The 57671-nt window shown below is 53.5% G+C and carries 60 protein-coding genes (1 of these 60 running past the window's edge); all 60 read right to left on the reverse strand.

The annotated features are described in order from the left end of the window. On the reverse strand, nucleotides 1-1467 hold a 1467-nt coding region (locus DI14_RS11850), incomplete at its 3' end, for a DNA translocase FtsK (RefSeq protein ID WP_235193465.1). Between the two features lie 56 nt (nucleotides 1468-1523). Beyond that, nucleotides 1524-3191 carry a ribonuclease J gene (locus DI14_RS11855; RefSeq protein WP_034808812.1) on the reverse strand — a complete coding sequence of 556 codons (1668 nt, stop codon included), beginning with the start codon at nucleotides 3189-3191 and terminating at the stop codon, nucleotides 1524-1526. Between the two features lie 95 nt (nucleotides 3192-3286). Then, complete coding sequence (locus DI14_RS11860; RefSeq protein WP_034808814.1) at nucleotides 3287-3940, reverse strand: M15 family metallopeptidase; 654 nt, start codon at nucleotides 3938-3940, stop codon at nucleotides 3287-3289. After that, nucleotides 3937-5190 (reverse strand): lipid II:glycine glycyltransferase FemX, encoded by a 1254-nt coding sequence (locus DI14_RS11865; protein ID WP_034808816.1) that lies wholly within the window; start codon nucleotides 5188-5190, stop codon nucleotides 3937-3939. Before DI14_RS11865 ends, DI14_RS11860 begins: the two co-directional genes overlap by 4 nt. Nucleotides 5191-5193: 3 nt before the next feature. Next, on the reverse strand, nucleotides 5194-6687 hold the full coding sequence (locus DI14_RS11870; protein WP_235193466.1) for a UDP-N-acetylmuramoyl-L-alanyl-D-glutamate--2,6-diaminopimelate ligase: 1494 nt from the start codon (nucleotides 6685-6687) through the stop codon (nucleotides 5194-5196). A gap of 51 nt (nucleotides 6688-6738) precedes the next feature. Next, entirely contained in the window at nucleotides 6739-7956 is a 1218-nt protein-coding gene (locus tag DI14_RS11875; RefSeq protein WP_034808818.1) for a pitrilysin family protein, read from the reverse strand. 51 nt (nucleotides 7957-8007) lie between these two features. Further along, nucleotides 8008-10224, reverse strand: a complete 2217-nt coding sequence (pnp, locus tag DI14_RS11880) for a polyribonucleotide nucleotidyltransferase (RefSeq protein ID WP_034808820.1) — start codon at nucleotides 10222-10224, stop codon at nucleotides 8008-8010. 132 nt (nucleotides 10225-10356) lie between these two features. Then, nucleotides 10357-10626 carry a 30S ribosomal protein S15 gene (gene rpsO, locus DI14_RS11885; protein ID WP_015881433.1) on the reverse strand — a complete coding sequence of 90 codons (270 nt, stop codon included), beginning with the start codon at nucleotides 10624-10626 and terminating at the stop codon, nucleotides 10357-10359. 124 nt (nucleotides 10627-10750) lie between these two features. Further along, on the reverse strand, nucleotides 10751-11677 hold the full coding sequence (locus DI14_RS11890; RefSeq protein WP_034808822.1) for a bifunctional riboflavin kinase/FAD synthetase: 927 nt from the start codon (nucleotides 11675-11677) through the stop codon (nucleotides 10751-10753). Between the two features lie 15 nt (nucleotides 11678-11692). After that, nucleotides 11693-12601, reverse strand: a complete 909-nt coding sequence (truB, locus tag DI14_RS11895; protein ID WP_034808824.1) for a tRNA pseudouridine(55) synthase TruB — start codon at nucleotides 12599-12601, stop codon at nucleotides 11693-11695. A 46-nt stretch (nucleotides 12602-12647) separates the two neighbouring features. Beyond that, nucleotides 12648-12995 (reverse strand): 30S ribosome-binding factor RbfA, encoded by a 348-nt coding sequence (gene rbfA, locus DI14_RS11900; RefSeq protein WP_034808825.1) that lies wholly within the window; start codon nucleotides 12993-12995, stop codon nucleotides 12648-12650. Nucleotides 12996-13013: 18 nt separating this feature from the next. Then, on the reverse strand, nucleotides 13014-15218 hold the full coding sequence (gene infB, locus DI14_RS11905; RefSeq protein WP_034808827.1) for a translation initiation factor IF-2: 2205 nt from the start codon (nucleotides 15216-15218) through the stop codon (nucleotides 13014-13016). 21 nt (nucleotides 15219-15239) lie between these two features. Next, nucleotides 15240-15536, reverse strand: coding sequence for a YlxQ family RNA-binding protein (locus DI14_RS11910; RefSeq protein ID WP_034808829.1), 297 nt, complete (start codon nucleotides 15534-15536; stop codon nucleotides 15240-15242). Beyond that, entirely contained in the window at nucleotides 15533-15805 is a 273-nt protein-coding gene (gene rnpM / locus DI14_RS11915; protein WP_034808831.1) for an RNase P modulator RnpM, read from the reverse strand. Before rnpM ends, DI14_RS11910 begins: the two co-directional genes overlap by 4 nt. Before the next feature lie 2 nt (nucleotides 15806-15807). Next, on the reverse strand, nucleotides 15808-16968 hold the full coding sequence (gene nusA / locus DI14_RS11920; protein ID WP_034808832.1) for a transcription termination factor NusA: 1161 nt from the start codon (nucleotides 16966-16968) through the stop codon (nucleotides 15808-15810). A gap of 12 nt (nucleotides 16969-16980) precedes the next feature. Then, the gene (gene rimP, locus DI14_RS11925; protein ID WP_034808833.1) at nucleotides 16981-17451 is read right to left on the reverse strand and encodes a ribosome maturation factor RimP; all 471 of its coding nucleotides are present in this window, start codon (nucleotides 17449-17451) and stop codon (nucleotides 16981-16983) included. Between the two features lie 120 nt (nucleotides 17452-17571). Further along, nucleotides 17572-21864, reverse strand: a complete 4293-nt coding sequence (locus tag DI14_RS11930; RefSeq protein ID WP_034808835.1) for a PolC-type DNA polymerase III — start codon at nucleotides 21862-21864, stop codon at nucleotides 17572-17574. Between the two features lie 73 nt (nucleotides 21865-21937). Beyond that, entirely contained in the window at nucleotides 21938-23638 is a 1701-nt protein-coding gene (locus tag DI14_RS11935; protein ID WP_034808836.1) for a proline--tRNA ligase, read from the reverse strand. A 31-nt stretch (nucleotides 23639-23669) separates the two neighbouring features. Next, a complete protein-coding gene (gene rseP / locus DI14_RS11940; RefSeq protein ID WP_034808839.1) occupies nucleotides 23670-24920 on the reverse strand; it encodes an RIP metalloprotease RseP in 1251 nt (416 codons plus the stop codon). 16 nt (nucleotides 24921-24936) lie between these two features. Next, on the reverse strand, nucleotides 24937-26082 hold the full coding sequence (gene dxr / locus DI14_RS11945; protein WP_034808841.1) for a 1-deoxy-D-xylulose-5-phosphate reductoisomerase: 1146 nt from the start codon (nucleotides 26080-26082) through the stop codon (nucleotides 24937-24939). Between the two features lie 12 nt (nucleotides 26083-26094). Next, complete coding sequence (locus tag DI14_RS11950; protein WP_034808843.1) at nucleotides 26095-26892, reverse strand: phosphatidate cytidylyltransferase; 798 nt, start codon at nucleotides 26890-26892, stop codon at nucleotides 26095-26097. Nucleotide 26893: 1 nt separating this feature from the next. Next, the gene (locus tag DI14_RS11955) at nucleotides 26894-27631 is read right to left on the reverse strand and encodes an isoprenyl transferase (protein ID WP_034808845.1); all 738 of its coding nucleotides are present in this window, start codon (nucleotides 27629-27631) and stop codon (nucleotides 26894-26896) included. 83 nt (nucleotides 27632-27714) lie between these two features. Beyond that, complete coding sequence (gene frr, locus DI14_RS11960) at nucleotides 27715-28275, reverse strand: ribosome recycling factor (protein WP_034808847.1); 561 nt, start codon at nucleotides 28273-28275, stop codon at nucleotides 27715-27717. Beyond that, nucleotides 28272-28997 carry a UMP kinase gene (gene pyrH, locus DI14_RS11965; protein WP_034808850.1) on the reverse strand — a complete coding sequence of 242 codons (726 nt, stop codon included), beginning with the start codon at nucleotides 28995-28997 and terminating at the stop codon, nucleotides 28272-28274. Before pyrH ends, frr begins: the two co-directional genes overlap by 4 nt. Nucleotides 28998-29103: 106 nt before the next feature. Continuing rightward, nucleotides 29104-29985: a translation elongation factor Ts gene (gene tsf / locus DI14_RS11970; RefSeq protein WP_034808852.1), complete on the reverse strand. Its 882-nt coding sequence runs from the start codon at nucleotides 29983-29985 to the stop codon at nucleotides 29104-29106. A 116-nt stretch (nucleotides 29986-30101) separates the two neighbouring features. Beyond that, complete coding sequence (gene rpsB / locus DI14_RS11975; RefSeq protein ID WP_021067146.1) at nucleotides 30102-30842, reverse strand: 30S ribosomal protein S2; 741 nt, start codon at nucleotides 30840-30842, stop codon at nucleotides 30102-30104. A 152-nt stretch (nucleotides 30843-30994) separates the two neighbouring features. Beyond that, nucleotides 30995-31360, reverse strand: coding sequence for a hypothetical protein (locus DI14_RS11980; protein WP_034808854.1), 366 nt, complete (start codon nucleotides 31358-31360; stop codon nucleotides 30995-30997). Between the two features lie 11 nt (nucleotides 31361-31371). Continuing rightward, on the reverse strand, nucleotides 31372-32142 hold the full coding sequence (locus DI14_RS11985) for a FliA/WhiG family RNA polymerase sigma factor (protein WP_034808856.1): 771 nt from the start codon (nucleotides 32140-32142) through the stop codon (nucleotides 31372-31374). A gap of 12 nt (nucleotides 32143-32154) precedes the next feature. Then, nucleotides 32155-32640, reverse strand: coding sequence for a chemotaxis protein CheD (locus DI14_RS11990; protein ID WP_034808858.1), 486 nt, complete (start codon nucleotides 32638-32640; stop codon nucleotides 32155-32157). Beyond that, entirely contained in the window at nucleotides 32633-33232 is a 600-nt protein-coding gene (locus DI14_RS11995; RefSeq protein ID WP_034808860.1) for a chemotaxis protein CheC, read from the reverse strand. The genes DI14_RS11990 and DI14_RS11995 overlap by 8 nt, the downstream gene beginning before the upstream one ends. Then, the gene (locus DI14_RS12000; protein WP_034808862.1) at nucleotides 33222-33653 is read right to left on the reverse strand and encodes a chemotaxis protein CheW; all 432 of its coding nucleotides are present in this window, start codon (nucleotides 33651-33653) and stop codon (nucleotides 33222-33224) included. Before DI14_RS12000 ends, DI14_RS11995 begins: the two co-directional genes overlap by 11 nt. Before the next feature lie 12 nt (nucleotides 33654-33665). Beyond that, nucleotides 33666-35645, reverse strand: a complete 1980-nt coding sequence (locus DI14_RS12005; protein WP_034808864.1) for a chemotaxis protein CheA — start codon at nucleotides 35643-35645, stop codon at nucleotides 33666-33668. A gap of 19 nt (nucleotides 35646-35664) precedes the next feature. Continuing rightward, entirely contained in the window at nucleotides 35665-36504 is an 840-nt protein-coding gene (locus DI14_RS12010) for a MinD/ParA family protein (protein WP_034808866.1), read from the reverse strand. After that, nucleotides 36483-37541, reverse strand: coding sequence for a flagellar biosynthesis protein FlhF (locus tag DI14_RS12015; protein ID WP_034808867.1), 1059 nt, complete (start codon nucleotides 37539-37541; stop codon nucleotides 36483-36485). Before DI14_RS12015 ends, DI14_RS12010 begins: the two co-directional genes overlap by 22 nt. Before the next feature lies 1 nt (nucleotide 37542). Continuing rightward, a complete protein-coding gene (gene flhA / locus DI14_RS12020) occupies nucleotides 37543-39561 on the reverse strand; it encodes a flagellar biosynthesis protein FlhA (RefSeq protein WP_034808868.1) in 2019 nt (672 codons plus the stop codon). Nucleotides 39562-39574: 13 nt separating this feature from the next. Further along, nucleotides 39575-40666, reverse strand: a complete 1092-nt coding sequence (gene flhB, locus DI14_RS12025) for a flagellar biosynthesis protein FlhB (RefSeq protein ID WP_034808870.1) — start codon at nucleotides 40664-40666, stop codon at nucleotides 39575-39577. Next, nucleotides 40663-41433, reverse strand: coding sequence for a flagellar biosynthetic protein FliR (gene fliR / locus DI14_RS12030; protein WP_034808872.1), 771 nt, complete (start codon nucleotides 41431-41433; stop codon nucleotides 40663-40665). The genes flhB and fliR overlap by 4 nt, the downstream gene beginning before the upstream one ends. Further along, on the reverse strand, nucleotides 41430-41702 hold the full coding sequence (fliQ, locus tag DI14_RS12035) for a flagellar biosynthesis protein FliQ (RefSeq protein WP_034808874.1): 273 nt from the start codon (nucleotides 41700-41702) through the stop codon (nucleotides 41430-41432). Before fliQ ends, fliR begins: the two co-directional genes overlap by 4 nt. An 11-nt stretch (nucleotides 41703-41713) precedes the next feature. Beyond that, nucleotides 41714-42379, reverse strand: a complete 666-nt coding sequence (fliP, locus tag DI14_RS12040; protein ID WP_034808876.1) for a flagellar type III secretion system pore protein FliP — start codon at nucleotides 42377-42379, stop codon at nucleotides 41714-41716. Beyond that, the gene (locus DI14_RS12045) at nucleotides 42376-42873 is read right to left on the reverse strand and encodes a flagellar biosynthetic protein FliO (protein WP_034808878.1); all 498 of its coding nucleotides are present in this window, start codon (nucleotides 42871-42873) and stop codon (nucleotides 42376-42378) included. The genes fliP and DI14_RS12045 overlap by 4 nt, the downstream gene beginning before the upstream one ends. Further along, nucleotides 42870-43235 (reverse strand): response regulator, encoded by a 366-nt coding sequence (locus DI14_RS12050; RefSeq protein ID WP_024370114.1) that lies wholly within the window; start codon nucleotides 43233-43235, stop codon nucleotides 42870-42872. The genes DI14_RS12045 and DI14_RS12050 overlap by 4 nt, the downstream gene beginning before the upstream one ends. A 12-nt stretch (nucleotides 43236-43247) precedes the next feature. After that, the gene (fliY, locus tag DI14_RS12055; RefSeq protein ID WP_034808881.1) at nucleotides 43248-44351 is read right to left on the reverse strand and encodes a flagellar motor switch phosphatase FliY; all 1104 of its coding nucleotides are present in this window, start codon (nucleotides 44349-44351) and stop codon (nucleotides 43248-43250) included. Further along, on the reverse strand, nucleotides 44348-45337 hold the full coding sequence (gene fliM, locus DI14_RS12060; RefSeq protein ID WP_034808883.1) for a flagellar motor switch protein FliM: 990 nt from the start codon (nucleotides 45335-45337) through the stop codon (nucleotides 44348-44350). The genes fliY and fliM overlap by 4 nt, the downstream gene beginning before the upstream one ends. Before the next feature lie 9 nt (nucleotides 45338-45346). Beyond that, nucleotides 45347-45796, reverse strand: a complete 450-nt coding sequence (locus tag DI14_RS12065; RefSeq protein ID WP_034808886.1) for a flagellar basal body-associated FliL family protein — start codon at nucleotides 45794-45796, stop codon at nucleotides 45347-45349. After that, nucleotides 45789-46007 carry a flagellar FlbD family protein gene (locus DI14_RS12070; RefSeq protein WP_034808888.1) on the reverse strand — a complete coding sequence of 73 codons (219 nt, stop codon included), beginning with the start codon at nucleotides 46005-46007 and terminating at the stop codon, nucleotides 45789-45791. The genes DI14_RS12065 and DI14_RS12070 overlap by 8 nt, the downstream gene beginning before the upstream one ends. Continuing rightward, on the reverse strand, nucleotides 46007-46798 hold the full coding sequence (flgG, locus tag DI14_RS12075; RefSeq protein ID WP_034808889.1) for a flagellar basal body rod protein FlgG: 792 nt from the start codon (nucleotides 46796-46798) through the stop codon (nucleotides 46007-46009). Before flgG ends, DI14_RS12070 begins: the two co-directional genes overlap by 1 nt. 11 nt (nucleotides 46799-46809) lie before the next feature. Next, complete coding sequence (locus tag DI14_RS12080; protein ID WP_034808890.1) at nucleotides 46810-47244, reverse strand: flagellar hook capping FlgD N-terminal domain-containing protein; 435 nt, start codon at nucleotides 47242-47244, stop codon at nucleotides 46810-46812. Next, nucleotides 47216-48271, reverse strand: a complete 1056-nt coding sequence (locus DI14_RS12085) for a flagellar hook-length control protein FliK (RefSeq protein ID WP_034808891.1) — start codon at nucleotides 48269-48271, stop codon at nucleotides 47216-47218. The genes DI14_RS12080 and DI14_RS12085 overlap by 29 nt, the downstream gene beginning before the upstream one ends. A 16-nt stretch (nucleotides 48272-48287) precedes the next feature. Beyond that, nucleotides 48288-48836 carry a MotE family protein gene (locus DI14_RS12090; RefSeq protein ID WP_034808892.1) on the reverse strand — a complete coding sequence of 183 codons (549 nt, stop codon included), beginning with the start codon at nucleotides 48834-48836 and terminating at the stop codon, nucleotides 48288-48290. Between the two features lie 4 nt (nucleotides 48837-48840). Continuing rightward, a complete protein-coding gene (locus tag DI14_RS12095; RefSeq protein WP_034808893.1) occupies nucleotides 48841-49275 on the reverse strand; it encodes a flagellar FliJ family protein in 435 nt (144 codons plus the stop codon). Continuing rightward, nucleotides 49272-50591 carry a flagellar protein export ATPase FliI gene (gene fliI / locus DI14_RS12100; RefSeq protein ID WP_034808895.1) on the reverse strand — a complete coding sequence of 440 codons (1320 nt, stop codon included), beginning with the start codon at nucleotides 50589-50591 and terminating at the stop codon, nucleotides 49272-49274. The genes DI14_RS12095 and fliI overlap by 4 nt, the downstream gene beginning before the upstream one ends. Continuing rightward, on the reverse strand, nucleotides 50578-51300 hold the full coding sequence (locus DI14_RS12105) for a FliH/SctL family protein (protein ID WP_034808896.1): 723 nt from the start codon (nucleotides 51298-51300) through the stop codon (nucleotides 50578-50580). Before DI14_RS12105 ends, fliI begins: the two co-directional genes overlap by 14 nt. Then, nucleotides 51284-52291 (reverse strand): flagellar motor switch protein FliG, encoded by a 1008-nt coding sequence (gene fliG / locus DI14_RS12110; RefSeq protein WP_034808899.1) that lies wholly within the window; start codon nucleotides 52289-52291, stop codon nucleotides 51284-51286. The genes DI14_RS12105 and fliG overlap by 17 nt, the downstream gene beginning before the upstream one ends. Before the next feature lie 5 nt (nucleotides 52292-52296). Next, nucleotides 52297-53865, reverse strand: a complete 1569-nt coding sequence (gene fliF, locus DI14_RS12115; RefSeq protein ID WP_034808901.1) for a flagellar basal-body MS-ring/collar protein FliF — start codon at nucleotides 53863-53865, stop codon at nucleotides 52297-52299. 21 nt (nucleotides 53866-53886) lie between these two features. Continuing rightward, nucleotides 53887-54171, reverse strand: a complete 285-nt coding sequence (fliE, locus tag DI14_RS12120; protein WP_034808903.1) for a flagellar hook-basal body complex protein FliE — start codon at nucleotides 54169-54171, stop codon at nucleotides 53887-53889. Between the two features lie 13 nt (nucleotides 54172-54184). Continuing rightward, nucleotides 54185-54616: a flagellar basal body rod protein FlgC gene (gene flgC / locus DI14_RS12125; RefSeq protein WP_034808904.1), complete on the reverse strand. Its 432-nt coding sequence runs from the start codon at nucleotides 54614-54616 to the stop codon at nucleotides 54185-54187. 2 nt (nucleotides 54617-54618) lie between these two features. After that, complete coding sequence (gene flgB, locus DI14_RS12130) at nucleotides 54619-54987, reverse strand: flagellar basal body rod protein FlgB (protein WP_034808906.1); 369 nt, start codon at nucleotides 54985-54987, stop codon at nucleotides 54619-54621. Between the two features lie 272 nt (nucleotides 54988-55259). After that, on the reverse strand, nucleotides 55260-56039 hold the full coding sequence (gene codY, locus DI14_RS12135) for a GTP-sensing pleiotropic transcriptional regulator CodY (protein ID WP_034808908.1): 780 nt from the start codon (nucleotides 56037-56039) through the stop codon (nucleotides 55260-55262). A 37-nt stretch (nucleotides 56040-56076) separates the two neighbouring features. Continuing rightward, the gene (gene hslU, locus DI14_RS12140) at nucleotides 56077-57450 is read right to left on the reverse strand and encodes an ATP-dependent protease ATPase subunit HslU (RefSeq protein WP_034808910.1); all 1374 of its coding nucleotides are present in this window, start codon (nucleotides 57448-57450) and stop codon (nucleotides 56077-56079) included. Continuing rightward, nucleotides 57447-57671 carry the 3' end of an ATP-dependent protease subunit HslV gene (hslV, locus tag DI14_RS12145; RefSeq protein ID WP_034808912.1) on the reverse strand. Its footprint extends 324 nt past the window's final position, so the window shows 225 of its 549 coding nt (coding positions 325-549); its start codon lies beyond the right edge, outside the window; the stop codon is at nucleotides 57447-57449. Before hslV ends, hslU begins: the two co-directional genes overlap by 4 nt.

Here is a 57671-nt window from a genome sequence, read left to right on the forward strand (position 1 = left end):
GACTTGCTTGAGCGCCTGTGCCGCCTTTTTCGGGTCGGTGACGACCGGCGTCAACAAGTGTGGGACACCGTTATAGACGTTCAACTCGACCATCTTCGGGTCAATCATCATCAATCGGACCTCATCCGGCCGGGTCCGCATCAAAATCGACACGATCATGCCGTTGATACAAACCGACTTCCCCGAGCCCGTCGACCCGGCTACGAGCAAGTGCGGCATTTTGTTCAAGGCGACGGTCACCGTCTCGCCACTGATGCTGCGCCCAAGCGCGACGAGTAACGGTGACGCCTCACGTTTGACCGTATCGGCCTCCAGCACTTCACGTAAGCACACCGGGGCGACCTCTTGGTTCGGCACTTCAATCCCGATGGCCGCCTTGCCCGGAATCGGCGCCTCGATGCGAATGTCTTTCGCCGCCAAAGCGAGCGCCAAGTCGTCACTGAGCGATGTGATCCGGCTCACTTTCACACCGATATCCGGTTGGAGCTCATATTTTGTCACGGTCGGTCCGAGATGAATTTTCAACACTTTCACACCGACACCGAACGACTTGAGCGTTTGGACGAGTTTTGTCGCATTCGCTTTCAAACGGGTGTTCTCACCCGATAAGTCCGTGACGACCGGTTCGGACAAAATGGTGAACGTCGGGAGCTCATACGTGTCCGAGACGTCTTGCGCTGCCGTCATCATCATATCTTCGGTCGCCATGTCCGCAACTTGATCCGTGCTTTCTGCCGCTTTCGTGCCTTGGTTTTGTTCTTGCTTCTCGGCGACGACTTGTTCACTGAATCCGACGATTGGGATGTCGTGAATCGTCACCGCATCGGTTTCCGGTTCAGGTTCTGACGGTTCGGTCAATGGCTTTGATTCACGCTGAACGGAAGCCGTCGCTTTTTTCCGAACCGGAGCCGTCTTTCGTTCCGGGCGCTCCCGTTCTTGCCACTCTTGCTTGATCGCTCGACCGGACTCGAGCAGTCTTTGGCCGGCACTGCGCCAAATCGTCGGGGACAGTAAAGAAATCCCGACGACAAGACAAATGATTCCGAGGAAGATGATACCGAAATCGGATAGTAAGTAATGATTCATGTCATAGAGCGCACCATTGATCGCTCCGCGCTCAGCCCCCCAGACGAGGTCGCCAAACAATAGAAAAGCGAGGAACAGTAAGAAAATTCCCGTCCGCTGGCTCGGCCTCCAATCGCTCAAAAAGATGAGCAACGTGAAGCCGATCGCGAGATAGGTCAATGCTCCCCAGCCTCCAAATAACGTGACGGCGAGCATGGAAGTCCGTGTGCCGACCCAGCCGAATTCAAATAATGAAAAGATGAACGCCGTCACGGCAAGAACGAATGCGCTCCACCCATATGTACGCCACGGAATCGGTTGTTTCTTTCGAGCTTTCGGAGCCGGTCGTTTCCGTTTTGGCGGTGTTTTCCTTGACTTTGGAGCCACCTTTTTTTGTGTCACTTTCGATTCCTCCTATAAAAAAAAGGCAAAAGTCAGATGACTTTTGCCTCAATTCATTATATCTCCATGATGATCGGCAAGATCATCGGACGACGTTTCGTCTGCTCGAACAAGAAGACGCTGAGCCGCTCACGAATATTTGATTTCAATTCGGTCCAATCGCTTCCAGCTTGGAGACTCTTCTCGATTTGCTTTGTGACGATTCGGTTCGCCTCAGAAATCATCTCTTCGGATTCACGCATATAGACGAATCCGCGCGAGATGAGCTCGGGGCCTGAAATCAATTTCTTTTGTTTCCGGTTCAACGTGACGACGCAGAGCACGACGCCGTCTTGCGACAAGAGGCGACGGTCCCGAAGCACGATGTTCCCGACGTCACCGACACCGATTCCGTCAATCAAGACGTTACCGGCCGGAACTTTACGGCTCATCCGGGCCTTACGACCCGTGAACTCGACCACATCGCCTTTTTCGACGATGAAGATGTTATTTGATTTGACGCCGACTTGTTCTGCAAGTTTCGAGTGCGCCATTTGCATCCGGTATTCTCCGTGAATCGGGAGGAAGTACTTCGGCTTGACGAGGTTGAGCATGAGCTTCAACTCTTCAGCCGAACCGTGTCCCGATACGTGAACTTTCCGCTGGTTATAGATGACGTTCGCACCTGAACGGAACAAGAGGTCGATCGTTTTCGAAACCGACTTCTCATTACCCGGGATCGGCGTCGCAGCGATGACGACCGTATCATTCAAGCGAATATTCACTTGTTTATGCGCGTTCCGTGCCATCCGTGTCAACGCTGCCATCGGTTCCCCTTGTGAACCGGTCGTCAAGATGACGACTTTGTTGTCAGGCAAACGGTTCACTTGTGACAGTTCAACGAGCGTTTTTGGCTTGAAACGAAGGTAGTTCAACTTTTGGGCCACTTCGACGATGTTGACCATGCTGCGGCCGACGACCGCGACTTTCCGGTCGTTCGCTTCCGCCGCTGCGAACACTTGTTGCAAACGATGGACGTTCGAGGCGAACGAGGCGACGATGACGCGCCCTTCCGCCTGATAGATGACGTCGTTCAATTCGGCACCAACGATTGACTCCGATCCGGTTTGACCCGGACGTTCCGCGTTCGTCGAGTCTGATAACAAGGCGAGGACGCCTCGCTGCCCGATTGCGGCCAATTTATTGAAATCAGACTGTTTCCCATCGACCGGTGTATAGTCGAATTTGAAATCGCCCGTATGGACGATTGCCCCTTGAGACGTTTGGATGCAGACCCCTACGCAGTCGGGAATCGAGTGGTTGACGCGGAAGAACGTGATGAAATGATCAGCGATAGTCAATTTCGTTTTGGCGTCAATCAATCGAAGGTCGACTTCTTTAAGTAAGCCTGCCTCTTTCAATTTGAGCTCAATCAAACCGAGCGTCAACTTCGTCCCGTAGACGGGGACGTGTTTCAAATCGCGGAGCACATAACTGAGTCCACCGATATGGTCTTCGTGACCGTGCGTGATGAAAATGGCACGGACACGGTCTTTATTCTCTTTCAAATACGTAATGTCAGGGATGACGATATCAATCCCGAGCATCTCATCGCCTGGGAACATGAGACCGGCATCGATGACGAAGATGTCGTCGTCTAGTTCCACGACGTACATGTTCTTCCCGATTTCGCCTACGCCTCCAAGCGCAAAGACGCTAATGTTCTCTGTCTTCTTCTTTGACACTAACAAAAACCTCCTAGATGATTCATATTCTGGTTCGTCCACTTATCGCTATTGAATATTGTATCGGAAAACGGCTTCATTGCCAACATTTCCGTTCAATCGACTAGAGGTTTTAAAACATCGGCGAGCGGCATCGTCGCTTGTTCCCCTGGCCGCTTGCCTGCTGCGAGCTGTCGAATCGACAATCCGAAGTCCATCTGCAGGTGCGGATAGTCGGGGAAGTTACGCCAATCGCCGCCCCACTCGAATCCGAGCGCCTTGCCGAGCTCACCGAGTTCTTGCCAGTCGGGCACACCGGAACGATTGTGGTCAGATGACAAATCATAGTCGGCCCGGTTGTCATGGATGATGACGAAATCGACGGCGAGTCCATAGTTATGGTAGCTCTGTCCGGCCTTGGCGTTCGTGACGATTTGGCCAGGCTCCGATCGACCTTGCGCATAGAGCGCGTTTTGCTCGTCTTCGGAGCGATAACCGGACGTCAGGCGAACCTCGAGCCCAAGGCACGAATAGGCGAGCCGGACAAACGTCTCGCTTCGTTCCCGGACGTGCGGATGTAAGTTCGAGAAGGCGCGCTCACTCCGCTCGACAATCGGCTGCTCGGCTTGTGGTGCCCGATTGCACATCCCTGCCTCAAACGATGGCTCATCCACCCAAGGCGTCGGTCCTGGACGTGAAAACGAGTACGCCAAGAAGATGCCGACGAGAAACGCGACCATCGCGAACGTCAAGACACCGGTCCACTTCATCGTCTGAACCGTTTACGGAGTCCTTTGACGAGCGGAAGTCCTTTTTCGAGGGCGAAATAGAGCAGACGATTCAAGACGAGGTCGAACTCTCCGACCTTCTCAATCATGTCACTGCCCCACCCTGACTTAAAGGCGTAAAGTCCCGCGTATTCATCGTCCGGGTCCGTTTTACCAGAGACGCCGCCGAAATCGTACCGTTCGGCTCCGCTCTCTTTTGCGGCTTGCATCATCGTCCATTGCATGAGGTGGTTCGGCATGAATTCACGGAACTCGTTCGATGACGCGCCGTACAAGTAGTACGAGCGGCGACCGGCGAGCGTCAACAGACCACCCGACAAGACGAGGCCGTCCGGATAGCGCTTGTCGAGTTCGACGAGCTCCGGCAACGCTGTCTCGATTTTTTCAATCTGTTCGCGTGTCTGTTTCTCGCGATTCGTCAAGCTCGACCGTTTCTTCTCGACGGTCTCCTTCTCGAGCGCCCGCTCGATTTTCGCGAGCTCTCGCGTCGCTTTCTCGAGCGTCTGTCGCTGTTGCTCGAGGGCAAGGCTCGGCTCGAGTTTCGTCAAGAACAGGCGGGCGTCATTCGGTTGAAGGCAGTCATACAGGTTCTCGAAGTAATCGAGTCCGCGCGTGGAAAATCCGTCCCGTTCCCCTGTCACTTTCATCAACTCGGCGAACGTCTTCAGACCGTCACGACCGACCTCGGTACAGACGATGCCTTTCTTTTCCGCGAGCCGAACGTTATAGCGGAACTTATGGTGAAACTTCCCGAAAATCTCTTTCTCGCTCGGGCGCAAATCCGTTTCCATCGTGAAGCGGGGCTGTGCATAATCGAATCCGCCGCCATACCCTTTATGAATAAAACCGAGCTCGGTCATCTCCGTCATCAAGCCCGGGACTTCATCGCGGTCGATGTTCGGGTCGATTTTGATCGTGATGGCACGTCGGTCTTTCGCGACACGTTTCGCCTCTTCGGTCAATACTTTGAGCGACTCTGTGTCGTCATAGTCGACGACGAAGCCACGCGGGGCGTAACATAGCGTGAACGGGAGCTTCGGCACTTGTTTGAACAATAACAGGGCGACCCCTGTCGTCGTTCCGTTCGTCCCGACGGCGATGCGTTCTCCTGACCAACCGTTTTGACGCTTGACGCTGGCCCAACTTGAAAGTTGGAGCAAATCTCCCCGGTCATGGGCTTTGACGAAATCGTCATGCTGTTTCTCTGTCAAACTGATAGGTTGTACTGCCATAAATCATGATTCCTCCGTCTTCAAGATTGTCGCTCGAACAATTTTCTCTTCATCGAGCGGAATTTTTTCGTTGCCGATGATTTGATATTTTTCGTGCCCTTTTCCGGCCAAGACGACGATGTTCGTCGGTTTCGCGAGGCTTGCCGCATATCGGACCGCTTCTTCACGGTCACCAATCTCGACGAAGTTGTCGTGCGTCATGCCTGAAGCGATGCCGCTCGTGATGGAGTCATATGCTTCAAAGCGGGGGTCATCCGTCGTGATGACGACCGTGCCGGCGTACTTTGAGGCCATCTGGCCCATCGTCGGTCGTTTCGTCACATCACGATTGCCGCCCGTCCCAATCAAGAAGATGATGTCTTCCTTCGGGACGCCGACGAGCGATTTCAAACATTGCTCGATACCATCCGGCGTGTGGGCATAGTCAGCGTAGACGTTATAACCAGGCACGTCGAGCCGTTGCATCCGCCCTTTGGCCGGATGAATCGCCTCGAGCGCCTCAATAATCTTCGCGAGCGAATAACCCGCAGCGAGCAGACACCCTGTCGCAAGGAGAATATTGTACACGTTGAAGCGTCCGATGAACTGAACCGTCACCGGCAAGCTCTCCCCTTGATAGTGAAGATGGAAACTCGTATCAGACAACGTCTGCACGATATTCGTCGCCAAGACGTCAGCCGGGGCGTCGATGCCGTATGTCATGACACGCGCACCCGTCATCGTCTCATAGAGCTTGCTATATGGATCGTCCGCATTCAAGACGGCGACTTTGCCACGGGACGCGATTTGACCGAGCTGGGCGAAGAGCAACCCTTTCGCACGGGCATAATTATCAAACGTGCCATGGAAGTCGAGATGGTCATGGGTCAAGTTCGTGAAGCCGACGATATCGAAATCGGTGCCGATGACACGGCCGAGTTCGAGCCCGTGTGACGACACTTCCATCATGACGTCCGTCACCCCTTCGGCCTTCATCTGCGCCAACAGTTGCTGCAGTTCTGAACTTTGCGGCGTCGTGTTCTTGCTCGGTACGACCCGGTCGTTGATGCGGACTTCGACCGTCCCAATCAAGCCGGTACTATGCCCGAGCTCTGCGAGGACGTCGCGTAAAATCGTCGTCGTCGTCGTCTTCCCGTTCGTCCCGGTGATGCCGAACATGCGCATCTGTTCTGACGGGTAGCCATAAAATGCTGAAGCCAACAGTCCGACGGCTCTCGAGCTGTCCCGGACGACCAAGTTCGGTACCGGCACGTCGAGCGGACGGTCGCTGACGATGGCGACGGCACCGCGTTCAACGGCGGTCGCGGCGTAGTCGTGTCCATCGACCGTGTACCCTTTGATCGCGACGAACAGCGTCCCGGGGACGACTTCGCGCGAGTCGGTCGTCACGTGGGTCACGTTGATGTCAGAGTTTGATAGTTGGTTAATCAATTGAATGTGTTTTGCTAAATCGGTTAAGTTCAAGTCTTTCCCTTCTTTCACCTGTATCCTGTCCAAAGTAAAGAATACCTCTTAATCAGTGTAGAGAACTTACAATTCGGTTTCAAGTCAGTCTTCGGACGGAAGGACATAAGATTTGGCAGGAGCATGGCTGAGCACTTCACGAATGAGGGCGTTCACGTCACGCGTCTCGATCCGGTCTACTTTATCGAGGACGACATCGATCGGTTCCACCTCATCTAATAGGACGAGGTTGCGGCCGTTGCGATTCATCCGCGCGCTCGTGCTCTCATTGCCGAGAACGAGCGAGCCTTTCAGTTGCCGCTTCCCTTTCTCGACTTCGTCGTCCGTCAAGCCGCTCGTCTTCAACGCCGCGAGTTCACGGTCCATAATCGACTCGACTTGGTCGAGCGTGTCTTTCGACGTCCCGATATAAATCGTGAACGTCCCGTGATCGTCGAACGTCGTATAATACGAATAGATTGAGTAGGCGAGCCCTTGTTCTTCGCGAATCGACTGGAACAAGCGGGATGACATCGTCGCCCCGATGGCGTTGTTCAGCAGGGCCAGATGCGGTAACCGGTCATCGGTCGCGGCAATCGCCTCGAAGTTCCAACAGAGATGGGCTTGCTCGGTCTCTTTTTCTTTTTTCACGACCTCGGCGTGTAGCGTCGGTACGGTCGATTCTTTCGAAGATTCCCCTGTTGGGAGACCGGCAAACCTCGCTTTAACGGCCTCGATGAGTTCATCCGGCACGTGTCCGGCAATCGACACGACGACGCGGTTGCCTGTATACCGTGTTTCCACGTATCGAAGCAACTGGTCGCGGGTGAGGCCGAGCACGCTCGACTCCGTCCCAAGAATCGGTTCGGCCAGCACGTCGTCTTGATAGACGGCCGTTGCGAGCAGTTCGTGGACGAGGTCTTCCGGTGTATCTTCATACATTTTGATTTCTTCGAGTACGACGCGTTTTTCCTTCTCGAGTTCGGCTTCATCGAAGACCGAGTTGAACAGCATGTCCGCGAGCGCGTCAAACGCGATCAAAGCGTGGTCGTCGAGTGTCTTCACGTAATAACACGTATGGTCTTTCGATGTGAAGGCGTTGACGCTACCACCAAGCTCATCGAAGAACGAGGCGATCTCTTTCGCCGACCTCGTCTTCGTCCCTTTAAATAGCATGTGTTCAATCAAATGACTGATTCCAATCTCGGACTTGTCTTCAGTGCGCGTCCCGGCTTTGATGAACACCCCGGTCGACGTGCTCCGGACGTCTGCCATCGGTTCGATGACGATGCGGACGCCGTTGTCTAATGTGATCCATTCCATCTTATCACTCCTATGAAAAAGGCCATCGCGATAGACGATGGCCAGCATGAATTAGTTTGTCGATCTTGGCGGGCGACGATCTCCGTCACGACGCGGCGGACGGCTATCACGTGGTGGGCGACTCTCACGTTGCGCTTTCCGTTTCGCTTCATAAGCTTCGCGTTCCTCCGGTGACAACCCTTCAAGGATGAGCAGTTTGTGTGAAGCGTTGACGCGGCCTTTGTCATCAATCTCGGTCACGCGGACTTTGATTGTATCGCCAAGTTTGACGACGTCTTCGACGTTCGCGACACGCTCTAAGCTGAACTCTGAGACGTGGACGAGTGCGTCCTTTCCTTTGAACAATTCGACGAACGCACCAAACTTCTCAATCCGGCGGACGGTCGCGTCGAACTCTTCGCCGACGACGACTTCACGGACGATGTCACCGATGAGCGCCATCGCCATGTCGATGCCGTCTTGGTCGGTCGAGGCGATGAACACCGTTCCGTCCTGTTCGATATCGATTTTGACACCGGTCTGGTCGATGATGCTGTTGATCATCTTCCCACCTGGTCCGATGACGTCGCGAATCTTGTCCGGGTTGATCGTCATCGTGACAATCTTCGGTGCATACTTCGACAACTGCGGACGTGGCGCATCGAGCGTCTCGAGCATGTGGCTCAAGATATGGAGACGGCCCACACGCGCTTGTTCGAGTGCCTCGACCAAGATGTCGCGTGTGATCCCTGCAATCTTGATATCCATTTGAAGTGCCGTGATTCCGTCTTTCGTTCCCGCGACTTTAAAGTCCATGTCGCCGAGGTGGTCTTCGAGCCCTTGGATATCCGTGAGGACCGTGTAGTGTTCGCCTTCCATGATGAGACCCATCGCAATCCCGGCAACCGGGGCCTTGATTGGTACACCAGCGTCCATGAGGGCGAGCGTCGAGCCACAGATTGAAGCCTGTGAACTAGAACCGTTCGACTCAAGTACTTCCGACACGAGACGAATCGTGTACGGGAAATCCGCTTCCTTCGGGATGACCGGGAGCATCGCACGCTCACCGAGTGCCCCGTGACCGATTTCACGACGACCTGGTGCCCGGACCGGACGCGCTTCACCGACCGAGAACGGCGGGAAGTTGTAATGGTGCATGAAGCGTTTGTTCTCTTCGAGACCGATGCCGTCGATGATTTGCGCATCACCGATGACGCCAAGTGTCGCGACCGACATGACTTGCGTCTGACCGCGTGTGAACAAACCGACGCCGTGGGCGCGCGGCAACAAGCCGACTTCCGAAGCGAGCGGGCGAATCACGTCAGGACGGCGACCGTCAGGACGGACCTTCTCAAGTGTAATCAAGCGGCGGACTTCATCTTTGACGAACTTGTTCAAAATGCCAGACACTTCTTTCAACTTGGCCGGCTCGTCCGCGAGACGCTCTTCGTAAATCGCGACGTACTTGGCGATGACTTCATTGATCGCCTCGTCACGGGCATGCTTCTCTTCGACTTGAACGGCCTCGACGATTTCAGGGCGGGCCGCTTCGAGCTCAGCTGACAACGTCTCGTCAAACTTCGACACAGTATATTCGAATTTCGGTTTCCCGACAGCTGCGACGATCTCGTTTTGGAACGCGACGAGCTTTTTAATCTCATCGTGACCGAACAAGATTGACTCGAGCATGATGTCTTCTGAGACTTCGTTCGCACCGGCCTCAACCATGTTGATGGCGTCAGCCGTACCGGCGACTTGAAGCTCGAGTTCTGTCTTTTCGAGTTGTTCCGTCGTCGGGTTGACGATGAACTCGCCATCGATGCGGCCAACCGTGGCACCGGCAATCGGTCCGTCAAACGGGACGTCCGAGATTGAAAGGGCGACCGACGTTCCGAGCATACCGGCCATCTCTGCCGAGCAGTCCGGGTCGTTTGACATGACGTAAATCATGACTTGGATATCGTGACGGAATCCATCCGGGAAGAGTGGGCGAATCGGACGGTCGATGAGACGTGACGTCAAAATCGCGTTCTCACCAGGACGACCTTCCCGACGAAGGAATCCTCCTGGAATTTTACCGACCGAATACAGTTTTTCTTCGTAGTTGACCGTAAGCGGGAAGAAATCTAAATCTTTTGGTGCTTTCGATGCGGTTACCGTGGCGAGCACGACCGTGTCACCGTAACGCACGAGCGCCGAACCGTTCGCTTGTTTCGCGAGTTGGCCGACTTCTACAGATAGCGGACGTCCGCCCCATTCTGTAGAAAATACTTGTTTCGTACCTAACATGAACATTCTCCTCTCAAACCTTATCTAGTTTATTATGTAACTCATACCTACGAATGTCTAATGATTTTCCTTTTAAAAAAGAAGAAACGGACTAGGAACAAATGTCCCAGCCCGTCACGTGGTCCGGTCGGATTAGCGACGAAGACCAAGGCGTTGAATCAATTCACGGTAACGTGTAACGTCCTTGTTACGAAGGTACGTAAGCAAGTTACGGCGACGTCCAACCATTTTCAAAAGACCGCGACGTGAGTGGTGGTCTTTCTTGTGTGTACGAAGATGATCGTTTAATGTGTTGATTTGTTCAGTCAATACTGCAACTTGAACTTCCGGTGAACCAGTGTCACCTTGTTTTGTCGCGTATTCCGCGATGATTTCATTCTTACGTTCTTTTGAGAGTGCCATTTGCCTCTCCACCTCCAATTAAATAAAATTGCCGCGTTGCCGAGCCGACGTTGGTGAATCGATCAGCCAAGCGAAACGGTGTACTTTGCGTACCAAAATAGAATACAGGAGTCCGTGTTTAAAGTCAAGATAGGATTGAGCGGGCCTTCGTCTCGTCTTGCTTCAACTGCGCGATGAGCGAATCGAGGCCGTCGAACGCCCGCTCGTTGCGAATGAATCGGACCCATTCGATCTCAATCAATTGTCCGTATAAGTCCTCAGAGAAATCAAACAAGTGACTCTCGATTGAGACGTCGCCCGTGTCATAAAACGTCGGGCGCCGCCCGACGTTCGTCATCGCATGAAACGTCCGACCGTCACGCAACCGGACCCGCGTCGCGTACACGCCGAGCCGTGGCATGACGTAAGAGGCGTCCATGACGACGTTCGCCGTCGGGTATCCAATCGTGCGTCCGCGGGCATCTCCGTGGATGACTTCCCCACAAATCACATAAGGGGAACCAAGCAGCGTTGCCGCCGCATCCACTTCCCCGGCACCGAGCAGTTTTCGAATCCGGGTCGACGAAACTTTCTCCCCACCCTCGGTCTGTTCATTGACGACCGACGTCGTGAAGCGACCGCGGGCATGGAACGGCATCGTCTCCATTGTCCCTTCCCCGAACTTGCCATACGAATAATCAAATCCGGCCGTCACGTGGACGGCACCGGCGCCAATCAAATAGTCGTCGACAAACTGTTGCGGCGATAGGCCCGCGAGTTCTTTCGTGAACGTCAAGACGAGGCAGCGTTCGACTCCGAGCGATTCGATGCGCTTCAACTTGCGCGAGAGCGGCGTGATGTAACGCACCGCGTCCGGTTTGTTGGACAGCACTTGCTTCGGATGTGGGTCGAACGTGACGACCGTGACCGGTACGTTCAGCCGCTCCGCTTGTTCCTGCGCATGGCGAATCACGGCTTGATGGCCCGTGTGGACACCATCGAAGAATCCGAGCACCATGACCGAAGGGACAACGTCCGGCGTCTCGGGATATGTGAGATGTATCGTTTCCATACTTTCGTTTCCCCCTTAGTCGATCGTCAACATGACCTCGACTGTTGCGTCTGTCGTTCCGTCAAGCCGTCGGTAGAGGGCGAGCGGAATTCCTTCTTCATTATAGACAGTAAACAGCTCGAATTCGAGCGAGACGTCGTTCAACTTGCCGCCGTTACGGATATACCGTTCCCGGTTCGCCGCAATCGTCATCGTCGGCCAGCGTTTGATGACTTCTTCGAGCGGGATGACATAGTGCATCCGTTCCTCGACCGTCTCAAACGCCATGAGCGTCTCAAGGCTGACTGCGGCCGCTTCATCGAACGAACCCGACATGGTTCGGCGAAGGTCGCTCATGTGCGCCGGATACCCAAGCTGTTCGCCAATTTGAACGGCGAGTGTGCGGATGAACGTCCCTTTCCCGCAGTCGACTTCGATTCGGAAACGACAGACGTTGTCATTGAACGTAAGTTCGCTCGTCCTTACGAGTTGGTGAATCTCGACCATCCGGCGCGGCCGTTCGACCGTTTGCCCTTTCCGAGCATACTCATACAGCTTCTTCCCGTTCACTTTGACAGCCGAGTAATAAGGTGGAATCTGTTCAATCGTTCCGGTCAGCGTCTGTAGGACACGATCGACGTCTGCGGCCGTGAACGCCGTTGCCTCGACGTCACGCGCCTCGACAACTTCGCTATGGGCGTCCTCGGTCATCGTCGCCGTCCCAATCGTCACCTCGGCAACATATCGCTTCCCTTCGTCCGTCAAAAAGCGTGATAACTTCGTCGCCCGACCGAGACAAATCGGCAACACCCCGGTCACTTCTGGATCGAGTGTGCCCGTATGGCCCACTTTTTTCGTTTGGAATAACTTGCGCAGTTTGAAGACACAGTCATGACTCGTCATGCCGGCATCTTTATCAAGGATGAGTACTCCTGTCGGTTCCATGTTTTTCCCTCCACATGAAAAAGGGAGACGTGAGTCCCCCTTTCCATTATTCGCCTTTGTTCAAGTCGCGAATCAACGAGTCGATATGGCTACCATATGCGACCGATGAATCGTACGCGAACGTCAATTCCGGTGTTTTCCGAAGACGGATGCGGCTGCCGATTTCACGGCGGATGAAACCGCTCGCCTTATCGAGTCCTGCTTGCGTCTCTGCCTTTACTTCAGCGTCGTCTCCGAGCACGGTATAATAGGCGGTCGCTTGTTGCAAGTCTCCCGTCACTTCGACGCTCGTGATCGTCGCGTTCTTCGTACGCGGATCGCTCACTTCACGAAGTAAAATGTCTGTGATTTCTTTACGCATCTGTTCAGCGACGCGTTGGGCACGAATGTTCATACGTGTTCCCTCCTCGCTTTATTTCCGTTCGACTTCTTTCATGACGAACGCTTCGATGACGTCTTCGACTTTGATGTCATCAAACTTCTCGACTTTAATTCCACACTCATAACCTGTCGCAACTTCTTTGACATCATCTTTGAAGCGGCGGAGCGTGTCGAGTTTGCCTTCGTAGACGACAATCCCGTTACGGATGACACGGACACCGGCGTCACGTGAGATTTTACCTTCCGTGACGTAACATCCTGCGATCGTTCCGACTTTTGAGACTTTGAAGACGTCACGGACTTCAACTTGTCCTGTGATCTCTTCAACGAACTCTGGGTCGAGCATCCCTTTCATCGCGCTCTCGATCTCTTCGATGGCGTTATAGATGATGCGATGGAGACGCATTTCAACGTTCTCTTGTTCCGCCATAGAACGGGCATTCCCGTCAGGACGGACGTTGAAACCGATGATGATGGCGTTCGCAGCTGAGGCGAGGATGACGTCACCTTCTGTGATCGCACCGACACCTTGGTGGACGATGTTAACTTTGACGCCTTCGACGTCAATCTTACGGAGTGACCCAGCGAGTGCTTCCGCTGAACCTTGAACGTCCGCTTTGATGATGACGTTCAAGTCTTTCACTTCGCCTTCTTGAATCCGGCTGAACAAGTCGTCAAGGCTGACTTTCGCCGACTCACGACGCTGTGATTCGAGGTAACGTTGGTAACGTTTTTCCCCGATGGCCCGTGCCTTCTTCTCGTCTTCAAACACGATGAACTGGTCACCGGCTTGCGGAACGTCGTTCAATCCTGTGATTTCGATCGGGGTCGATGGACCGACTTCTTTCACACGACGACCGATATCGTTGACCATCGCCCGGACACGACCGAACGTGCTGCCGACGACGATCGAGTCTCCGATGCGAAGCGTTCCGTGTTGAACGAGAAGCGTCGCGACTGGACCACGGCCTTTGTCGAGCTTCGCTTCGATGACCGTACCGCGGGCTGGCATGTCAGGCGTCGATTTGTATTCTTCGACTTCTGAAACGAGAAGGATCATCTCGAGCAACTCGTCGATGCCTCCACCTTGAAGGGCTGAAATCGGAACGAAAATCGTTTCGCCGCCCCACTCTTCAGGAATCAATCCGAATTCAGTCAACTCTTGTTTGACGCGGTCGGGGTTCGCCCCTTCCTTGTCCATCTTGTTGACTGCGACGATGATTGGAACGTTCGCCGCTTTCGCGTGCGAAATCGCTTCTTCTGTCTGTGGCATGACACCATCATCCGCTGCGACGACGATGATCGCGATGTCCGTCACTTCGGCCCCACGAGCACGCATCGTCGTGAAGGCGGCGTGACCAGGTGTGTCGAGGAACGTGATCTTCTTGTCGTTGACTTGTACTTGATACGCACCGATATGCTGTGTGATGCCACCTGCTTCGCCGGCAACGACTTTCGTGTTCCGAATCGAGTCGAGAAGCGTCGTTTTACCATGGTCGACGTGACCCATGATCGTCACGACTGCCGGGCGTTCTTCAAGGTCATATTCTGAGAAGTCGACTTCGACCGTCTCAAAGTCGATTTCATCGACGACGACCTCTTTCTCGACTTCAAACCCGAACTCTGATGCGAGCAATTCAATCGTCTCGTCATCGAGCGTTTGGTTGATCGTCGCCATGACACCAAGACCCATCAACTTCATGATGATCTCGTTTGGCTTTTTATTCATTTTCGAGGCCAAGTCCGATACGCTCAAGACGTCCTCGTACTTGATGACGTTGCCCATCTCCGCCTCTTGTGCGAGACGCGCAGCTTTCCGTTGGCTCGTCTTCGAGTTTGGATCCGCTTCTTGCGGGATGGCTGCCTTCGCCGGCTTGCCTTTCCCTTTTCCGCGTTTCTTGTTGCGGTTGTCGTTACGGTTGTTCCCACCGAAACGGTTGCTTCCGCCGCGGTTTGATTGATTGCCTTGCGGAGCAGCTTGACGCGTTTTTGGCGCTTCTTTCTTCTCTTGCTTCGGTTGCTCTTTCGGCTGTTCAGTCGCCGCTTTCGGTGCCGCTTTCTGTTCAGCCGCACGATATTTCTCAGGGTTAAAAATTCGATCCAATTGTTTCACCGATTCCTCATCTAAAACAGCCATATGATTCTTCACCGGCTTGTTCAATTTTTCGAGCTGGGTAATGACTTGTTTACTTGTTACGTTCTGTTCTTTTGCAAATTCATAGACGCGTTTTCCCAAAGCATCCACCTCCGTTAATAGTTACGAGAGAAGTTGCTTAAGCTTGTTCGCAAATCCGGATTCGGTCACTGACACGACGACCCGCATATCTTTCCCCATGGCAGCGCCGATCGTATATCGGTCGCTCACTTCCACGTAAGGAACACCATACGATGTACATTTGTCGGTGACCCGTTTTCTCGTTGACGGTCCTGCGTCTCCGGCAAGGATGACGAGCTTGGCGCGGCCAGCCCGAATATCCTTTAATACAAACTCTTCTCCCATCGTTACTTTCCTCGCTCTTGCGGCAAGGCCTAACAATGATTCCCACTGGCTCATGAGACGTCTCCTTCAACTGCTTGTTTCAGCTGTTCATAAAGTGTCTCATCCGTCTTCACTTTCAAATGATGGTCGAGCGTCCGTTTTTTCTCTGCTAAACGGATGACGTCCATCTGTTTCGACAAGTATGCGCCTCGTCCGTTCATCTTCCCGGTCGGGTCGATGACGACGTCGCCTTCAGGCGTCCGGACGACACGAATCAAGTCTTTTTTCGGTAACATCTCTTGCGTGACCACACATTTGCGCAAAGGAAGTTTCTTTTGCTTCATGATCATTCCTCTTCTTTTACCGTCGTCGACTCAAGCACTGTCTCGTCAGCCTGTTCCATTTCATTGTGAACAATTTCTGGCTCCGATTCAACTTTTTCGGCGTACGTATCGAACAAGTCGAGCGCTTCCGCATCCGTTTCGCTCTTAATGTCGATCTTCCATCCTGTCAACTTGGCGGCAAGGCGCGCGTTTTGACCACGCTTCCCGATTGCGAGCGACAATTGATAGTCCGGGACGACGACCGTCGTCGACTTGGCTGGCTCGTTCACGTATACGGCCACGACTTGAGCCGGGCTCAGTGCGTTTTTGACGAACTCTTTCGGATCTTCCGACCAGCGCACGATATCAATCTTCTCGCCGTTCAACTCATCGACGATCGTTTGGACGCGTTGCCCTTTCGGACCGACGCAAGCACCGACCGGGTCGACGATATCGGAATGGACCGCGATCTTCGAACGGTCCCCCGCCTCACGCGACACCGACATGACGTCGACCGTCCCGTTCGCGATTTCCGGCACTTCGAGTTCGAATAGACGACGGAGGAGGCCCGGGTGCGTCCGCGACACTTGAATCGCAGCGCCAGAACCTTTCGTCGTCGAGTCGACTTTCGTCACGTACACTTTGATCCGGTCATGAATCTGGTACGATTCGTTCGGCATCTGTTCGTTCGGTGTGAGCACCGCCTCGATGTTGTTCTCAAGGCCGATATACAAGTTGCGCGGATCGAAACGTTCGACGATTCCCGTCATGATCTCGTCTTCTTTGTCCGCGAAGTGGTTGTAAATCCGCTCGCGCTCGGCTTCGCGCATCTTTTGCGTGACGACTTGTTTCGCCGTCATCGCCGCGACGCGACCGAAATCGCTCGGCGTCACTTCTTCCTTGTGGAAGTCACCGAGCTCGTAGTTCGGGTCGATTTCGTGCGCTTCTTCGAGCGAGAGCTGTTGCTCCGGCTGCGTGAGACGCTCGACGACTTCAAGCAAGGCGAACACGCGAATATCGCCTGTCACTTGGTCGAACTCGACTTTGACGTGTTCGTTCGGGTTGGCGACATTTCGGCGATATGCCGAGATGAGCGCTTGCTCGAGCGCATCGATGATGATGTCTTTCTCGATCCCCTTTTCTTTTGCAATCTGTTCGATTGTTGTGAGTAATTGTGGCCCCATCTTTACCTCTCCTTAACTAAACGTGACCGCTAGGCGGGCTTGTGCAATTTTGTCTACTGGTAGCGAGATCGCTTTTTTACGTGTCTTGATTTTTGTCTCGACGACAGCCGTTTCACCGTCGTACGCCGTTAAAATACCTTCGAACTCTTTGGCACCCTCGATTGGGGCGAACGTCTTGATGTAGACGTTTTTTCCAATCGCCCGTTCAAAGTCGACCGGTTTCTTGAGCGGGCGCTCCGCACCGGGACTCGAGACGTCAAGATAATAGGCTTGTTCGATCGGGTCGGTTTCGTTTAGTTTCTCCGAGAGTTGTTCGTTGATATTGACGCAATCATCTAAATCGACGCCCCCCGGCTTGTCGATGTAGACGCGCAAGAACCAGTCCGGACCTTCTTTCACGAATTCAACGTCGACTAATTCCATGTTCGCTTGCTCGACGATCGGCAAAGCGATGGCTTCGACGACCTCTGTTATTTTGGACACTCTCATCCCTCCTTCTTGGCTTTTACATACAAGAAAGGAGTAGGGTTCCCTACTCCTTTCCGTCGTAGTATCCAACTTTGTTCGATACTAATATATCATATTTTCCCGATTTTCTGCAACTTACACCCCAAAATCAAAGAATGACAGCTGGTTCTCATCCGGCAGGCCTTCAAGACATTTCATCGTGTCGAGCGTCTCGATAATCGTTTTCGATAACTTGGCCCGTTTCCGGAGATCTTCTTTCGACAAGAACTGACCTTCGGCCCGTGCCTCGACGATGGCCTTGGCCGCATTCGTCCCTAAACCGTCGACTGCGTTGAACGGCGGGATGAGCGTGTTGCCTTCAATCAAGAATTCGGTCGCGCTCGAACGATATAAATCGATGTTTTGGAACTTCATGCCCCGCTCGAGCATCTCGAGTGCGAGTTCGAGCACGGTATGAAGCCCTTTGTCTTTCGCCGTCGCATCGAATCCTTTTTCGCGGATATCCGACATCGCTTTCCGGACGGCTTGCGACCCTTTGATCATCGCCGACAAATCGAAGTCGCCGGCCCGGACCGTGAAGTACGTCGCGTAATACAAAATCGGATGATGGACTTTGAAATACGCGATGCGGACGGCCATCAAGACGTACGCCGTCGCGTGCGCTTTCGGGAACATGTACTTAATTTTTTTACACGAGGCGATATACCATTCCGGTACCGCGTTCGCGCGCATCTCGGACTCCATCTCCTCGGTCAAGCCTTTCCCTTTTCGAACCGACTCCATGATTTTGAAGGCGAACGACGGTTCAAGTCCGGCGTAAATCAAATAGACCATGATGTCGTCTCGACACCCGATGACGTCTTTTAACTCACACGTACCGTTGTAAATCAATTCGTTCGCGTTCCCGATCCAAACGTCGGTCCCGTGAGACAATCCTGAGATTTGGACGAGCTCCGAGAACGTCGCCGGCTTCGTCTCTTCGAGCATCTGCCGGACGAACTTCGTCCCGAACTCAGGGATGCCGAGCGTCCCCGTCTTCGATTCGATTTGTTCCGGCGTGACGCCGAGCACTTCCGGTGATGAGAAAATCTTCATGACCGTCGGATCATCCGTCGGAATCGTCAGCGGGTCGATGCCCGACAAATCTTGGAGCATCCGAATCGCGGTCGGATCATCGTGCCCGAGAATGTCGAGCTTGAGCAAGTTGTCATGAATCGAGTGGAAGTCGAAATGGGTCGTCTTCCATTCAGACGTCTTGTCGTCAGCCGGATATTGAATCGGCGAGATCTCCGCGATGTCCATATAGTCCGGGACGACGATGATTCCGCCCGGGTGTTGCCCGGTCGTCCGTTTGACACCGGTCACACCGGACACGAGCCGATCGACTTCGGCGTTCCGATAAATCTTATCGTTCTCGGTCGCATACCCTTTCACGTAACCGTACGCCGTCTTGTCAGCAATCGTCCCGATCGTGCCGGCACGATAGACGTACTCTTCACCGAACAACACTTTCGTGTAGGCGTGGGCGTGCGGCTGATATTCCCCAGAGAAGTTCAAGTCGATATCCGGGACTTTATCCCCTTTGAAACCGAGGAACGTCTCGAACGGGATATCGTGGCCGTCTTTCTTATACCACGTGCCGCATTCCGGACACTCCTTGTCCGGCAAGTCATATCCTGAACCGACCGACCCATCATTGAAGAAGTAAGAATGCTTACACTTCGGACAGACATAGTGCGGTGGGAGCGGATTGACCTCGGTAATCTCGGTCATCGTCGCGACGAGACTCGAACCGACCGACCCCCGTGACCCGACGAGGTAGCCATCGTCGAGCGACTTCTTCACGAGTTTATGCGAAATGAGATAGATGACGGCGAACCCGTGACCGATAATCGATTTCAGTTCTTTCTCGAGCCGGGCCTCGACGATTTCCGGAAGTTCCTCGCCATAAATCGAGCGAGCCATGTCATAGCTCATGTTACGGACTTCGTCGTCCGCCCCTTCAATCTTCGGGGTGAACAGCTCATCCGGGATGATTTGAATCGACTCGATTTGGTCGGCGATCGCGTTCGGGTTCGTGATGACGATTTCACGGGCCAGTTCGTCGCCGAGGAACTTGAACTCTTCCATCATTTCCTTCGTCGTCCGGAAATGCGCTTGTGGGAGTTCTTTACGCGTGTTAATGAAGTTCGCCCCACCTTGCGTCCGAATCAAGATTTCACGGTACGAGCGGTCCGTCCGGTCGAGATAATGGACGTTCCCCGTCGCACAGACAGGCAGATTTGCTTGCTTCGCGACACGAATGATCCGTTTGATGATGTCCCGGAGCTCGAGTTCGTTCGCGACGATTTCTTTATCGATTAAATGTAAATAAAGCGCCGGCGGATGAATCTCGATAAAGTCGTAGAACGCCATCATCTTCTCGAGTTCTTCGTCCGACTTGTTCAGCGCCGCGTCAAAAATCTCACCGTTGTCGCAGGCCGATCCTATCAAAAGGCCCTCTCGACGTTTGATGAGTTCAGAACGTGGCATCCGGGCCATCCGGAACAAATAGTCGATATGTGAGAGCGAGATCAACTCATACAAGTGACGTAATCCAGGTTTCTTATTTTTCGCATAAATCGTCGCATGGAATGGCCGAATCTTCGAGACGTCACTCCCGACTTTCGCGTTGAGCGAGCGGTGCGTCTGCATCTCGAACATCTGCTTGGCGAGATCGAGCAGCTTCATCAATAGATAAGCCGTCGCCTCGGCATCGTATATCGCCCGGTGGTGCTGGGTCAATTCGATGTCGAATCGTTTGGCGAGCGTGTTCAGTCGATGGTTTTTGAGCGTCGGCAAAATCGTCCGCGCGAGCTCGAGCGTATCGATGACCGGATAGTCGTCCGGCTCATGGCCACCGCTCCGGAGCGTCGCCTCGAGGAAGCCCATATCGAACGCCGCGTTATGCGCGACGAGGATACTGTCGCCGCACCAGTCGACGAACTGTTTCGTGATCACTTCCGGGTCCGGCTGACCATGGACCATGTCGTCAGTGATGCCCGTCAACTCGATCGTCGTCGCCGAGAGCGGATGTTTCGGGTCCGCGAACGCCTCGAAGCGGTCGATGATTTCCCCGTCTTTAATCTTCACCCCGGCCAGTTCGATAATCTTGTTATAGACTGCCGAAAGACCGGTCGTCTCGACGTCGAAGACGACGTATGTCGCATCGTCGAGAGCGATATCGGTCGGATGGTAGGCGACCGGGACACCGTCATTGACGACGTTCGCCTCGACACCGAACAGCACTTTAATATCGTTTTTCTTGCCCGCGTAATACGCCTCAGGAAACGATTGGACGCCGGCGTGGTCCGTGATCGCGATGGCGCGATGTCCCCATTTGGCGGCTCGGGCGACGAGCGCCGACACGTTCGTGACGGCATCCATCTGGCTCATCTGCGTATGGGCGTGCAGCTCGACACGTTTCTCACCGTCCCACTCGTCACGGACGGGCTCGACTTTCACTTCTTGGAGCTGCGAGGCCATCATGCATAGTTCGCGCATGAAGCTATCGTCTTCGACACGTCCCGCCGCTTGAATCCACATGCCTTTTTTGACGGCGCTGAGCATGCGGTCGTCATCATCGTCACGGGCGAACACTTTGACGATGAGCGAATCGGTATAGTCCGTCATCTTGAACGTGAACAGTTTCTTCCCGCTCTTCAATTCTTTTCGTTCGGCCGAGAAGACGAGTCCACGAATGGCGACGCGTCGTTCTTCTTCGATGATTGTCTTAATTTGGACGATTTCATCTTTAATCAGCGCACCCATGCGCACCTCGGTAACCGGCTCCTCGTTCGACTCGGTCGTCTTGGCGAACTGGGCGGCGAGCGCCATTTTCGCTTGTTCGATGTCTTCCTGAACGACTTGCTCGCGGAGGGCTTGGTTCGCTTCCACGTCTTCTGAGAACTGGGCTTGGCACGGCTTTTTCGTGAAGCCGTACGCACTGTACAGCGCCTGGACTTCTTGACATAACTCTTTATCGACATAACTCGCCTCAGGTGCGGAGCGCACGGGGATGAGCAGTTTATTTTGCATAAAGCGCGGTTGGACGGAGGCGAAGTACGTACGCATCGCCCCGGACACTTGACTCAGTTCGCTGACGATACGCGGCCAGTAGTCGATATAGTCCGCATCCTTACCGCCCTGTTCCGTTGTGAAGCGGGCGTACACTTCATCCGCGAACGTCGCGTAACGACTTTCAAGTCGACTCATGAACAGTTGATGTACCTCATACGGCAAGACGTGGTGCAACCGAAAATGGAACGTCCACGTCCGCCGCTGTTTGTTGACGACAAGACGCGTCAACTCGGCACCGTCAAATTGATCCGTCTCGGTCGTAATGCCGAGGTCGTTCAAGAGCAATAACATTTTTTGATTGGCTTCCACGGGTCAGTAATCCCCCCTCTTCGTTCAACATGGACAAATGAAGGTGACGGCGAGAACCGTCACCTTCATGTCATCACTGGAGTGCATCTAACTGTGCTGTCAAAACGGCTTGTAAGTCGTCGACCGTTGTTTCGATGACTTCGCCTGTTGCGCGAAGTTTCACTTCGACGACACCTTCACCGGCCTTTTTCCCGACGTTGATTCGAATCGGGAGGCCAATCAAGTCCGCATCGGCGAACTTGACGCCGGCCCGTTCTTTACGGTCGTCGTATAAGACGTCATATGACGCTGACAATTCCTTGTACAAGCGGTCGGCGAGCGCGAGTTGCGCCTCGTCTTTCGCGTTGATTGCAATCAAGTGCACATCGAACGGCGCGATGCTCTTCGGCCAGACGATGCCACGGTCGTCATGATGCTGTTCGACGACCGCCGAGAGCGTACGCGACACCCCGATACCGTAACAACCCATGATGAGCGGCTCGGCCCGTCCTTCTTCGTTCAAGAACGTCGCACCCATCGCTTCTGAGTAACGTGTACCGAGCTTGAACACTTGTCCGACCTCAATCCCGCGAGCGAAGCGGACCGGCCCTGACTCGTCAGGTGCCAAATCGCCCTCCACGACGAAACGGAGGTCGTGGAACGTCAAGTCAGCCAAGTCACGTTCCGCGTTGACGTGCAAGAAGTGTGTGTTCGCCTCGTTGGCGCCACATACCGCGTCGACCAAATACTTGACGGCGTAATCGGCGACGACTTTGACCGGCGAATCGATCGGTCCGAGCGTTCCTGGTTCACAACCGAACAAGTCGATGATTTTCGCTTCTTCTTCCATTTGAATATCGAGTCCACCGAGTGCGTTCTTCACTTTCACATCGTTCGCCTCGTGGTCGCCGCGGACGATCGCCATGACCGTCTCGCCATCGACGTTGAAAAGGACCGACTTGATCGTCGTCTTCACATCGACGTCAAGGAAACGTGACACGTCTTCAATCGTCTTGTGCTCTTTCGTGTCGACTTTTTCAAGTTCTGCGACCGTTCCGGCTTGCATCTCATACCGGTCGAGCGTCTCTGCCATCTCGATGTTCGCTGCGTAGTTCGAGCTGTCCGTATAGACGATCGTGTCTTCCCCGATTGCGGCGAGCGCTTGGAACTCGTGCGTGTCTTTCCCGCCAATCGCACCTGAATCGGCCACGACTGGGCGATACTCGAGCCCGACCCGGTCGAAGATGCGCGAATAGGCGTTATACATATTGTCGTACTCTTCGTCTAAACCGGCTTGGTCGGCATGGAACGAGTACGCGTCTTTCATCAAGAACTCACGACCTCGGAGCAACCCGAAACGCGGTCGACGCTCGTCGCGATATTTCGCTTGAATCTGATACAAGTTGACCGGCAACTTTTTGTATGAGTTCAACTCGTCGCGAACGATTGACGTGATGAGTTCCTCGTGTGTCGCACCGAGGGCGAAACGACGGTCATGACGGTCCGTCAGACGCATGAGTTCAGGACCGTAAATGCCCCAGCGCCCCGTCTCTTCCCAAAGCTCGGCCGGCTGGATGGCCGGCATGAGCAACTCTTGTGCGCCCGCACGGTTCATCTCTTCACGAATGATGGTCTGGATATTTTGTAATACTTTGTGACCGAGCGGCAAATACGAATAAATGCCGGCTGCGTTTTGACGAATGAACCCGCCCCGGACGAGCAGTTGGTGGCTGACCGCCTCGGCGTCAGCTGGCACTTCCCGGAGGGTAGGCATAAGCAATCTCGATTGTTTCATAGGTATCAACGTTTCCCTTCTCTAACACGTTCTATTTGAAAAATGATTGAATATCGTTCCACGTGACGATGAGCATCAACAGCATCAACAGTGCGAAGCCGATGAAATGCACAAAGCCTTCTTTTTTCGGGTCGATCGGCCGACCGCGCACCGCCTCGAAGAAGAGGAAGATGAGTCGACCTCCGTCGAGTGCCGGGAGCGGCAACAAGTTGAAGATGGCCAAGTTGACGGAAAGTAGAGCCGTCCAGTTGAGGAGCATAATCAGCCCGCTCGCTGCGACTTCATCCGTCATCCGGACGATCCCGACCGGTCCGGCAAGTTGGTCGACACCGACTTGACCGGTCACGAGGTCTCCGACGGCAGAAAAGATGAGCGTCGACATCGTCCACGTCGTCTCAGCACCCGTCGTGAACGCTTTCGTCGGAGAGCGTTCGAGCGCGTTCGTTACCCCTAAAATTCCGACCGTCTCACCGTTTTGTTCGAGCGGTTGCGGTGTGAGCGTGACCGTCTGTTCGGTCCCGGCTCGGACGTACGTCACTTCAGTCGGGACATCAGCACGATCGGCGAGCGCTTCACGTAAGTCGGCCCAGTTATCGAGCTCGTTCCCTTCGATTGAGATGATTTCGTCTCCCGCCATGAGCCCGGCTTGTGCTGCGGCCGATTCTGGCTGTACGGTACCGATTTGGCCGTCATCCGTCGGCGTGCCTTGGACGAGGCCGACGATGACGAGCAGGATGAAGGCGAGGACGAAGTTCATCGCCGGACCAGCCGCGATGGCGAGCACGCGTTTCCACACGGACTGCGCCCCGAACGTCCGGTCGTACGGTGCAATTTGGATTTCCATCCCTTGGTCGACGAGAAGCGTCTCGCGCTCAAGTTCGTACACACGGACTTCCTCATCGACGAGCAATTGGACTTTCAATTCCCGAATCGAATCAAATTTATCGACCGTACCGACGACATGGACATCCGTCGCCTGGTCCGGCTGAAAGTAGACACGGTCGACCGTGCCGGCTGCTGTCAGACGCAGACCGACATGTTGCCCGGCTTTGACTTCGATCGGTTCAAAATCTTCCCCTGCCATCTTGACGTAGCCCCCAATCGGCAACAGCCGAATCGTGTAGAGCGTCTCGTTTTTTCTGAATGACAGAATTTTCGGCCCGAAGCCGATTGCAAATTCATGACAGAGAATTCCTGCCCGTTTCGCCATGACGAGGTGACCCCATTCATGCACTGAAATGAGAACACCAAACATCAAAACGATGGCGATAAAAGTCGTCATTGTTTATTCCCCACCTTCACTTTCCTTGCTGAATCTGTAATCGAACCGCACGGTCAACTTCTAAAATGTCCGCGAGCGTCGGTTCCGCAATGATTGTATGGGCGTCCATCGCCTGTTCGACGAGCCGTTCGATGTCTAGAAAGGCGATCTCGCCGTTCAAAAACTTCTCCACGGCCGCCTCGTTGGCGGCATTGAGTACCGTCGGCATCGACCCGCCGGCCCGGCCCGCCTCATAGGCGAGGCGAAGAGCCGGATAACGTTCGAAATCGGCTTCTGCGAAATGGAGCGTCCCGATTTCTCTCAAGTTTAACCGCTTGCCCCCTTCGATTTCAAGCCGTTTCGGTGCAGCGAGGGCATAGAGGATTGGACCGCGCATATCCGGGGTGCCGAGCTGGGCGATGACGGCCGCGTCTTTATATTCGACCATCGAGTGAATAATCGATTCACGATGGAGCACCACTTCAATATCATTATAGTCGATATCGAACAACCAGTGCGCTTCGATGACTTCAAGCCCTTTATTGAACATCGTCGCCGAATCGATCGTGATTTTTGCCCCCATCGACCAGTTCGGATGATTGAGCGCCTCGTCGACGGTCACCTCGGCGAGCTGTTCCCGCGACTTGTCACGGAAACTCCCTCCTGAGGCAGTCAAGATGATTTTCGCGACGTCTTCTCGGCGCTCCCCGTTCAAGCATTGAAAAATCGCTGAATGTTCGCTGTCGACCGGAAGCAAGTTGACGCCGTGCTCTTTGACGGCGGCCATGACGAGATGCCCGGCTGTGACGAGCGTCTCCTTATTCGCGAGCGCGATGTCTTTCCCGGCTTCAATCGCAGCGAGCGTCGGCTCGAGACCGACGGCACCGACGACCGCCGTCACGACCACGTCCGCCCGTTCTGCCGTCGCACATTCAATCAACCCTTCTAGTCCGATGAAAAAGAGTGGTTCGTATGTAAGGCGGGGCTTCAACTGTTCGAGTACTTCAATCGATTTGGCCGATACGTATTTCGGGCGAAGCCGGTTAATCCACTCCTCCGCCACTTCAACGTTCGTCCCAAACGCGTACGCCTCTAATTCAAACAAGTCGGGGTGCTGTTCGATGACGTCACACGTTTGTACGCCAATCGATCCAGTCGCCCCGAGTAAGCTGATTCGCTTCATCTTGACACTCCCTTATAACAAATTAAAAATCCAAATGACGGTAAAGACGGCAATCATGCTATCGAACCGGTCCAAAATCCCGCCGTGTCCCGGTAAAAGGTGCCCCGAGTCTTTCACCCCATAGTGGCGTTTATACGCCGACTGGACCAAATCGCCGAGCTGGCCGACGACCGCGACGACGATGGCGAGAATGATCACTTCCCAAAGCGGCAAAATCGGATCGACGAGAATGAACGCGATGCCGATGACGATCCCGGAAAGAATTCCGCCGACCGCCCCTTCGATCGTCTTATTCGGACTGATGGACGGCCAAAGTTTCGTCTTCCCGATCGCTTTCCCGGTGAAATAGGCACCGGAATCGGTCGCCCAGATGATGAACAAGACGAGCAACACTTTACTCAGTCCGTCATCCGATAATCGCACGAGCGCGAAGCTCGTAAACCCGATGACGACATAGACGGCGGAGACGAAATAAAAACTGGCATCTTCATACGTGAACCGATTTTTCGTCACGACGGTCCAAAACAGAAGCAACGTCAAACCGAGAATCATCCATTGGTTGACGGACATCGGCAGTTCGCTCATATCCATCTGCCGTTCGAGCAACATCATGACGAACGGGAAAGCGACGAGCAGTGCGGTGACGAGAAACGGGAAAGCGGTCAGTTTGTGACGCCGCATCAACGTGAATTCACTCAACCCAATCAAAGCGAGCACACCCATCAAGATGACGAACGGGCTGCCGCCGAGGGCGATGAGCGTGACGAAAATCGCGCCGGCCCAAAGTCCGGTAATAATTCGAGTCTTCATATTAGACACCACCAAATCGACGCGTCCGGGCATTGTATGCCGCAATCGCCTCTACGAAATGGTCGCGCTTAAACTCTGGCCATAAGACGTCCGTGAAATGTAGCTCGGCATACGCCCCTTGCCAAAGCAAGAAGTTCGAGAGCCGTTGCTCCCCGCTCGTCCGAATGATTAGATCAACGTCCTGTATGTTCGTCATGAGTCGTTCCCCAATCATCGCGTCATCGATGTCTTCCGGCAAAATCCGGCCGGCAGCCACGTCCATGGCGATGAGGCGCATCGCTTGAACGAGCTCATCGCGCCCACCGTAATTGAGGGCGAACACGAGGTCAAGTCCTGTATTCGTCGCGGTCCGCGTCCGCGCCTCCTCGACCGCTTCACGTGTGCCGCGCGGCAATTTTGACACGTCGCCGGCCACAAGGACACGGACGTTTTGTTCATCGAGTTCGTTTAAATCTGTCTCGAGAAACTGCTTCGGCAACTTCATCAAGAAGTTGACTTCTTCTTCAGGGCGCGTCCAGTTCTCGGTTGAGAACGCATAGAGCGTCAGCGACTTGATGCCAAGCTCTTGCGCCGTACGGACGGACTCGCGCACCGATTTCATCCCTTCCCGGTGACCCATGATGCGCGGGAGCCCACGTTTTTTCGCCCAACGGCCATTGCCGTCCATGATGATGGCGACGTGTTCGGGAATGCTCAGTTCCGCTTCGGTCTTCGTTTTAGGATTCACCCATTTAAACATACTCTATCCTCCTGATTGTATGAAAGAGGGACCCTCTCAATAAAAGGGTCCCCACACAGCTTTTTGGTATACCACTTCCGTGATTACACTTCCATGATTTCTTTTTCTTTCGTCGCTGCAGACTCATCAATCTTTTTGATGTACGAATCCGTTAACGTTTGGACGTCGTCCGCATAACCACGGAGATCGTCTTCCGTCATCTCGCCGTCTTTCTCGAGCTTCTTCAAGTTCTCGTTCGCGTCACGACGAACGTTACGGACAGCGACTTTCGCTTCTTCCGCATACTTCTTCGTAATTTTAACGAGCTCTTTACGACGTTCTTCCGTCAAGGCAGGGATGGCGAGACGAATGACCGTCCCGTCAGATGATGGTGAAAGGCCGAGGTCTGCTTTTTGAATCGCTTTCTCGACTTCCGATACCATCGATTTATCCCACGGTTGAATCAAGAGAAGGCGGGCTTCTGGCGTGTTGATGTTGGCCACTTGGTTAAGTGGCGTCGGCACACCGTAGTAATCGACTTGGACCGGATCCAAAATCGAAGCGCTGGCACGACCTGTGCGAAGCGTTCCAAAGTCGCGTTTGAGTGCGGCGTGGGCTTTCTCCATTTTTTCTTCAGCAGTTTTCAAGACTTCGTTTACACTCATGAATTGATTCCTCCTACTACCGTCCCGATATGTTCCCCGAGTACGACACGTTTAATGTTTCCTTCTTCAAGCAATGAGAATACAATTAGTGGAATGTGGTTATCCATACAGAGTGATGTCGCAGTCGAGTCCATGACTTGGAGTCCGTCTTTGAGTACGTCCAAGTACGTGAGCGCCTCGTATTTCACCGCTTCCGGGTCAAGTTTCGGGTCGGCCGAATACACGCCGTCCACGTTGTTTTTCCCCATCAAGATGACGTCTGCCTCAATTTCAGCTGCGCGAAGCGCTGCAGTCGTATCGGTTGAGAAATACGGGTTTCCGGTACCGGCTGCGAAAATGACGACCCGCCCCTTTTCAAGGTGACGCATCGCACGGCGACGGATATACGGTTCGGCGACTTGACGCATTTCAATTGATGTTTGGACGCGCGTTTGGACACCGTTCGTTTCAAGGCTGTCTTGAAGCGCGAGTGAGTTAAGGACAGTTGCGAGCATGCCCATATAATCGGCATTCGCCCGGTCCATCCCGAGTTCACTCCCAGTCTTGCCGCGCCAAATGTTTCCGGCACCGACAACGACGGCCACTTCGACGCCCATAGCGACGAGTTCTTTGATTTGTCCAGAAATCGAGTTGACAATCGATGGATCGATTCCATACCCTTGATCACCTGCGAGCGCTTCTCCACTCAATTTTAACACAATTCTCTTATATTTCGGTTCCATACTTTGCCTCCTCTTGCTTGAAAAAAGGGAACACGCTCCCTTAACGAACTAACTCAAGGTTATACAGACGTGTTCCCAATTTTGAATGCATCACGTGTGACGCAGATTATTTTTTAAGTTGGTTCATAACTTCTTCAGCAAAGTTTTCTTCGCGTTTTTCCATGCCTTCGCCGACTTCGAAACGTACGAACGAGTTGACACGGCCGCCTTTAGACTCTACATATTTCCCAACTTTGAAGTCAGCGTCTTTGACGAATGTTTGGTCAACGAGGCAGATTTCCTCGAAGTACTTGTTCATGCGTCCTGCGATCATCTTCTCGACGATGTTCGCTGGCTTCCCTTCGTTGAGGGCTTGTTCAGTCAAGACTTTCTTCTCACGGTCTGCTTCTTCAGCTGATACTTGGTCGCGTGTCGCGTAAAGTGGACGTGCTGCAGCAACGTGCATCGCGACGTCTTTCGCAACTGTCTCGTCAGTCGTACCGTCGATGATGACGACCGAACCGATGCGGCCGCCCATGTGGAGGTACGTGCCGAATACAGCATCGTCAGCTTTTTCAAGAACAGCGATGCGACGGAGTGAGATTTTCTCTCCGATTGTCGAAGCTTCTTCTTGAATGTGCGTCTCAAGCGTTTTGCCAGCGACGAATTCAGAAGCGAGCGCTTCTTCAACTGTCGATGCGCCTGAAGTGAGGACAGCTGTCGCCACGTCAGATACGAGTGTTTGGAACTTCTCGTTCTTCGCAACGAAGTCCGTTTCTGAGTTTACTTCGACGAGTGTAGCTTTGTTGCCGTCAACCGCTACTGCTGTCAAACCTTCTGCTGCGATGCGGTCGCCTTTCGCTGCCGCTTTCGCGATTCCTTTTTCACGAAGGAAGTCGATTGCTGCTTGCATGTCACCGTTTGTTTCAGTGAGTGCTTTTTTGCAATCGAGCATACCTGCGCCTGTTTTTTCACGAAGTTCTTTTACCATTGCTGCTGTAACTGCCATCGGAAATTCCTCCTTGTAACATTACAAATTTTAAGAAGAAGGCACGGTGCCTTCGTATACATGTCCTAAAAAAAGGTGATAAAAGGCTTTCCCTTTATCACCTGTTGTCTAACTGATTACTCAGCTTCTGTAGCTTCTGCTTCAGGTGCTACAGCTTCTTCAGCAACTTCTTCTTCGCCTTGCTTCGCTTCGATGATTGCGTCTGCCATCTTAGAAGTAAGCAATTTAACCGCACGAATCGCATCGTCGTTCGCTGGGATAACGTAGTCGATTTCGTCTGGGTCACAGTTTGTATCAACAATCGCAACGATTGGGATGTTCAATTTGTGAGCTTCTGCAATCGCGATACGCTCTTTGCGTGGGTCAACGATGAAGAGAGCATCTGGAACGCCCGGCATATCTTTGATTCCGCCGAGGAACTTCTCAAGACGCGTCATTTCTTTTTTCAAGATGATGACTTCTTTCTTAGGAAGTACTTCGAACGTGCCGTCTGCTTCCATTTTCTCAAGCTGCTTCAAGCGGTTGATACGCTTTTTGATTGTTGAGAAGTTTGTGAGTGTTCCACCCAACCAACGCTCATTGATGAAGTACATACCTGAACGGAGTGCTTCCTCTTTGATCGTGTCTTGAGCTTGTTTTTTCGTACCGACGAAGAGGACGTTTCCGCCTTCTGCCGCGAGTTCACGAACGAAGTTGTACGCTTCGTCTACTTTTTTGACCGTCTTTTGAAGGTCGATGATGTAGATTCCGTTACGCTCCGTGAAGATGTATTTCGCCATTTTTGGGTTCCAACGGCGTGTTTGGTGACCGAAGTGTACACCAGCTTCAAGCAATTGCTTCATTGAGATTACTGCCATGATAAATTTCCTCCTTGTGGTTTAAAAAAGTCCTCCGCCTCGTTCATCGTTGTATTCCGACCTTTCGGCACCGAGGAATACCATCCCGAGACGTGTGTGATGTGTTTAACACCGAGAATTACTATAGCATAAGTCACGTAATCCGGCAACTCTCACTTGCCCCGAAATTTTGCATATAACGCCATCTCGCCTTCCCCTTTTCCGAGGAGGCGGGCCGCGTCACGCACAGAGTGACGGAGGAGCGTCTCTTCGACGAGCTGATGGTCCGCTCGTTCCCCCGATTCTCGTTGAACGGGAGTTGCTGCGGGTTCGTGTTTTTCCGGTTCAATCACCACGTCACGGACGTCTTGTTTGACGACGTCGTTCATCGATTCCATGAACGATAACAACAACAGCTCGGTCTCACGTTTTTCTGCTTCAAGCTGCTCGACTCGGCTCTTTAGCGTCTGCAACTGTTTGAAGGCGAGTAAGAGCGCATAGGTGAATCCGATGCCGGCAAGCAATAAAATAATCGTCATCTTCATCCTCCTTATGACGTCTTCTCTTCTAAATAGGAACGTCCGAGCGCCGATTTGAGCGTCTTCAACGCTTTGGAGTGGATTTGCGAGATGCGTGACGTCGACAAGTCGAGCACCTCCCCAATCTCTGTCAACGTCAACTCGTCGAAATAGAACAATGAGACGACGAGCCGTTCCTTCTCTGTCAACCGCTCAATCTCGTCCGTCAAGACGTCGAGAAGTTCACGTTGTAAGAGCGTATCTTCCGGCTTTTCTGAATCAGGGTCAAAGTACGTGACGGAGATCACTTTCCCTTCTTCTTGAAGCGTCACCGCCTCATCGATCGATAGCATGTTCGCGAAATACCCTTCCGCCATCGCTTTTTCAATCTCTGAAATCGGGATGCCACAAGCGGTCGCGAGCTCTTCTTTCGTCGGTGCCCGATGCAGTTTCTGCTCGAGCTGCTCTGCCACTTGGTCAATCTTTTTGACCCGTTCACGCACGGACCGCGGGAGCCAATCGATTTTACGAAGTCCATCGATAATCGCCCCGCGAATCCGAAACGCCGCATACGTGTCAAACTTGTTGTTGTGATCTGGATCATATTTCATGAGGGCATCGTACAATCCCATGTAACCCAAACTTTTCAATTCGTCGCGTTCGACGCTTTTCGGGAGCGTCACGATCATTCGTTGTACGTGATAATGGATTAAAAATTCATAATGAGATAACAGTTCATTCGCCGTCTCCATATCACGGTCACTGTTCCAACGATCCCACAACTGAGTAAGCTGAGTCGTCATGTCGATCCCCCCTTAAAGTTCTTTCGTGCCTACACTGACCGTCCGAATCGACAATACGGATGTGGCCACATCAAATTCGATTGTGCGCCCGTTATGGCCGCCGCAATCTTCCGCGATAAGCGGAATGCGATGAGCCTTCAGCGCTTTGCGGATCGCCTCGGCGTTACGCTCACCGATCCGCATCGCCTCGTTTTCGTATTTGAACTGAAACATTTGGGCGCCACCGGCCATTTTTGCCTGTAATCGACCGGCCCCGGCCCGTTTCAACGAGTCAACGAGTGCATCGATTGCCGTATCGGCATATTTTCCTACCTCGAGCGTCTGGTGTTTTCGGGCGATATTTGAGTCCGGCAGCATGACGTGTGCCATCGCCGCCACTCTCGTTTGCGCATCGTACAGAATCACACCGACACAAGAACCGAGACCGGCCGTGCGGAGTCGATTCGGTGCCGTCGTCTGTTTCCATTCGGCGATGCCGATTTTGAGCACCTCAGCCATGGCCGAGTAACCGCCGCTCGATTTGTTTGAGCGAGCCGTGTGTCGGTAGGAACAACACGTGGCCAGCGCTCACTTTCTCGTCAATCAAGAACGACGTGTCGATATAGAGCGCCGCGTCCTCTTCCGGCTGAACCGACGAGACGACGAACTCGACGATGGAGCCGGCCATGTCGATTGCTGTCGCCGGGACTTGAATCAGAATCGGTGTCGTCAACCAGTCGCTCAAGGCACGGGCGTACGCCCCGCTCATAATATTTCCAATCTCTTCCCATGCCGATTGGCCAAGGTCCGTCGCTTCGGCGAACGTGAACGGCCTTCCGATTAACGAGGTGACCATCGCCTCGGCGTCATCCACTGGAAACAGGATCAGAATCATGCCGCGAATCTCACCACCGAGTTCGAGCAAGACCGAGGCGACGTGCCGCTCGGGACCGCCGACCCGTTCCGGTAAATACGAGATCGGTTCCATCTCGGCCGACGAGACCGTGATGTTGACGGGTTTGGCCAACAGCGTCGACAACGCCGTCGCGGCGTGACCCGACCCGATATTCCCGAGTTCTTTCAATAAATCTTGTTCAAATTCACTCAGCATGTTGATCCTCGAACAAGGCGTTGGCATCTAGGAGCGAGAAAAGCTTGTCTTCCCCTTTGGCAATCGCCGTCAAATGCGCCGCGAGCATGTCTTGACTCGACTCAGGGATCGGTTCGATACGCACGTCGTCGCTCTCGACGACTTCATTCGCCCGGTCGACGATGAACCCGGCATCGCCTTGATTCAACGAGGCAATCAAGATACGCGTCTCGTCCGTCGCCTCAAGTTCCTCATAGCCGAGGCGGAGGCGAAGGTCGATGACCGGTGTTACGACCCCGCGCAAGTTGATGACCCCTTTGACGTGAGCCGGTGCGTTCGGGACGCGCGTGACCGGTTGCATACGCTCGATTGAACGGACCGACTGAACGTCAATTCCGTACGTGTTGTCGGCGAGTGAAAAGACTACCCATTTTTGTTCCATCTTGCTTCCTCCTTAGAAGAGATCGTTGCTGTCGACAATCAAGGCGACACGCCCGTCTCCAAGAATTGTGGCGCCCGAGATGGCTGGAATCCCCTCTAAGTAAGAGCCGAGCGGTTTCATGACAATCTCTTGCTGGCCAATCAAATCGTTCACGACGACACCGACGAGCTTGTTCCCTTTTCGTACGACGACGACCGGGAATTGCGACTTCGTCTCCGCCTCGATGCCGAACATTTCTTTCAAATAGACGAGCGGGACGAGTTGTCCTCTGAAATCGAAGACGCGCTCACGATGCGCCGTCAAAATATCCGCTTCATCGAGCAACGTCGTCTCGAGAATCGAGGATAACGGGATCGCATACGTCTCCTCGCCCGCCATGACGAGCATCGCCGAGATAATCGACAACGTGAGCGGGAGGCTGACTTGGAATTTTGTCCCTTGCCCGACTGCCGTCTCGAGGGAGACGACGCCGCCGAGCGACTCGATTTTGTTTTTGACGACGTCTAAGCCGACGCCGCGGCCAGACAAGTCGGTGACGACGTCTGCCGTCGAGAAACCAGGTGCGAAGATGAGCATCGCCAGTTCGTTGTCCGTCATGCTCGCAGCCTCTTCTACCGTCAACACGCCACGCTCGAGCGCTTTGGCCCGGACTTTATCGACGTTGATGCCAGCCCCGTCATCTTCAATCTCGATGAAGACACGGTTGCCGCCGTGATACGCCCGTAGCGAAAGGCGTCCTTGTTCCGGTTTGCCGGACTGGACCCGGACGTCGGGACGTTCGATCCCGTGGTCGATCGCGTTGCGAATCAAGTGGACGAGTGGGTCGCCGATTTCATCGATGACCGTCCGATCGAGTTCCGTCTCCGCTCCTGAAATATCGAGCTGGACTTTCTTTTGAATATCTTTCGCGACAGAACGCACCATCCGTGGGAACCGGTTGAACACTTGCTCAATCGGCATCATCCGTAACGTCAAGACGAGTGATTGCAACTCATTCGTTCCGCGTTTGATCTTTTCGACCGTCTCGTTCAATTCAGGCTGTCCGACTTCGTCGGCGAGACGTTCGAGACGTCCACGGTCGATGATGAATTCTTCAAACAAGTTCATGAGGCGATCGATTCGCTCTAAGTTGACACGGATCGTCTTCGCTTGCGCGACCGGTTGTTCTTTCACTTCATCCGTCTCTTGTAGCGTCGGTACGGCGTTCACAACGGGTGCGATCGATGCCTCGACGCTCGCTGCGACTTCCGGCTCACCGATCGATTCGGTCGTAAACACGTGGACTTCGACCCGGTCGACTTCGGACACTTGCGATACGGCATGCTCGATCACTTCGGCCGATTCTTGTGACAAGAATAAGACGTCAAATGACAAGTCGAACTGTTCTTGTTCAATCGCTTCTGTGTCCGGCACCGTCCGGACGACTTCACCGAGCTCTTGGAGCCGATCGAACACCATATAGGCACGTGCCGCCTTCAAGACGACCGCATCGGACAGCTTGACGTGAAGCCGGAACGCTTCAAACCCGGTCTGCTTCGCCTGTTCGATGACGGAGTCGGTATACAAATCGACCGTGAACGGCGAATCGACTACTTCGACCGCTTCTGGCTCACCGTGACCAATGAAGATTTGGAACGCCTTCACTGTCGCGCTCACATCAACGTTCGTCCCGTTGCCGCCACCTTCAATGTGGGCAATCATCTCTTCGATTTGCTCCATCGCCGTGAACATCGTATCGAGCAGAAGTTGGTTGCTTGCTTTCTTTCCGCCTCGAACGAGGTCGAGCGCACTTTCCATCTCATGGGTCAAGTTCGCGACGCTCTCGTACCCCATCGTCGCCGCCATTCCTTTCAGCGTGTGCGCCGAACGGAATATTTCTTGGACCGCGTCCATGCTGCCTGACTGTTCGAGCTTCAACAACTGTGTGTTCACAGACTGGATATGTTCTTGTGCTTCATCTAAAAACAATCCTAAGTATTCGTTCACGTCCATCTATATTGCCTCCCTGTCGTTAAACTCGGTTCCATTGGCGGCGCAAATTCCCCATCAGACGATCCATGAAGTGACGCTGGCGTGGCGGCGTCCCGGTGAGCGTCGTCAAAATCCGCTCGAGCCTCCAACTGATGTCACTCTTGCGATCGAACGTGTAAAACGGGACTTGCGCGATGACCGCTTTCCTGACGGACGGGTCATCCGGTAAATAGCCAAGGAATCGAATCGTTTTCTTTAAAAACTGTCGACATGCGACTTCCATCCGTTCAAAACATTGAAGCGCCTCTTCTCCTGACTGGGCGCGGTTGACGATGACGCCGAGCGGCAAATCAGGATACTGTTGGTGGACGAGTTTGGTGTACGCATATCCGTCCATGAGCGAAGTCGGTTCCGGTGTCAAAATTAAAAACATCTCATCACACCCGGCGATGAATTGGAGTGACGTGTCCGTCGCCCCGGCCCCCATGTCGAATAACACGTAGTCATAATCGGTCAACACTTCGAGTTCTCGCATTAAAAATTGCATGTCGCTTTCTGAGAATTGGACTAACGCATCGAGTCCGCTTCCCCCATGTAATATATCGACACCGTGGACATGTTTCTGAACAGCGGAGAGCAGTGGAATCCGCGTCTTCACACAATCGACCATCGTTTGCGAACGGGCGGCATCAAGTAAGATGTGTACGTTCGCCATCCCGAGGTCGAGATCGACGATCAGCACGCGTTGCCCGAGTTCGACGAGCCCGATGGCGGTATTGACACAGACGTTCGTCTTACCGACCCCACCTTTTCCGCTCGCGAACGCGATCGTCGTCGGGTGACGGTCCGTTCGCGCCCTCAGACGCCTTGCTTGGTCCATCGTGGCCACCCTTCTTTCTCCAAAAGCTTCTCGGTCAATCGTCCAGCATTCCCTTCGACGAGGTCGTCCGGTACTTCTTGCCCATCGGTCAACCAGGCGACCGGAAGACCGCTATCCCGCACGAGTTTGAACATCGCATGGATATCGCTCGTTTCATCGGCTTTTGTGAAGATGAGCGACCGAAGCGGCAACGGCGCGAATTGCCCATAAATCGTCTCCATGTCTTTTAACTTCGAGGTCAAACTGAGGACGAGGGACAAGTTCGTCTCTGAAAAATCATGATGGTGATGGAACTGCTCGATATACGCCTCGTCACGGAAGTTGCGGCCGGCCGTATCGATTAAGACGATGTCTTTTCGAGCGAATAGTTGCTTCGCCCGCTTAAAGTCATCAAAGTCATACGCGACTTCGACCGGAATGTTTAAAATCTCGGCGTACGTCTTCAGTTGCTCGATTGCGGCAATCCGATACGTGTCCGTCGTGATCAATCCGACCGTCTTCCCTTCCTCGAGCTTATAATGGGCCGCGAGTTTCGCAAGCGTCGTCGTCTTCCCGACACCCGTCGGTCCGACGAGCATGACGTAGCGCGACGTTTCCGGTGCGGCTTTAAATACACGTTGAATCTCGTCACGGACGAAACGTTCGACCGCCTCGACCGACCTCGTCGTATAGAACAGTTCGTTGATCCGTTCTTCCCAGCCCAATCCGACGAACGAATCGGTCGAAAGCAACGACTCGATCCGCTCTAGTCCGGCCGGCAGTCGCCGTGGCGTCACCGTAGGGTGGATGACCGGCAGTTGCGCTGTTTGCGGGACGGATGGTGCCGGCGTCTGCTCCTCGACGCGCTGTCTCGGTTTCAGGCGTACCGGCTCTTTCTCGAGCGCGGCGATGACTTCCACTTGTTTCGAGGCGAACAGTCCGAACCATCCGGTCTTCACTTGTCTAGAGTTCAAGATGACGGCATCGTCACCAAGCTCTTGCTTCACTTTTGCCATTGCTTCAGCCATCGTCTTACCCGTATACTTTTTGATTTGCATCTTAAATCACCCCAATACTTTTCACTTCGACAGAACTGAGTAACTCGTTATAGGCGAGTACCGGGACGTCTGGATAATAGCGTTCGAGCAGCTGTCGAACGAACAAGCGAATCGTCGGCGAGCAGAGAATGACAGCCGACGCGCCATAGCGTTCAAACATCGATAACTGTTCGGCCGTACGTTCGATGATGTCACGCGCCTGATCCGGATCGAGCGCCAAATAGTTGCCGAACTCCGTTTTTTGAACGGCGTCTTGTATCAACTGTTCGGTCTGACCGCCGAGCGTGACCACATAGAGCGGTCCGTCGGGCGGACTGACTTGGTCCGTCAATTGGCGGGACAGACCTTGTCGGCAATATTCGCCGAGGATGTCTGCGTCTTTCGTCACTTTGCCGTAATCGGCCATCGTCTCGAATAAGAGCGGTAAGTTGCGAATCGAGACATGTTCTTTCAACAGATGACGGAGCACCTTTTGAATGTCGCCAATCGACAAGACGGACGGTGTCACGTCTTCGACGAGCACCGGGTGTGTCTCTTTCAAATGTTCGACGAGTTGTTTCGTCTCTTCGCGGCCGAGCAGGTCGGCGGCATGTTTCTTGAGCGTCTCGGTCAAATGTGTCGCCACGACGGATGGCGGATCGACGACGGTATACCCGCTCATTTCGGCACGGGTGCGCGTCTCTTCATCAATCCATAGCGCCGGGAGACCGAACGCCGGCTCCGTCGTTTCAATCCCATATACTTCCGGATCTTCAATCCCAGGACTCATCGCCAAGTAATGATCGAGCAAGAGTTCACCTTCAGCGACGACGTTGCCTTTCACTTTGATGCGATATGCGTTCGGTGACAGTTGCAGATGATCGCGAATCCGGACCGTCGGCAAGATGAACCCGAGTTCGAGCGCGAGCTGACGACGAATCATGACGACCCGGTCGAGCAAATCACCGCCTTGCGATTCATCGGCGAGCGGAATGAGTCCGTAACCGAATTCGAATTCGATGGCATCAATCTGTAGCAGCGAGACGACCGTCTCGGTCGGTGCCGACGGTTCTTCTTCCGGTAGCGGTGTGTCGATGACGCGTTTCAAATTACGACGCATCGCATAAGCGCCGTAGAACGTTGCGCCGGCAATGATGAGCGTCACCGGGAGCAGACTTGGCGAGATAAAGCCGAGCATGATGACGATTGAGCCGGCAATATAGAGCAGCGTCGGGTTTTGACCGAGCTGGTCGACGACGTCCTCGCCGAGGTTCCCGTCCGAGACGGCACGTGTGACGATAATCCCGGTCGCTGTCGAGATGAGGAGCGCCGGGATTTGACCGACGAGCCCGTCCCCGATTGTCATGAGCGAGAACGTTTCGAAAGCCTCACCGACCGGAAGGCCCATTTGGACGGTACCGATGATGATTCCGAAAATCAAGTTGATGGCGACGATGATAATCCCGGCGATGGCGTCTCCTTTGACGAACTTCGAGGCCCCATCCATCGAGCCGTAGAAGTCGGCTTCACTTTGAATCTTTTTCCGGCGAATTTGCGCGTCTTTGTCATCAATCAATCCCGAGTTCAAATCGGCATCGATGGCCATCTGTTTCCCTGGCATCGCATCGAGCGTGAATCGTGCCGACACTTCGGATACGCGTTCGGCCCCTTTCGTGATGACGATGAACTGGATGATGACGAGGATGAGAAAGACGACGAATCCGACGAGAATGTTCCCGCCGACGACGAAGTGGCCAAACGTCTCGATGACTTCGCCTCCGTATCCGGTCGACAAAATCGAACGGGTCGTCGACACGTTCAAGCCGAGTCGAAACAGCGTCACGATTAGCAAGAGCGAAGGGAAGACCGAGAAGTCGAGGGCTTCCCGGGCGTTCATGGCCACGAGCAGGATGAGTATGGCGATCAATATATTTACAATAATCAAGAAATCTAACATGAACCCCGGTAACGGGATGACGAGCATGACGACGATCATGAGAACGCCAATCAATACCGCAAAATCTTTAGCTCTTACAGCCAACGCATACTCCTCCTCAAGACGGTTGTTTCAGTTGATACACGAACGCGAGCACTTCGGCGATCGCTTGATAGAACGATTCGTCGACAGCCTCTCCGATGTCCATCTGGGCATAGAGGGCTCGCGCGAGCGGTTTGTTCTCGACGATGGGAATTTCGTGTTCTTTTGCCACGTCACGGATGTGGAACGCGACACGGTCGACCCCTTTGGCGACGACGAGCGGGGCAAAATCTTTCGAGTCGTCATAGCGAATGACGACGGCGAAGTGAGTCGGGTTCGTGATGACGACGTCCGCGTTCGGAATCTCTTGCATCATGCGGCGCATCGCCATTTCCCGCTGTTGTTGCTTGATTTTCGATTTGATGAGCGGGTCACCTTCACTGTTCTTATACTCGTCTTTAATATCTTGCTTCGACATGCGAATCGATTTCTCAAAATCGAACCGTTGATAGAAAAAGTCGAGCAATGCGAGCGCGAGCAAGGCCACACTCACCCACAGTCCGAGTTCAATCGTGATACTCGTCAAGGCGACGACCGATTCACGGACGTGCTCGACGGCCATACGCGACAATTTCTCTTGGTTTTGCCAAAGGACGGCGACAGCGGTCGTCAGGATAATCAATAATTTGAATAAGGACTTTAAAAATTCGACGACGGCTTTCATGCTGACAATCCGTTTGACCCCTTTGATGGGATCGATTCGTTCAAGCTTCGGTTGAATCGCTTCTGTCGAGAAGAGCGGACCGATTTGGAAATAGTTGACCAAGACGCCAAAGACGACGGCGACGATGAAGAACGGGGCTAAAATGATTCCGACCCGTAACAATAAATCGACGAGCATACCGGCCATTCCGTCTGACAAGTCGGTCAATAAATACGTCGGCCCGAGCAAATCTTTCGTCAACGTGAACAACTGCTTCCCGATATACGGGCCAAGAAACGACAACATGAGGAACATGGCGAACAAGGCGAACGCCCCGGTCAAGTCGGCGGATATGGCGACTTGTCCTTTCTTGCGCGAGTCCTCTCGTTTACGCGGTGTTGCTTTTTCGGTTTTTTCTCCTGCAAAAAATTGAAGATCGACCGATAAGGTATATAGAGGCTTCATGAGGCGTCTCCTAGCACAGTCATAAAATCACGTAACACTTCTTGTAAAATCGGGATGAATTGGCTGATGCCGTTCAAGGTCAACCCCATCATGACGACCATGACCGAAAATCCCGCAATCAGCTTGAATGAAAATCCGATTGCAAAAATATTGAATTGCGGCGCCGATTTCGCAAGGAATCCGAGTGCCAAGTCGACAAGGAGTAGCGATGCCATCATCGGCAAGGCAAGTTGCAACGCGACGAGCATCGTCATCGTCACGACCTTGACGGCCATCATGAGCGACGCCTCGGTGAAGTTGATCATCGGCTGACCGGGCGGATAAATTTGAAAGCTATAATAAATCCCATCGATAAGCAGTAAATGCATATTCGTCGATAACATGATGAACAACGTGAAAATATAATAAAATCGACCGATAAGCAGCGACTGACCACCAAACATCGGGTCGTACGCCGACGCCATCGCCAAACCGAGTTGTAAGTCGATGACACCCCCAGCGATTTGCGGGGCAAAGAACAAGATGTTGATTAAAATGCCGAGCAAGAGCCCAATCAATACTTCATACAACACTTGTACGATGAACGCCTCGCTCATCACAATCGGTTCTGTCACGGTGAACATCGCATAATACGCGAGCAGCGCACTGAACGCGACGCGATGCATGACCGGAAGTTGCCGGGACGAGAAGAGCGGTACACTGACGAAGAAACCGGATAGCCGGGCGAACGTCAAACCGTAAAGGCTGATGAAATCGACGGCGTTCATTTCGAAGCGACCTCGACCATCAGTTCAAAGATCATACGGGTAAACCCTTCGATTTGTTGCAACATCCATGGACCGAAGATGACGAGTCCGATAAAGACCGAAACGATCTTTGGGACGAATGAGAGCGTCTGCTCTTGAATTTGAGTCGTCGCCTGTAAAATCGAGATGACGAGACCGACGACGAGCGAGATGAGTAAAAGCGGCATCGCAATTTTTAACAATGTCCACACACTCTCTGTCGCCAAATAAATGACCATTTCCTGCGTCATAATCGTTCCTCCTACATACTTCTAAGCAATGACTCCACGATCAAATGCCACCCATCCACTAATACGAACAACAACAGTTTGAACGGTAAGGCGATCATGACCGGCGGTAACATCATCATCCCCATCGACATCAAAACGCTCGCCACGACCATATCGATAATCAAAAACGGCAAGAAAATCATGAATCCGATTTGAAACGCCGTCTTCAGTTCACTGATGGCGTAAGCAGGCACCATCGCGAGGAGCGGAACATCCTCAATCGACTCTGGTTGCTCGTAGTTGCCGTATTTGATGAAGAGCTGCAAATCTTCTTGGCGTGTATATTTTGCCATGAACCGCTTCATCGTATTGCTCGCCTCTTCGAACGCCTCGTCTTGACTGATTTGATCTTCCATGTACGGTGTGAGCGCTTTCTCATTCAAGTCGGATAAAACCGGCGACATGACGAATAACGTAATGAACAGTGCCAATCCGATAATGAGTTGGTTCGGTGGTGTCTGTTGCGTCCCGAGTGCCGGTCGGATGAACGACAAGACGACGACGACACGCGTAAAGCACGTCATGAGTATAAGGAATGACGGGGCGAGCGTCAGGAGCGTCAAGACGACTAACAGTTTAATGGACGTCGACGTACTGTCTGGCGTCTCTAAATTGATTAATTGCTCAATCGTCGTCATCGTTTCTTCCTCACTTCTTCAATCTGGGCCAACTGTTGTTTGAACGTATCTAAAAATGCGGAGCCGTTCGAACCGGTTACCGGCAAATGTTCTGTCACTTCCTCATCGAGCGTATCTGCCTCGACACGATCGATCAATTGAATCGATTCCCCGACACCGAGCACATACACTTGATCGCCGAGTTTGACGAGTTGGACCGATCGATCTTTCCCGAGCGGAACACCGCCTAAATGTTTCATATGTTGGGCCGTCTTCACCCCTTGCGTCCGAGCGCTCAACCAGCGCATCAAGACGAGAAAACCACCGATGACGACAACGAGGCTGAGAATAACCTGAATCAGTGTGCCAATCGTTGAAACGGTAGTCGACTCCGTTTTCGGGGCCTCTGTCTGTTCTTGCTGTTGCTCGAACTGCTTCTCGACGGTGGCGGCCTCAACCGTGGCCGGTCCATACAGACCGACCACGAGAAGGAAAATCAACCACCATTTGTTCATTGTGCGACCGTTTTAGAGACCGCTTCAATGACACGTTCTGCGTTGAACGGCTTCACGATGAAGTCTTTCGCCCCAGCTTGAATCGCGTCAATGACCATCGCTTGTTGCCCCATCGCCGAACACATGATAACTTTCGCGTTCGAGTCGAATCCACGAATCTCTTTCAATGCTGCGAGTCCGTCCATTTCCGGCATCGTGATGTCGAGCGTGACGAGATCCGGTGTGAGTTCACGATACTTCGCGACCGCATCCACCCCGTTCTCGGCCTCCCCGACCACTTCAAACCCGTTCTTCGTTAAAATATCTTTAATCATCATGCGCATGAACGCCGCATCGTCTACTACTAAAATCTTTGCACTCATTTGTCTTCCTCCTTAAACGATTCCAATCCGCTCATGCGGTTGAATGATTTCTGTCACGCGCACCCCGAAGTTCTCTTCGATGACGACGACCTCGCCACGGGCGATGCGCTGTTGGTTCACATAAATATCGACCGGTTCGCCTGCCAACTTATCGAGCTCGATAATCGAGCCTTGCGACAGTTCGAGCACTTCCCGGACCGAGCGTTTCGTCCGGCCAAGCTCGACCGTCACGTTGAGCGGCACATCATACAAGAGACCAAGGTTGGCCGGTGCCGCCTCGTTTGAGGTCGGTGCATGAAGTGGCATGAACTCGGCTTGACTGACAGCGACTTCTGGTGCTGACTTTGGTTCCGGACGTGGCGCTACAGCCTGTGCTTGGGGCTGTGGCGGCGCTTGCTTGACCGGTTCCGGTTTCGGTGCTGGTGCTGGCGACGGCGCCGTCGCAGCCATCAGTTCGTTGACGAGCTGCTTCCCGAACTTGATTGGCGCGATTTGAACGATTTTCGAATCGATTAACGTCCCGACTTTCAAGTTGAACTCGATTAACACCATGGTCTCCCACAGTTCGAGTCGATCGATAATCGTCTGCGTCTTCGTCGCATCGAACACTTCGACGAGCGGCGGTGAGATGTCGATTTTCTTCGAGAAGACGGTCGAGAGTGACGTTGCCGCAGCTCCCATCATCTGATTCATCGCCTCTTGGACGGCCGATAATCGAATCTCGTCAAGTCCATCCGGATCGACACCGACGCCGGTGCCACCGAGCATCAAATCCGAGATGATCGCGGCATCCTCTCGCGTCAAGACGAGGACGTTCTCACCTTCTAACCCTTCGGTGTAGCCGACACGAAGTGCGACATGCGGCGTCGGATAACGCTCGCGCAACGCGTCGACTGTCACTTCGCTGACGATCGGTGTCGTAATCTCGACTTTTTGTTGGAGTAAAGTCGACAACGCCGTCGCCGAGTTCCCAAACGAGATATTACCGATTTCACCGAGCGCGTCGCTTTCCATCGAGTCTAGATGCACTTCTTGTTTTGTTTCAGTTGACGAGGTATTCTCGCTCGTCCCTCGCAGTAACGCGTCGATTTCATCTTGTGACAACATCTCACTCATTGCTCTTCCTCCTTCACCCGGTGTAACACTTGAACCGCCATCCGCTTCCCGCTCACACCGGCTTGCCCTTTGAACACTTTATTTTCCCCTACCATGACCGATAGCGGCTCTTTCACTAATTGGTCGAGCGTCAAACAGTCGCCAATCTCTAAATGCAACAAGTCACCGAACGTGATCGTCGTCTCACCGAGTAGCGAAACGACCTCGACGGACGAGTTCATCAGCTGGGCCTTGAGTGGCTCTTTACTGTTACCTGTCGCGTTACGCCGGTTCGCCTCTTGCATCCAATAATGACTCGACAGTTTGGACAGAATCGGTTCGATCGTCACGAACGGCAAGCAGACGTTGATCGTGCCGCTCACTTCCCCAATCGTCACGCCAATCGAAATTAAGACGACCGTCTCGTTCGGCGAGACGAGTTGGAGAAACTGCGGGTTCACTTCGACCGCGGCCATCTGTGACTTCACCTCGGCAATCGACTCCCAGGCGTCCCCGTAGGAAGCGAACGCTCGCTTGTACAGTTGCGTCAAGATGCGCATCTCGATTTCCGTGAAACTGTCGACTTTCTCAATCTCGACACCTGGTCCTCCGAGCAGACGGTCGAGCATCGCATAGGAGATGTTCGGGTTGACCTCGATGATGAAGCGTCCGTTAAGCGGCGGTGCTTCAATCAAATTGATCATCGTCATGCTCGGGATGGAATGGATGAATTCGTCGTACGGCAACTGTTCGACCGAGTTCACGGTGAACTGAACGTACGTCCGTAGCTGCGCCGAGAAAAACGTCGTCAGCATGCGCGCAAAGTGCTCGTGGATTCTCGTCAGGCTTCGAATTTGGTCTTTCGAGAAGCGGACGGCCCGTTTAAAGTCATACTGCCGGACTTTCCGCTCTTCTTCTTGTGCCAAAAACGAGTCTGCTTCGACATCGCCGCTACTTAACGCGGATAACAAGGCATCAATTTCTTGTTGAGATAATACTTCTCCCATGATGCCACCTCACTGTATGATTTTCTTCGTCATATAGACGCGTTGAACTTCGCCTTCCTCGAGGAGGCTGTTCAATTGTTCGCGCAACGACTGTTCAAACTTTTGCATGTCTTCTTTCGTCGTGAGTTGCGCTTTCGTCATCCCCGCCAAATCCCCGAGGATGACGTTATGGACTTGGAACTTCCGGAGTTCTAAGTTTTCTCTCGTTTCGACCGCGTCCGTGACGATGGTGAACTGGACGTTGATGAACCGCTCGTCTTGGATGTTCGTCGTCATGTCATCGGTCGTGAAGCTGCGTTCGGCGAGTTCTTCGGCCGTCACCGGCTTCGTCTTCGCCGTCACGTTGTCACCGAACAAATATTTATAAGTCATAAACCCGGCCCCACCCATGACGAGCAACACGACGAGCATAATCAGCACCATCTTCATGGCGCCGCCTTTTGGTTTCTCTTCACTCATCTTCTTCACCTCTTGTCACTGTCGTTCCAATCAATCCGACCGTGCGATAAAATGCTGATGCGCGATCGACGACTTCTTGCTTTGACTCTTTGACGATATACGTCTTGCCGTTAAATAAATGGATGATCGTGTCCGGCTCCGCCTTGACCGTCTCGATGAACAAGGCGTTCAACACGAACGCTTCACCCCGTAGCGCTGTGACGTGAATCATTAGCGTTTCAAGTTGACGAGTTCTTGTAAAATCTCGTCCGATGTCGTGATGATGCGGGTGTTCGCTTGGAAACCGCGCTGTGCGACGATCATTTCTGTGAATTCTTCTGACAAGTCGACGTTCGACATTTCAAGCGCACCGGAGACGAGTTCACCGCGGCCTTGCTGTCCTGGGATTCCTGGGTTTGGGACGCCTGAGTTTTGTGACTGGATGAAGTTGTTCGCACCGACTTTTGAAAGTCCCGCATTGTTGGCGAACGTGACGATTTGAATTTGACCGACCTGCGTCGAGACACCGGCGTCGTTAACGTAACTCACTTGACCGTCTTTCCCAATCGATAATGATTTCGCCCCTGCCGGAATCGTAATCTTTTGACCCGTCGTGCTGAGCAAATATGAACCATCGCCGTTGACGATATCGCCGGCATTATCCGTATAGAAGTTACCAGCACGCGTATATTGCGTTTGACCGTTCACGTTCAAGGCGAAGAACCCTTCTCCAGAAATCCCGACGTCGAGGGCACGACCCGTATTTTGCATCGCGCCTTGGTTGTAGACGTTATCGACCGTCGCCATCGTGCCACCGAGACCGACTTCTTTCGGGTTTGTCCCCCCGCTGACGGCGTTCGCGCCCGTTGCACTACCGACTTGCTGGCTGACGAGGTCTTTGAACGTGACGCGGCCCTTTTTATAGCCGAACGTGTTGACGTTGGCGATGTTGTTCCCGATGACATCAAGCTTGGATTGGAAGTTCTTCAGTCCACTGATTCCTGAGTACATTGCTCTTAACATGATAATTCCTCCTATGCTTGTTTGATAGACGTAATGTCGTACACGCTGACGGACGTGCCGTCTTCTAGGTCGGCCATGTAGCCGGCCTCATCCGTTCTTGAGATCGAGACGACACGGGCTGACCCTCGAATCGTCTCGGTCGCTGTCTCGGTTTTGTAGTCGATGGTCTTTCCGATCATATTGCTGAACTCGGAAATCGAGGACATATGCCGATCGACGAGGACCGAGTCGAGTTGTTTCGAGATCGTCTGCATCTGTTCGAGCGAAGAGAACTGCGCCATCTGGGCGATGAACTCACGGTCTTCCATCGGCGACATCGGGTCTTGGTTCGCGAGTTGCGCGAGAAGCAGTTTCAAGAACATGTTCTTGTCGTACTGGTTCGTCGCTTTCGGTGCGGATTGATCGGGCAACGAATAGTCACTCGTCTTCGGTTGGATGGTCGTCATCGTCAGATTCTCCTTTCGGCTGTTGCTGCCCTTCCCCTTTAGCGTCAGGTTGTTCGCCGCTTGAAGTCGGCGTTTTGGCATCAAGCGCCTGTTGTGTCAAGTTCACCTCGATGCGGACGTTCGGCGTGAGCGGTTGCAGCGTCTGATGCAATTGTTGAAGTTGTGATTGAAGCAGTTGCTTCGCATCTTGGTTGCTCGCGAACAACTTGACGACGAGCTCTCCGTTTTGACGTTCCAACTTCACGACAAGCTCACCGAGTTGTTCTGGATAGAGCCGGACCGTAAACACTTTCGATCCGTCCGCTCCACTTTGGAATGGGGCTCGTTGCAGTGCCGCCTCGATTCGCGCTTTCAAATTTTCAGGCAACGAACTCTTCGAAGCGTACATCACGGTGTCGACATCGATTTGAGGTCTCGTCCACGTCCCGCCTTTTGGCAACAGTTCGAGCGATTCTTTCACAATCGTCGTCAACGTGGTTTCGGGTTGTTTTCCTTCGGGTAAAGTGTTTTGAGCCTGGCCAAACGTCCCGTTAAATTGCGTCACGATTTGCTGCACGATGCGGACGTTCGTCTCGAACCCGCCTCGCGTCGACATGGATGGCACATCCCGTTTCAAATCACGTTCAATCATTGCTGGAATAATCGAAGCATGCGCCGTCTGCTTCGTTCCGTCTAACACGTGTGCCACGACGTTGGTCGCGGGCACCATCGATTCTAAAGATGCCGCTTCCGTCAACAAGCTCGTATAGGCGTCCATGAACTGGCGATAGGCGTCTCGTGGCAAGCCTTTTAACCACTCGAGACTGTCCGGCTGTTGCAGCCATCGCTCGAGCTCTGACGAGAGTTCTTCGGTCGGCAATGATTGAGCCGATTCACCGTCTGACTTGACCGGTTGCTGCGGCGTATCTGTGAACGACCCGAGCATGGAAGTGAGCAATTGTAAAAAATGACCTGTCGGAAAAGCACCCGCTTCCCCGTTTTTTTGTGCCGTTCCTTGCACGGCTTGTCCGAGTAACGCGATATTCATTGATTCGACCTCCTCCCTATTGCAACAGCTGGGTGACAACGGCGGCCCGTTGTGCATCCATTCGGCCAAGTATGTCGGCTTGTTGTTTTGGTGATAGTTCTTTTAACAGTTTGGCCACCTGTGGGCTCTCTAACTCGTTCATGATGGCCGCAGCCTGTTTGGCCGACATCTCTTCGTAGACGCGTGACACGTCGGACGTCGTCGCCTCGACTTCTGCAGCGGCACTCAGTTCGGCGATGAGACGGTCACGTTCTTTGATGAGACGTGACACTTCCTCTTGTCTTGCCTTCACTTCATTCGTCAATTCGACGTTTTCATTACGCAGTTTCTCGATTTCAGCGTTGGCCACTTTCAACCGGTTCGTAGCATCCGAATCAATCCCTGTCACGTTCACGCTCTTTTCCGTCACCGGTTCTTGCTTCGTTTCGATGAACGGTACCGATAAGAGTGGGCGATCCATCGCATAGTTCATGACGACGATACCTCCGACGAGTAGGAAGATCGCCGGGATGAGGACAAGGGCGACCAACAACTGGACTCCACGTCTACTGTTCTCTTTTTCCATCCGCTTACTTCCCTTTCCCGTGGTGAATGACGGCGAGCTCATCAATGAAGGATTGCTCCGTCGCTTTTGTGGCGGCAACTTCTTGTTGGCTCGCCTTCTCATGGAGCGTCACGTATTTTTTCTCTTCGACGACTTTCCCGAGCAGACGCTCTTGCGCCAAGTGATAGCGATTGCGCGATTGGGTCACGACGAGCTGTTGTGTCTCGATTTGTCGCTTCAGCAGGTCGCGCGTCTTCTCGCGATACTGTGACATGAGCAAGTCGACCGTACCAGACTGTTCATCCTGACTCTTCATGAGCGACTCATACGTGACGAGCAGACGGTATAACGCTTCCATATCTGCCTCAAATCGTGCCTTCAACGACCTCATCTCGGTCGCCGTCTCTTCTTTTTCATGTTCAGCGATCGGCATGATTCGTTCTAGTAATAATCTGTTCATCTGTCACCTCTTGCGATTCCGGCCAACCGCTCGATTGTTTGCTCGAACGACGCCTCTTCTTCAATCGATTGCTTCAAAAACGTCAGCAGCCCCGGATAGTGATCGATGGCCGTGTCAATCGCTGGATTCGTCCCTTTTTTGTATGCACCGATATTGATTAAGTCTTCTGCGTCTAGGTACGTGGCGAGCCAGCTGCGGAACGTGATCGCATCCTCGCGATGTAGCGGTGAGGCGATTTGGTTCATGACCCGACTAATCGACTTCAACACGTGAATGGCCGGGAACTGGCCACGGTTCGCGAGGGCACGGTCCATGACGAAGTGACCATCGAGTATCCCGCGAACGGCATCGGCAATCGGTTCGTTCATGTCGTCCCCATCGACGAGTACGGTGTAAAACGCCGTGATGGAGCCGGTGACAGCCGTCCCGCTCCGCTCGAGTAGTTGCGGCAACATGGCGAAAACGGACGGGGTGTACCCTTTAGATGTCGGGGGTTCGCCTGTGGCGAGCCCGATTTCACGTTGCGCCATCGCGAAACGCGTCACCGAATCCATCATCAACACGACTTCTTTCCCTTGGTCGCGGAAATACTCGGCAATCGCCGTTGCCGTATAGGCACCTTTCAATCGGACGAGTGGCGGTTGATCGCTCGTCGCCACGATGACGACCGAACGCGCCATCCCTTCTGGCCCGAGCTCTTTCTCGATAAACTCTTTCACTTCCCGCCCCCGCTCACCAATCAACGCGATGACGTTAACGTGTGCGGACGAGCGTTTGGCGATCATGCCGAGCAATGTCGACTTCCCGACACCCGATCCGGCAAACAAGCCGACCCGTTGTCCTTTGCCGACGGTCAATAGCCCGTCGATGACGCGGACCCCGGTCGATAAGGAGTCGAGGATTCGCGGCCGTTCGAGCGGGTTCGGCGGCTTGCGCAATACGTCGTATCGTTTTGCCGGGCGCTTACCTTCCCCGGATAACGGACGGCCGAGCCCATCGAGCACTTGACCAATCAACTCGAACCCGACCGGCACTTGGAGCATGCGGCCGGTCCCTTTGACGATACAACCGGGTGCGATTTGAGTCGTCTCGCCGTAAGGCATGAGGAGCACGCGCGCATCGTTGAATCCGACGACTTCCGCTTCAACGGCTGGACCGTTCGGCAACTCGATGAGGCACCGCTCACCGATGAACGCGCTCGGCCCGCTCGCTTCGATCATCAATCCGACGACGCGACAGACGCGCCCGACTTTCCGGACGTATTCGTCTTCCGGTGACCGGGAGACGGTCTCCGTGACGAGATCAATAAGCCCCATCGGCCAATACCTCCTCGATCGTCGCCCGAATCCGTTCCAAACTGTAGGACACGTCGCGCTCACTGCCGTGGTGCGGCGTCTCGATTCGGACGCTCACCTCATCTAGCGACGCGTCGGCCCGATATTTCATCAACGGTGCATTGTCCGTCTGCCACATCGTCTCGAACCGTTGAATCGAGGCGAGGCGGGTCGGATGGACATAGATGGTCAAACTGTCGGCGTCGGGCTCACGCAAGACTTGGTCACGAATCAGATCGGCGAACAGCTGCTCATCTTTTCGGATGAGGTCGGTCGTCAACTTGGCGGCGACCTCGACCGCGAGCTCGACGAGTTGGCGTTCGGCCGAGCGCCACTTCTCGTCGTATAACTGTTCGAGTTCGACGAGCACCGTGTTCAATCGGGTCGTCAACTCATCGAACGTCACCTTCCCTTCGCCATGCCCTTGGTCAAACCCCGCGGCATAGCCTTCGTTGTAAGCCGCTTCAAGCGCCTCGGCTTTCAAGCGCTCAATCGTCTCTTCTGCGGCGTGCCACCGTTCGCTGGCTTCGGCTTCTTCTTGCCTGAGTTTTTCATAGCGGGCCGCGATTCCTGACTCGTGATCGATCTCGGGTACTACCTCAACCGCCTCAAACAACGGCTTCGAGTCGATCCGTTGCGGCTCGAACGCTGTCGCCCGTCCTCGTTTAATCACATTAGACAACGATGTCATCTCCTCCACCGCGACTGATCACGATTTCTCCGACGTCTTCTAGGCGACGGATAATCCCGACGATACGACTTTGCGCTTCTTCGACGTCACGCAACCGCACAGGTCCCATGAATTCCATGTCTTCTTTGAACGTATCCACCATTCGCTGTGACATGTTTTTGAAGATGATTTGTTTGACTTCTTCGGACGAGACTTTGAGCGCGAGCAGGAGATCGTCGTTCGCCACTTCCCGGATAATCCGTTGTATCGCCCGCGAGTCGAGCGTGACGATATCTTCGAACACGAACATCCGCTTTTTGATCTCTTCGGCGAGCTCCGGGTCTTCGATTTCAAGCGCATCGAGAATCGTCCGCTCCGTCGTCCGGTCGACGCCGTTGAGCACTTCGACGACCGCTTCGATTCCACCAGACTGCGCGTAGTCCTGCATGTCGGTCTGCGACAAGTTCTTCTCGAGAATCTGCTCGACTTCATGGATGACGTCCGGGTTGAGCCGGTCCATCGTCGCAATCCGTTTGGCGACTTCCGATTGAATCTCAGGCGGCAGTTCGGACAAGATTTGTCCTGATTTGACCGGCTCGAGGTGAGCCAAAATCAACGCGATCGTTTGCGGGTGCTCGTTTTGGATAAAGTTGAGCAACTGCTTCGGATCGGCTTTTCGCGCGAACTCGAACGGTCTGACTTGGAGCGTCGAGGTGAGACGGTGGATGAGGGCCATCGCCTTCTCTTCCCCGACCGCTTTTTCAAGCACCGTCTTCGCGAAGCCGATGCCACCTTGCGTAATGTAGCTCTGTGCCATCGCGAGCTCATGGAACTCGCCCATGATCGTCTCTTTCTGTTCAGGCGATACTTTTTTCAGTGCCGAGATTTGTAGCGTCAACTGCTCCATCTCTTCTTCGGACAGATGCTTGTACACGTTCGCCGCGACTTCTGGTCCGAGCGAGATCATGAGCATCGCCGCTTTTTCTCGGTTCGATTGTTTTGCATAGTTCACGGTACTCACTCCTCAGACATCCAAGTACGAAGAAGCTTGGCGAACTCTTCTGGGTTGCTCTCTGCCAATTTCTCCAACTGTTTCTTCTTGACGGCGCCTTCGCCTCGTTCTTCAAGGTCGAGGTCCGGCACTTCGTCTTCATATGGGACTTCCCACTCGTTCGTCTCAGCGAGCGGCTCTTGCTTGCGCTTGCGTAGTGCGAAGAAGACGAGGGCGAGTAGGACGACCGCGCCGGCTGCGGCGGCATACATCCACCATGGCGTCGCTTGCTCGGTCGTCGCGACCGCTTCCGCTTCTGCGAACGGGCGAGACACGACGACGACTTTTTGTTCCAATTCCGCTTCCGTGAGGGCTTCGCCCGTCTTCGCGAGCGATGTGCGGATAATCGAATACATCATCGTCTCGAGGTCACCTTCGAGTTGCGGGTCGATCGTCGTCGCCCCGTTCGGTGGTTCGACGATGAGCTGGACACCGAGGTCTCGAATCGTGTACGGCGCGTTTTGGATCTGTTTTGTGATGCGATTCACTTCATAGTTGATGATTTCATGATTTTTCTCGCTCTCTTCGTTACCGGTACCCGTCGCGGCTGGGAAGTTGACCGTGTCGTTCTCGGCCGTCCCGGCTGCTGTTTGCGCTCCGGTCCCGCCTGTGTACGCCTCGGCGATTCGTTCGGCCGATGTGACGATCCCTTCCATGCTGTCTTCATTGACCGGGGTGACGAGGTTTTGCTCTTCTGCCGTCTGCGTCGTGTCGATGTCGGCTGTGACCGATACGAGCACGCTACGCTCACCGAGAAGCACCGAGAGCATCTGTTGAATCTGTTGACGTACGTCTTTCTCGACTTGGCGCTTCAAAGCGAGCGGGTCGGTCGAGCCACCGCCGGCCATCGTCGACTGGTCCAGGTCGTAATACGTGAAGTATTGGTCCATAATCGAGATGTTTTCCGGCTTCAAGTTCGGTACGCTCTTACTAATCAAGTGATACAGTCCTTTCACCGTCGCCGGCTCGAGATTCGTACCAGCTCCTAAATTTAAGACGATGGAGGCCGTCGGTTCGCCTTGGTCCTCTGCTAGAAAGACAGACTTCTCGGGTAGCGAGATGATGACTTTTGCCTGATTGATGCCTTCGATTTGCGTGATCAATCGTTCGAGCTCGGTCTGCATCGCGCTCCGTTCGATGACGGCCATCTCACGGTCCGTCGTTCCGAAGCCAGCGTTCTCGCTAAAGAAGCTATAATCGATTGCACCCGACTTCGGGATGCCTGCTGCCGCCAGACTGACTTTCAGTTGGTCGACTTGCTCACTCGGTACGTATACACTGACACCGTTCGAAGTCGCTTTAATCTCAGCCTTTACTCCGTCGGCCGTCAACTGTTCCGTCACCTCGCCCGCTTCTTGAGCGGACAGGTTCGTATAGAGCGGGGCCATGTTCGGGCGCGACAGCCAGACGGTCAAGAGCACCGCGACAAGAATCACGCCGACGATGACGAGACCCCAAATGATTTTTCGGTTCGTTTTCATCGTTTGAAGCGAACCGGTCAGTGAACCGAATCGTTCTTTTAACTTTTCATTCATCGCTACTCGTCATCCTCTACTTTAAACTTGCATTCGCATCATTTCTTGATAGGCTTCGACAGCCTTGTTCCGCACCTCAATCGCGAGTTGCATCGCTATCGACGACTCTTCACTTTGAATCATCACTTGATGAAGGTCGGCTTTTCCGACGGCAAGGTCGGCGCGAGCCGCACTCGTCGCCTGTTGCACGTCGTTCAACGAGCGCATCGCCTCATTCAAATACGATCCAAATTGAGATGGCGTATCTTTCACCGGGTTCACCCCGGTCGGTTGAGTTCCAATCATCGAAATCGGATTGATTTGCATCCGTCTTCACTCCTTATCCTTTACCAATTTCCATCGCTTTGACGAGCATCGCCTTCGTCGCATTCATCGCCGCCACGTTGGCCTCGTATGAGCGGGTCGCCCCCATCAGGTCGACCATCTCTTTCAACAAGTCCACGTTCGGCAACTGCACGTAGCCGCGTTCGTCCGCGTCGGGATGCGACGGGTCATAAGACAATTTATAAGGCGCCTCGTCCTCGACGATTCGCGCCACTTGCACGCCGCCCGAGACGGCGTTCGATAACTGTTTTCGAAACGGCGCTTCCTGAAGCACCGTCATCTTACGCGTATACGGCTGCCATTCTCCATCGACAAGTTTGCCGCGTGTCGTCTGCGCGTTCGCGATATTCGCTGAGACGGTGTCCATCCGTAACCGTTGTGACGTCAGCGCCGTCGCTGAGATATGAAAACTATCAAACATCCCCATCGTTAACGTCCTCCTCGTATCACCGTCTTCAAACCACCGAGCCGACGGTTGAGTTGTTCCATCATCGCCTCATATTGCAATTGGTTCCGCGCTAGTTCACTCATCTCGAAATCGAGGTCGACGTTATTCCCGTCACTGCGCATCGCACCTCCTGCACGGTCGACGATTTGGCTCGTCGCCCGCTCGCTCGGTCGCCCGCCGGCAAGTTTCAACCGCATCTCGTTCGATAGCGTCTGTTCGAAGACGGCTTGTTTCGCTTTAAAATTCGGGGTATCGATATTCGACAAATTATGACTAATCACTTTCTGGTGTAAGACCGAATGGTTGATCGCTTGCTTCATCAACTGATAGTCGGTGCCAATCCATTTCATGCGGCTCACTCGCTTTCACATAAAGATGCATGTATATACCTTATTTGGAAATTCCACTATTACATTGAAACAAATCTGTAACAGTTCTGAAAGATATTTTTAGGAAAACAGGTAAATGGTCTAACTTCTTTTTGTCGAATTTACGACATATTCTGAAAATAATTACTTTTGCACTAAAAAACCCGTTCTTTCATTCGAAAGAACGGGTTTTTGGACCTAAAGCGGTCTTTATCTAGCGATTGTAAGGCTGTTCGTGATGAACTTGCTCTGTTTCAATTAGATTTCAGCTTCTGTAACTCAAACAAGAAATTATCATTCAGTATCTTGATATAGGTTCCTTTCATCCCGAGCGAGCGAGATTCGATGACGCCGGCGCTCTCGAGCTTCCGTAGCGCGTTGACGATAACCGAACGAGTGATTCCCACTCTATCGGCAATTTTGGAAGCAACTAACAATCCTTCGTTTCCACCGAGCTCTTCGAAGATGTGCTCAATCGCTTCGAGTTCAGAATACGAGAGGGAGTTGATCGCCATTTGCACGACTGCCTTCTTCCGGGCAGACGCCTCGGCTTCCGCCGCTTTTTCACGCAAGATCTCCATCCCAACGACTGTCGCGCTATATTCTGCGAGGACGAGGTCGTCTTGCGTGAAGTCGTTATTCAAGCGTCCGAGCACGAGCGTGCCGAGACGTTCGCCGCCGCCGATAATCGGAACGATCGTCGTCTTCGATTCGAGAAAGAGTTCGCGGTTCTCAACCGGGAATGCCGTATATTCGCTATCGATATCGATATTTTCCGTCGTCTCTTTCACGTTGAACAAGTTCGACGCATACGGCTCCGGGAACTGGCGGTCGACAAGGAACGCCTTCATCCGCTCATTTTCAATCTGTTGTTTGATCGCAAAGCCGAGCAAGCGGCCGCGACGGCTGACGATGAATGTGTTCGCCTCAAGCACTTCACGCATCTTGTCCGCCATCTCTTTAAAGTCGACGTGCGCGCTCGCCTCTTGTTGAAGCATCGTGTTCAATTGGCGTGTTTTATCTAGTAAGTTCATAGTTCTGATTTTCCTCCCTGTATGTGCATACAGAATCTTATAGTATATATTGGCTTAAGTCTCGATCTTCCGCAATCGAACCGACTTTTTCTTTGACGTAAGCAGGTGTGATTTGAACGTTCGTCTGTGGCATGTCGGCCGCCTCGAACGACAAGTCCTCGAGCACACGTTCCATGATCGTATAAAGGCGACGGGCGCCGATGTCATCCGTCTCGCGGTTGACGTGCGTCGCAATCTTCGCAATCTCTTCAATCGCCTCATGGGTGAACTCGACCCCGATCTCTTCAGACTCGAGGAGCGCCGTATATTGCTTGATGAGCGCTTGCGACGGTTCGGTCAAAATCTTGACGAAGTCTTCTTCCGTCAAGCTGCTCAGCTCGACGCGAATCGGGAAGCGCCCTTGCAGCTCCGGAATCAAATCGGACGGCTTCGCCATATGGAACGCTCCGGCCGCGATGAAAAGGACGTGATCCGTTTTGACGGGACCGTATTTTGTCACGACCGTCGACCCTTCGACGATTGGCAGGATGTCGCGCTGGACGCCTTCACGCGAGACGCCGGCATGGTCTTGCGACTTCGTCGCAATCTTGTCGATTTCATCGACGAAGATGATCCCCATCTGTTCGCTACGCTGCACGGCCTCGTCATGGACCTCGTTCATGTCGAGCAAGTTCTCCGCCTCTTCGGCGATGAGGAGCGGACGGGCCTCACGGACCGTGATTTTCCGCTTCTTCCGTTTCTTCGGCACGATTTGTCCGAGCATGTCTTGAAGGTTCGACAGCCCTTCCATCCCTTGCCCTTGGAACAAGTCGACCGTCTGCTTCTCTTCCAAATCGACTTCAATCAACCGTTCCTCCAACTCGCCGAGCTCGAGCAGGCGCCGAAGCTGGGCCCGATCGCTCGCTTGTGTCGAGTCGGTCGCCGGTTCTGCCTGTTGCGCTTGACCGCCGAACAACGCCTCGAACGGGTTCGAGGCCGTCGGGGCGGCTTTCGCCTTCCCCTGAAGCGCATCGAGGATCCGCTCCTTGGCGACGGCTTCGGCTTGGTCTTTGACGCCTTCCTTCTTGTCTTCTTTGACGAGACGGACTGACGCCTCAACGAGGTCCCGGACCATCGATTCGACGTCGCGGCCGACGTAGCCGACTTCTGTGAACTTCGTCGCCTCGACCTTGACGAACGGGGCACCGACGAGTTTGGCGAGACGGCGGGCAATCTCGGTCTTCCCGACACCGGTCGGGCCGATCATCAAGATATTTTTCGGCGTCACTTCATCCCGAAGGTCCGCGCTCAGCTTTTGACGGCGATAGCGGTTACGAAGTGCGATCGCGACTGCCCGTTTCGCATCTTTTTGGCCGATGACGAAGCGGTCTAGTTCTGACACGATTTGGCGTGGTGTCAATTCACGTTTCATTTCGAATCGCCTCCAATTGTTTCGACAATGACTTGGTCGTTCGTATAGACACATAGCTCTCCAGCAATCTCGAGTGCGGCTCGCGCGATCTCTTCGGCCGATTTTTCTGGCGAGTAGCGGACGAGGGCCCGCCCCGCAGCCAGGGCGTAATTGCCGCCCGACCCGATAGCGAGGATGCCGTCATCCGGTTCAATCACTTCGCCGTTACCTGAGACGAGAAG

The sequence above is a fragment of the Exiguobacterium sp. AB2 genome, assembly GCF_000696055.1.
Taxonomy (GTDB): Bacteria; Bacillota; Bacilli; order Exiguobacteriales; family Exiguobacteriaceae; genus Exiguobacterium; species Exiguobacterium alkaliphilum.

Excerpts from the sequence above, each read along its gene's own strand:
- DI14_RS11860 (WP_034808814.1), bottom strand. The coding sequence starts at position 3,940 with ATGAAGTGGACCGGTGTCTTGACGTTCGCGATGGTCGCGTTTCTCGTC.
- DI14_RS11865 (WP_034808816.1), bottom strand. The coding sequence starts at position 5,190 with ATGGCAGTACAACCTATCAGTTTGACAGAGAAACAGCATGACGATTTC.
- DI14_RS11875 (WP_034808818.1), bottom strand. The coding sequence starts at position 7,956 with ATGGAATGGATCACATTAGACAACGGCGTCCGCATCGTCATCGAACCG.
- pnp (WP_034808820.1), bottom strand. The coding sequence starts at position 10,224 with ATGTTAGGTACGAAACAAGTATTTTCTACAGAATGGGGCGGACGTCCG.
- rpsO (WP_015881433.1), bottom strand. The coding sequence starts at position 10,626 with ATGGCACTCTCAAAAGAACGTAAGAATGAAATCATCGCGGAATACGCG.
- DI14_RS11890 (WP_034808822.1), bottom strand. The coding sequence starts at position 11,677 with ATGGAAACGATACATCTCACATATCCCGAGACGCCGGACGTTGTCCCT.
- truB (WP_034808824.1), bottom strand. The coding sequence starts at position 12,601 with ATGGAACCGACAGGAGTACTCATCCTTGATAAAGATGCCGGCATGACG.
- rbfA (WP_034808825.1), bottom strand. The coding sequence starts at position 12,995 with ATGAACATTCGTGCCCAACGCGTCGCTGAACAGATGCGTAAAGAAATC.
- DI14_RS11910 (WP_034808829.1), bottom strand. The coding sequence starts at position 15,536 with ATGAGCCAGTGGGAATCATTGTTAGGCCTTGCCGCAAGAGCGAGGAAA.
- rnpM (WP_034808831.1), bottom strand. The coding sequence starts at position 15,805 with ATGAAGCAAAAGAAACTTCCTTTGCGCAAATGTGTGGTCACGCAAGAG.
- nusA (WP_034808832.1), bottom strand. The coding sequence starts at position 16,968 with ATGGGGCCACAATTACTCACAACAATCGAACAGATTGCAAAAGAAAAG.
- DI14_RS11935 (WP_034808836.1), bottom strand. The coding sequence starts at position 23,638 with ATGAAACAATCGAGATTGCTTATGCCTACCCTCCGGGAAGTGCCAGCT.
- rseP (WP_034808839.1), bottom strand. The coding sequence starts at position 24,920 with ATGACGACTTTTATCGCCATCGTTTTGATGTTTGGTGTTCTCATTTCA.
- dxr (WP_034808841.1), bottom strand. The coding sequence starts at position 26,082 with ATGAAGCGAATCAGCTTACTCGGGGCGACTGGATCGATTGGCGTACAA.
- DI14_RS11950 (WP_034808843.1), bottom strand. The coding sequence starts at position 26,892 with ATGAAGACTCGAATTATTACCGGACTTTGGGCCGGCGCGATTTTCGTC.
- DI14_RS11955 (WP_034808845.1), bottom strand. The coding sequence starts at position 27,631 with ATGTTTAAATGGGTGAATCCTAAAACGAAGACCGAAGCGGAACTGAGC.
- frr (WP_034808847.1), bottom strand. The coding sequence starts at position 28,275 with ATGAGTGTAAACGAAGTCTTGAAAACTGCTGAAGAAAAAATGGAGAAA.
- pyrH (WP_034808850.1), bottom strand. The coding sequence starts at position 28,997 with ATGGAACCGAAATATAAGAGAATTGTGTTAAAATTGAGTGGAGAAGCG.
- tsf (WP_034808852.1), bottom strand. The coding sequence starts at position 29,985 with ATGGCAGTTACAGCAGCAATGGTAAAAGAACTTCGTGAAAAAACAGGC.
- rpsB (WP_021067146.1), bottom strand. The coding sequence starts at position 30,842 with ATGGCAGTAATCTCAATGAAGCAATTGCTTGAAGCTGGTGTACACTTC.
- DI14_RS11980 (WP_034808854.1), bottom strand. The coding sequence starts at position 31,360 with ATGACGATTATTTTATTGCTTGCCGGCATCGGATTCACCTATGCGCTC.
- DI14_RS11985 (WP_034808856.1), bottom strand. The coding sequence starts at position 32,142 with ATGACGACTCAGCTTACTCAGTTGTGGGATCGTTGGAACAGTGACCGT.
- DI14_RS11990 (WP_034808858.1), bottom strand. The coding sequence starts at position 32,640 with ATGGCTGAGGTGCTCAAAATCGGCATCGCCGAATGGAAACAGACGACG.
- DI14_RS11995 (WP_034808860.1), bottom strand. The coding sequence starts at position 33,232 with ATGCTGAGTGAATTTGAACAAGATTTATTGAAAGAACTCGGGAATATC.
- DI14_RS12000 (WP_034808862.1), bottom strand. The coding sequence starts at position 33,653 with ATGGAACAAAAATGGGTAGTCTTTTCACTCGCCGACAACACGTACGGA.
- DI14_RS12005 (WP_034808864.1), bottom strand. The coding sequence starts at position 35,645 with ATGGACGTGAACGAATACTTAGGATTGTTTTTAGATGAAGCACAAGAA.
- DI14_RS12010 (WP_034808866.1), bottom strand. The coding sequence starts at position 36,504 with ATGGACCAAGCAAGGCGTCTGAGGGCGCGAACGGACCGTCACCCGACG.
- DI14_RS12015 (WP_034808867.1), bottom strand. The coding sequence starts at position 37,541 with ATGCAAATCAAAAAGTATACGGGTAAGACGATGGCTGAAGCAATGGCA.
- flhB (WP_034808870.1), bottom strand. The coding sequence starts at position 40,666 with ATGAAGCCTCTATATACCTTATCGGTCGATCTTCAATTTTTTGCAGGA.
- fliR (WP_034808872.1), bottom strand. The coding sequence starts at position 41,433 with ATGAACGCCGTCGATTTCATCAGCCTTTACGGTTTGACGTTCGCCCGG.
- fliQ (WP_034808874.1), bottom strand. The coding sequence starts at position 41,702 with ATGACGCAGGAAATGGTCATTTATTTGGCGACAGAGAGTGTGTGGACA.
- fliP (WP_034808876.1), bottom strand. The coding sequence starts at position 42,379 with ATGACGACGATTGAGCAATTAATCAATTTAGAGACGCCAGACAGTACG.
- DI14_RS12045 (WP_034808878.1), bottom strand. The coding sequence starts at position 42,873 with ATGAACAAATGGTGGTTGATTTTCCTTCTCGTGGTCGGTCTGTATGGA.
- DI14_RS12050 (WP_024370114.1), bottom strand. The coding sequence starts at position 43,235 with ATGAGTGCAAAGATTTTAGTAGTAGACGATGCGGCGTTCATGCGCATG.
- fliY (WP_034808881.1), bottom strand. The coding sequence starts at position 44,351 with ATGAGTGAGATGTTGTCACAAGATGAAATCGACGCGTTACTGCGAGGG.
- fliM (WP_034808883.1), bottom strand. The coding sequence starts at position 45,337 with ATGGGAGAAGTATTATCTCAACAAGAAATTGATGCCTTGTTATCCGCG.
- DI14_RS12065 (WP_034808886.1), bottom strand. The coding sequence starts at position 45,796 with ATGAGTGAAGAGAAACCAAAAGGCGGCGCCATGAAGATGGTGCTGATT.
- DI14_RS12070 (WP_034808888.1), bottom strand. The coding sequence starts at position 46,007 with ATGATTCACGTCACAGCGCTACGGGGTGAAGCGTTCGTGTTGAACGCC.
- flgG (WP_034808889.1), bottom strand. The coding sequence starts at position 46,798 with ATGTTAAGAGCAATGTACTCAGGAATCAGTGGACTGAAGAACTTCCAA.
- DI14_RS12080 (WP_034808890.1), bottom strand. The coding sequence starts at position 47,244 with ATGACGACCATCCAACCGAAGACGAGTGACTATTCGTTGCCCGATCAA.
- DI14_RS12085 (WP_034808891.1), bottom strand. The coding sequence starts at position 48,271 with ATGAATATCGCGTTACTCGGACAAGCCGTGCAAGGAACGGCACAAAAA.
- DI14_RS12090 (WP_034808892.1), bottom strand. The coding sequence starts at position 48,836 with ATGGAAAAAGAGAACAGTAGACGTGGAGTCCAGTTGTTGGTCGCCCTT.
- DI14_RS12095 (WP_034808893.1), bottom strand. The coding sequence starts at position 49,275 with ATGAACAGATTATTACTAGAACGAATCATGCCGATCGCTGAACATGAA.
- fliI (WP_034808895.1), bottom strand. The coding sequence starts at position 50,591 with ATGGGGCTTATTGATCTCGTCACGGAGACCGTCTCCCGGTCACCGGAA.
- DI14_RS12105 (WP_034808896.1), bottom strand. The coding sequence starts at position 51,300 with ATGACATCGTTGTCTAATGTGATTAAACGAGGACGGGCGACAGCGTTC.
- fliF (WP_034808901.1), bottom strand. The coding sequence starts at position 53,865 with ATGAATGAAAAGTTAAAAGAACGATTCGGTTCACTGACCGGTTCGCTT.
- fliE (WP_034808903.1), bottom strand. The coding sequence starts at position 54,171 with ATGCAAATCAATCCGATTTCGATGATTGGAACTCAACCGACCGGGGTG.
- flgC (WP_034808904.1), bottom strand. The coding sequence starts at position 54,616 with ATGGGGATGTTTGATAGTTTTCATATCTCAGCGACGGCGCTGACGTCA.
- flgB (WP_034808906.1), bottom strand. The coding sequence starts at position 54,987 with ATGAAATGGATTGGCACCGACTATCAGTTGATGAAGCAAGCGATCAAC.
- codY (WP_034808908.1), bottom strand. The coding sequence starts at position 56,039 with ATGAACTTACTAGATAAAACACGCCAATTGAACACGATGCTTCAACAA.
- hslU (WP_034808910.1), bottom strand. The coding sequence starts at position 57,450 with ATGAAACGTGAATTGACACCACGCCAAATCGTGTCAGAACTAGACCGC.